Source organism: Kitasatospora sp. NPDC034023 (genome assembly GCF_055575795.1).
In genome coordinates this window covers 397,361-454,063 of record NZ_JBVIRY010000001.1, presented here as the reverse complement: position 1 = coordinate 454,063, position 56,703 = coordinate 397,361, and the positions used below count along the sequence as shown (strand labels likewise).

At 72.6% G+C, this 56,703-nt stretch carries 47 protein-coding genes, 2 tRNA genes, 2 pseudogenes and 1 riboswitch (1 of these 52 running past the window's edge); of the genes and pseudogenes, 31 read left to right on the top strand and 20 right to left on the bottom strand.

Features of this window, described 5'->3' with window-relative positions:
* Window positions 1-38 precede the first annotated feature (38 nt).
* A complete protein-coding gene (locus ACZ52R_RS02020) occupies window positions 39-968 on the bottom strand; it encodes a LysR family transcriptional regulator (protein WP_360496657.1) in 930 nt (309 codons plus the stop codon).
* Between the two features lie 71 nt (window positions 969-1,039).
* On the opposite strand from ACZ52R_RS02020, the gene ACZ52R_RS02015 reads away from it, so the two are divergent.
* From ACZ52R_RS02015 to ACZ52R_RS02005, 3 genes are all read left to right on the top strand, one after another.
* Window positions 1,040-2,152 (top strand): TDT family transporter, encoded by a 1,113-nt coding sequence (locus tag ACZ52R_RS02015; RefSeq protein ID WP_465752507.1) that lies wholly within the window; start codon window positions 1,040-1,042, stop codon window positions 2,150-2,152.
* Window positions 2,153-2,941: 789 nt separating this feature from the next.
* Window positions 2,942-3,937 carry a LuxR C-terminal-related transcriptional regulator gene (locus ACZ52R_RS02010; protein ID WP_465615331.1) on the top strand — a complete coding sequence of 332 codons (996 nt, stop codon included), beginning with the start codon at window positions 2,942-2,944 and terminating at the stop codon, window positions 3,935-3,937.
* Entirely contained in the window at window positions 3,927-4,859 is a 933-nt protein-coding gene (locus tag ACZ52R_RS02005; protein ID WP_465752505.1) for a LuxR C-terminal-related transcriptional regulator, read from the top strand. The genes ACZ52R_RS02010 and ACZ52R_RS02005 overlap by 11 nt, the downstream gene beginning before the upstream one ends.
* Window positions 4,860-5,487: 628 nt before the next feature.
* Here the strand turns inward: ACZ52R_RS02005 and ACZ52R_RS02000 are convergent.
* Window positions 5,488-6,105 carry a TIR domain-containing protein gene (locus ACZ52R_RS02000; RefSeq protein WP_051709310.1) on the bottom strand — a complete coding sequence of 206 codons (618 nt, stop codon included), beginning with the start codon at window positions 6,103-6,105 and terminating at the stop codon, window positions 5,488-5,490.
* 336 nt (window positions 6,106-6,441) lie between these two features.
* Here ACZ52R_RS02000 and ACZ52R_RS01995 point away from each other — a divergent pair, with 336 nt between their 5' ends.
* Window positions 6,442-6,594 carry a hypothetical protein gene (locus ACZ52R_RS01995; RefSeq protein WP_360496646.1) on the top strand — a complete coding sequence of 51 codons (153 nt, stop codon included), beginning with the start codon at window positions 6,442-6,444 and terminating at the stop codon, window positions 6,592-6,594.
* Window positions 6,595-6,677: 83 nt separating this feature from the next.
* On the opposite strand, the gene ACZ52R_RS01990 is transcribed toward ACZ52R_RS01995, so the two are convergent.
* From ACZ52R_RS01990 to dnaK, 5 genes are all read right to left on the bottom strand, one after another.
* A complete protein-coding gene (locus ACZ52R_RS01990; RefSeq protein ID WP_360496643.1) occupies window positions 6,678-7,673 on the bottom strand; it encodes a helix-turn-helix domain-containing protein in 996 nt (331 codons plus the stop codon).
* A 211-nt stretch (window positions 7,674-7,884) separates the two neighbouring features.
* On the bottom strand, window positions 7,885-8,415 hold the full coding sequence (locus ACZ52R_RS01985) for a heat shock protein transcriptional repressor HspR (protein ID WP_360496640.1): 531 nt from the start codon (window positions 8,413-8,415) through the stop codon (window positions 7,885-7,887).
* A gap of 7 nt (window positions 8,416-8,422) precedes the next feature.
* Window positions 8,423-9,583, bottom strand: a complete 1,161-nt coding sequence (dnaJ, locus tag ACZ52R_RS01980; protein ID WP_360496637.1) for a molecular chaperone DnaJ — start codon at window positions 9,581-9,583, stop codon at window positions 8,423-8,425.
* 223 nt (window positions 9,584-9,806) lie between these two features.
* A complete protein-coding gene (gene grpE, locus ACZ52R_RS01975) occupies window positions 9,807-10,424 on the bottom strand; it encodes a nucleotide exchange factor GrpE (RefSeq protein ID WP_360496634.1) in 618 nt (205 codons plus the stop codon).
* Window positions 10,421-12,268: a molecular chaperone DnaK gene (gene dnaK / locus ACZ52R_RS01970; RefSeq protein WP_360496631.1), complete on the bottom strand. Its 1,848-nt coding sequence runs from the start codon at window positions 12,266-12,268 to the stop codon at window positions 10,421-10,423. The genes grpE and dnaK overlap by 4 nt, the downstream gene beginning before the upstream one ends.
* 318 nt (window positions 12,269-12,586) lie before the next feature.
* On the opposite strand from dnaK, the gene ACZ52R_RS01965 reads away from it, so the two are divergent.
* The 4 genes and pseudogenes from ACZ52R_RS01965 to ACZ52R_RS01950 all read left to right on the top strand — a co-directional run bounded on the left by ACZ52R_RS01965 (window position 12,587) and on the right by ACZ52R_RS01950 (window position 18,487).
* Entirely contained in the window at window positions 12,587-14,812 is a 2,226-nt protein-coding gene (locus ACZ52R_RS01965) for a (Fe-S)-binding protein (RefSeq protein ID WP_360496628.1), read from the top strand.
* A gap of 343 nt (window positions 14,813-15,155) precedes the next feature.
* Window positions 15,156-16,220, top strand: a pseudogene (gene manB / locus ACZ52R_RS01960) (mannose-1-phosphate guanylyltransferase); the annotation flags it as partial.
* 276 nt (window positions 16,221-16,496) lie between these two features.
* On the top strand, window positions 16,497-17,510 hold the full coding sequence (locus ACZ52R_RS01955; RefSeq protein ID WP_465615325.1) for a Yip1 family protein: 1,014 nt from the start codon (window positions 16,497-16,499) through the stop codon (window positions 17,508-17,510).
* An 86-nt stretch (window positions 17,511-17,596) separates the two neighbouring features.
* Window positions 17,597-18,487 (top strand): alanyl-tRNA editing protein, encoded by an 891-nt coding sequence (locus tag ACZ52R_RS01950; protein WP_465615323.1) that lies wholly within the window; start codon window positions 17,597-17,599, stop codon window positions 18,485-18,487.
* 93 nt (window positions 18,488-18,580) lie between these two features.
* On the opposite strand, the gene dcd is transcribed toward ACZ52R_RS01950, so the two are convergent.
* Both dcd and ACZ52R_RS01940 read right to left on the bottom strand, forming a co-directional pair.
* The gene (gene dcd / locus ACZ52R_RS01945; protein WP_360496619.1) at window positions 18,581-19,156 is read right to left on the bottom strand and encodes a dCTP deaminase; all 576 of its coding nucleotides are present in this window, start codon (window positions 19,154-19,156) and stop codon (window positions 18,581-18,583) included.
* 71 nt (window positions 19,157-19,227) lie between these two features.
* Window positions 19,228-19,449, bottom strand: a complete 222-nt coding sequence (locus ACZ52R_RS01940; protein WP_465615321.1) for a hypothetical protein — start codon at window positions 19,447-19,449, stop codon at window positions 19,228-19,230.
* Window positions 19,450-19,724: 275 nt separating this feature from the next.
* On the opposite strand from ACZ52R_RS01940, the gene ACZ52R_RS01935 reads away from it, so the two are divergent.
* The 6 genes and pseudogenes from ACZ52R_RS01935 (at window position 19,725) to ACZ52R_RS01910 (ending at window position 24,220) form a co-directional block, all read left to right on the top strand.
* A tRNA-Gly gene (locus tag ACZ52R_RS01935) sits at window positions 19,725-19,798 on the top strand.
* 140 nt (window positions 19,799-19,938) lie between these two features.
* A complete protein-coding gene (locus ACZ52R_RS01930; RefSeq protein ID WP_465615312.1) occupies window positions 19,939-20,679 on the top strand; it encodes an SDR family NAD(P)-dependent oxidoreductase in 741 nt (246 codons plus the stop codon).
* Between the two features lie 270 nt (window positions 20,680-20,949).
* Window positions 20,950-21,612 (top strand): ScbR family autoregulator-binding transcription factor, encoded by a 663-nt coding sequence (locus ACZ52R_RS01925; RefSeq protein ID WP_465661514.1) that lies wholly within the window; start codon window positions 20,950-20,952, stop codon window positions 21,610-21,612.
* Window positions 21,613-21,858: 246 nt separating this feature from the next.
* A pseudogene (locus ACZ52R_RS01920) lies at window positions 21,859-22,236 on the top strand (MerR family transcriptional regulator); the annotation flags it as partial.
* Between the two features lie 380 nt (window positions 22,237-22,616).
* The gene (locus ACZ52R_RS01915; protein WP_465752503.1) at window positions 22,617-23,006 is read left to right on the top strand and encodes an ACT domain-containing protein; all 390 of its coding nucleotides are present in this window, start codon (window positions 22,617-22,619) and stop codon (window positions 23,004-23,006) included.
* Between the two features lie 92 nt (window positions 23,007-23,098).
* On the top strand, window positions 23,099-24,220 hold the full coding sequence (locus ACZ52R_RS01910) for a M20 family metallopeptidase (RefSeq protein ID WP_465752501.1): 1,122 nt from the start codon (window positions 23,099-23,101) through the stop codon (window positions 24,218-24,220).
* Between the two features lie 52 nt (window positions 24,221-24,272).
* Here ACZ52R_RS01910 and ACZ52R_RS01905 read toward each other — a convergent pair whose 3' ends face one another.
* Both ACZ52R_RS01905 and ACZ52R_RS01900 read right to left on the bottom strand, forming a co-directional pair.
* Window positions 24,273-25,388, bottom strand: a complete 1,116-nt coding sequence (locus tag ACZ52R_RS01905) for a nucleotide disphospho-sugar-binding domain-containing protein (RefSeq protein WP_465615304.1) — start codon at window positions 25,386-25,388, stop codon at window positions 24,273-24,275.
* Between the two features lie 204 nt (window positions 25,389-25,592).
* Window positions 25,593-26,375, bottom strand: coding sequence for an alpha/beta fold hydrolase (locus ACZ52R_RS01900; protein ID WP_465615302.1), 783 nt, complete (start codon window positions 26,373-26,375; stop codon window positions 25,593-25,595).
* A 321-nt stretch (window positions 26,376-26,696) separates the two neighbouring features.
* Here ACZ52R_RS01900 and ACZ52R_RS01895 point away from each other — a divergent pair, with 321 nt between their 5' ends.
* A complete protein-coding gene (locus tag ACZ52R_RS01895) occupies window positions 26,697-27,176 on the top strand; it encodes a hypothetical protein (RefSeq protein ID WP_360496598.1) in 480 nt (159 codons plus the stop codon).
* A gap of 518 nt (window positions 27,177-27,694) precedes the next feature.
* On the opposite strand, the gene ACZ52R_RS01890 is transcribed toward ACZ52R_RS01895, so the two are convergent.
* Window positions 27,695-28,342 carry a response regulator gene (locus ACZ52R_RS01890; RefSeq protein WP_465622273.1) on the bottom strand — a complete coding sequence of 216 codons (648 nt, stop codon included), beginning with the start codon at window positions 28,340-28,342 and terminating at the stop codon, window positions 27,695-27,697.
* A gap of 17 nt (window positions 28,343-28,359) precedes the next feature.
* Window positions 28,360-29,700 carry a sensor histidine kinase gene (locus tag ACZ52R_RS01885; protein ID WP_465752499.1) on the bottom strand — a complete coding sequence of 447 codons (1,341 nt, stop codon included), beginning with the start codon at window positions 29,698-29,700 and terminating at the stop codon, window positions 28,360-28,362.
* A gap of 332 nt (window positions 29,701-30,032) precedes the next feature.
* Between ACZ52R_RS01885 and ACZ52R_RS01880 the strand changes: the two genes are divergently transcribed.
* From ACZ52R_RS01880 to ACZ52R_RS01850, 7 genes are all read left to right on the top strand, one after another.
* The gene (locus tag ACZ52R_RS01880) at window positions 30,033-30,593 is read left to right on the top strand and encodes a GlcG/HbpS family heme-binding protein (RefSeq protein ID WP_465622275.1); all 561 of its coding nucleotides are present in this window, start codon (window positions 30,033-30,035) and stop codon (window positions 30,591-30,593) included.
* A gap of 205 nt (window positions 30,594-30,798) precedes the next feature.
* On the top strand, window positions 30,799-31,224 hold the full coding sequence (locus ACZ52R_RS01875) for a YunG family protein (RefSeq protein WP_360496589.1): 426 nt from the start codon (window positions 30,799-30,801) through the stop codon (window positions 31,222-31,224).
* 91 nt (window positions 31,225-31,315) lie between these two features.
* Entirely contained in the window at window positions 31,316-32,200 is an 885-nt protein-coding gene (locus ACZ52R_RS01870; RefSeq protein WP_465622276.1) for an NAD(P)-dependent oxidoreductase, read from the top strand.
* Between the two features lie 98 nt (window positions 32,201-32,298).
* Window positions 32,299-32,901, top strand: coding sequence for a flavodoxin family protein (locus ACZ52R_RS01865; protein ID WP_465752497.1), 603 nt, complete (start codon window positions 32,299-32,301; stop codon window positions 32,899-32,901).
* Window positions 32,902-33,267: 366 nt separating this feature from the next.
* On the top strand, window positions 33,268-34,392 hold the full coding sequence (locus ACZ52R_RS01860) for an LPXTG cell wall anchor domain-containing protein (protein WP_465622279.1): 1,125 nt from the start codon (window positions 33,268-33,270) through the stop codon (window positions 34,390-34,392).
* 138 nt (window positions 34,393-34,530) lie between these two features.
* Complete coding sequence (locus ACZ52R_RS01855) at window positions 34,531-35,757, top strand: hypothetical protein (protein WP_396287920.1); 1,227 nt, start codon at window positions 34,531-34,533, stop codon at window positions 35,755-35,757.
* A 118-nt stretch (window positions 35,758-35,875) separates the two neighbouring features.
* On the top strand, window positions 35,876-36,649 hold the full coding sequence (locus ACZ52R_RS01850; RefSeq protein ID WP_465622281.1) for a MerR family transcriptional regulator: 774 nt from the start codon (window positions 35,876-35,878) through the stop codon (window positions 36,647-36,649).
* Between the two features lie 62 nt (window positions 36,650-36,711).
* On the opposite strand, the gene ACZ52R_RS01845 is transcribed toward ACZ52R_RS01850, so the two are convergent.
* Entirely contained in the window at window positions 36,712-37,689 is a 978-nt protein-coding gene (locus tag ACZ52R_RS01845; protein ID WP_465752567.1) for a helix-turn-helix domain-containing protein, read from the bottom strand.
* Between the two features lie 348 nt (window positions 37,690-38,037).
* Between ACZ52R_RS01845 and ACZ52R_RS01840 the strand changes: the two genes are divergently transcribed.
* The 3 genes from ACZ52R_RS01840 (at window position 38,038) to ACZ52R_RS01830 (ending at window position 41,636) form a co-directional block, all read left to right on the top strand.
* Window positions 38,038-38,715 (top strand): RNA polymerase sigma factor, encoded by a 678-nt coding sequence (locus ACZ52R_RS01840; RefSeq protein ID WP_465622283.1) that lies wholly within the window; start codon window positions 38,038-38,040, stop codon window positions 38,713-38,715.
* Window positions 38,712-40,169 carry a hypothetical protein gene (locus ACZ52R_RS01835; RefSeq protein ID WP_465661504.1) on the top strand — a complete coding sequence of 486 codons (1,458 nt, stop codon included), beginning with the start codon at window positions 38,712-38,714 and terminating at the stop codon, window positions 40,167-40,169. Before ACZ52R_RS01840 ends, ACZ52R_RS01835 begins: the two co-directional genes overlap by 4 nt.
* Window positions 40,170-40,433: 264 nt before the next feature.
* Window positions 40,434-41,636 (top strand): hypothetical protein, encoded by a 1,203-nt coding sequence (locus tag ACZ52R_RS01830; protein ID WP_465752495.1) that lies wholly within the window; start codon window positions 40,434-40,436, stop codon window positions 41,634-41,636.
* A 149-nt stretch (window positions 41,637-41,785) separates the two neighbouring features.
* Here ACZ52R_RS01830 and ACZ52R_RS01825 read toward each other — a convergent pair whose 3' ends face one another.
* Both ACZ52R_RS01825 and ACZ52R_RS01820 read right to left on the bottom strand, forming a co-directional pair.
* Window positions 41,786-43,285: an aminopeptidase P family protein gene (locus tag ACZ52R_RS01825; RefSeq protein ID WP_465622286.1), complete on the bottom strand. Its 1,500-nt coding sequence runs from the start codon at window positions 43,283-43,285 to the stop codon at window positions 41,786-41,788.
* A 125-nt stretch (window positions 43,286-43,410) separates the two neighbouring features.
* The gene (locus ACZ52R_RS01820; RefSeq protein ID WP_465622288.1) at window positions 43,411-44,856 is read right to left on the bottom strand and encodes a PP2C family protein-serine/threonine phosphatase; all 1,446 of its coding nucleotides are present in this window, start codon (window positions 44,854-44,856) and stop codon (window positions 43,411-43,413) included.
* Between the two features lie 607 nt (window positions 44,857-45,463).
* On the opposite strand from ACZ52R_RS01820, the gene ACZ52R_RS01815 reads away from it, so the two are divergent.
* On the top strand, window positions 45,464-46,099 hold the full coding sequence (locus ACZ52R_RS01815; protein WP_360496556.1) for a bifunctional DNA primase/polymerase: 636 nt from the start codon (window positions 45,464-45,466) through the stop codon (window positions 46,097-46,099).
* Window positions 46,100-46,329: 230 nt separating this feature from the next.
* Here the strand turns inward: ACZ52R_RS01815 and ACZ52R_RS01810 are convergent, their stop codons facing one another.
* The 4 genes from ACZ52R_RS01810 to ACZ52R_RS01795 form a co-directional block, all read right to left on the bottom strand.
* Window positions 46,330-47,313: a DUF5926 family protein gene (locus ACZ52R_RS01810; RefSeq protein WP_465622289.1), complete on the bottom strand. Its 984-nt coding sequence runs from the start codon at window positions 47,311-47,313 to the stop codon at window positions 46,330-46,332.
* Window positions 47,314-47,445: 132 nt separating this feature from the next.
* On the bottom strand, window positions 47,446-47,865 hold the full coding sequence (locus ACZ52R_RS01805; RefSeq protein WP_465622291.1) for an ATP-binding protein: 420 nt from the start codon (window positions 47,863-47,865) through the stop codon (window positions 47,446-47,448).
* A gap of 430 nt (window positions 47,866-48,295) precedes the next feature.
* Window positions 48,296-49,120 (bottom strand): glycerophosphodiester phosphodiesterase family protein, encoded by an 825-nt coding sequence (locus tag ACZ52R_RS01800; RefSeq protein WP_360496547.1) that lies wholly within the window; start codon window positions 49,118-49,120, stop codon window positions 48,296-48,298.
* Between the two features lie 120 nt (window positions 49,121-49,240).
* Complete coding sequence (locus ACZ52R_RS01795) at window positions 49,241-50,677, bottom strand: purine-cytosine permease family protein (protein ID WP_465661499.1); 1,437 nt, start codon at window positions 50,675-50,677, stop codon at window positions 49,241-49,243.
* A riboswitch (TPP riboswitch) is annotated at window positions 50,670-50,816 on the bottom strand. It overlaps the preceding gene by 8 nt.
* Before the next feature lie 210 nt (window positions 50,817-51,026).
* Between ACZ52R_RS01795 and ACZ52R_RS01790 the strand changes: the two genes are divergently transcribed.
* From ACZ52R_RS01790 to ACZ52R_RS01770, 5 genes are all read left to right on the top strand, one after another.
* The gene (locus ACZ52R_RS01790) at window positions 51,027-52,937 is read left to right on the top strand and encodes a S1C family serine protease (protein ID WP_465752493.1); all 1,911 of its coding nucleotides are present in this window, start codon (window positions 51,027-51,029) and stop codon (window positions 52,935-52,937) included.
* Between the two features lie 77 nt (window positions 52,938-53,014).
* Window positions 53,015-53,102 (top strand) — tRNA-Ser (locus ACZ52R_RS01785).
* Between the two features lie 131 nt (window positions 53,103-53,233).
* Window positions 53,234-54,061 carry a MerR family transcriptional regulator gene (locus ACZ52R_RS01780; protein ID WP_465622295.1) on the top strand — a complete coding sequence of 276 codons (828 nt, stop codon included), beginning with the start codon at window positions 53,234-53,236 and terminating at the stop codon, window positions 54,059-54,061.
* 46 nt (window positions 54,062-54,107) lie between these two features.
* Complete coding sequence (locus ACZ52R_RS01775; protein WP_465752491.1) at window positions 54,108-55,352, top strand: MFS transporter; 1,245 nt, start codon at window positions 54,108-54,110, stop codon at window positions 55,350-55,352.
* A gap of 256 nt (window positions 55,353-55,608) precedes the next feature.
* Window positions 55,609-56,703 carry the 5' portion of an FAD-binding oxidoreductase gene (locus tag ACZ52R_RS01770; RefSeq protein WP_465622298.1) on the top strand. The gene runs 270 nt beyond the window's last position, so 1,095 of the gene's 1,365 nt are visible here — the first part of the coding sequence; the start codon lies at window positions 55,609-55,611; the stop codon falls past the right edge of the window.

Genomic DNA, 56,703 nt, shown 5'->3' with positions numbered 1-56,703 from the left:
GTCTATTCCGCTCAACCTTTGGTTCAATCCCCTCGCGCTCAACTTCTGGCTGAACGCTTGGGGGCGTTCCTCCGGGTCAGCACCAGCAGCTCCCGGGCCGGGCCGCTCGGCCGCTGACCGGCCGGCCACACCGCGCGCAGCGGCCGCCGCAGATCCAGGCCCTCCGCCAGCGGCACCTCGACCAGCCGCCGGGTCGCCAACTCCTCCACCACCGCCAGCTCGCTCAGGCAGACCGGCCCCGCCCCGGTCATCGCCGCCGCCTTCAGCGCGGTGGACGAGGCCAGTTCGAGGCGGGGCTGCGCGGCGCCCCCGAACGGCCGCAGCGCCATCTCCAGCACCTCCCGGGTGCCCGAGCCGGGCTCGCGCAGCACCAGCGGGGTGGCCGCCAGCTCGGGCCCGGTCAGCGGGGCGCGGCGGCGCGCCCACGGGTGGCCGGGCGCCACCACGACCACCAGCCGGTCCGCCGCCACCACCGCGCCGGCCAGCCCGGGCGGGGTGGCCGGGCCCTCGACGAAGCCCAGGTCGGCGTGCCCGGCCAGGACGTGCCCGGCGACCTCCGCCGAGTTCGCCGTCCGCAGCGTCACCGCGGTGCCGGGACTGGTCTCGTAGAGCCCCAGCAGCCAGCCCGGCATCAGGTACTCGGCGACGGTCAGACTGGCCACCACCCGCAGCTTGGCGTCCCGGCGCTCGCGCAGCGCGTCGATCCCGGCGTCCAGCGCCTGCGCCGCCTCCACCACCTGCCGGGCCCACTCGACCACCAGCCGGCCCGCCTCGGTCGGCTTGCTGCCCCGGGGCGAGCGGTCCAGCAGCGGAACGCCGATCTGCCGCTCCATGCCCTTGATCCGGGCGCTGGCGGTCGGCTGGCTGACACCCAGCTCGGCCGCCGCCCGTCCGACGCTGCCCAGCCGGGCGACCGCGAGCAGCAGTTCCAGGGCGCCGAGTTCGGGGACGTGCGGGGAGAGGGCCATAGATCCAGGCTATGCCCCCATAGGATCCTCGGCGCTACCGGTGGCCCGCCTTCGGACCGATGGTGGGGAGCATGTCCACCTTGGCCGAGCTCCGCCCCCTCACCCGCCCCGCCGTCCGCCGCTCCCGGTACGACCTCTCCCAGCTCGGCCCCAACTGGTACGCCGCCGTGATGGGCACCGCGATCCTCGGCAACGGCGCCGCCGCCCTGCCCGTACGACTGCCCGGGCTGGTCGGCTTCGGCGAGGTGATGTGGGCGCTCGGCCTGGCCGCCCTGCTGGTGCTGGGCTCGGCCCGGCTGGTCCACCTCACCCGGCACCGCGAGGCCGCCCGCGCCCACCTGCTGGAGCAACCGGCCGTCGCCGTCTTCTACGGCTGCCCGCCGATGGCCCTGCTCTCGGTCGGCCTCGGGACGATGACGGTCGGCTCGCGGGTCATCGGCACCGGCCCGGCCGTCGTCGTGGACGCCGTGCTGTGGGGCGTCGGCACCCTGTACGCGCTGGCCGTGGCCGGCGGCATCCCGTACCTGATGATCACCCGGCACCCGGTCTCCGTGCTGGAGTCCAACCCCACCTGGCTGCTGCCGGTGGTCGCGCCGCTCGTCGCCTCCGCCTGCGGCCCGGTGCTGATCCCGCACCTGCCGGCCGGGACGCCGCAGCAGGCCATGCTGTACGCCTGCTGCGGACTGTTCGGGGTCGGGCTGCTGGCCACCCTCGTGCTGCTGCCGGTGGTGTTCGCCGGGCTGCTCCACAGCAAGCTGCCCACCCTGGCGCTCACCCCCTCGCTGTTCCTGGTGCTCGGCCCGCTCGGCCAGTCCGTCACCGCCGTCCACCAGCTCTCCGACGCCGCCCGCCCGGTGCTGCCCGCCCTGGCGCCCGCCATGCTCGACCTCGCCGAGCTGTACGGCGTCGCGGTGATCGGGGTCGCCATGCTCTGGCTGGCCGTCGCGCTCGCCGCCAACCTGCGTGCCCGCCGGGCCGGGATGCCCTTCGCGATGACCTGGTGGGCGTACACCTTCCCGATCGGCACCTGCGTCACCGGCGCCTCCGCGCTCGCCCGGCACACCGGCTTCGGGGGCTTCACCGCGCTGGCCGCCGGGCTGTACCTGCTGCTGGCGGTCGCCTGGGTGCTCGCGGCGGGTGGCACGGCGGCCGGGCTCGCGCGCGGGCGGCTGCTGGCGCGCTGAGGCGGGCGGGCGGACCGTGGGTGCGCCGAGGTGTACGGGCGGACCGCGCCGGGGATCTCGCCGGTGACAGCGGGGCGGCCGACGCCGCCCCGCTGTCACCGCGCGTAGACACGCAGCTCAGGACCATGCCGCCGTTGCAGGAACGCGCACCCGCAGCCTGACCGGAGACAGCCAACCGGCGGTACCGCCGGGCGCCGCCCGCGCCCCCTGCTGGCCTCGGCCTTTACCGGAATCCGCCCCGCCGCCTCCCTCCTCGCCCCCGCCCCGCAGTGCAGGTAACTGCAATTGCGCGAACATGCACTCGGGCGGCACTTGTTCACCGGCCGTCACACTGTGAGGGTGGAGACACGCCAAGTCGCCCGGGCAACCGCAGCCCGACGGTGGCGACTTGCTCTTCGGAACTGACCGCAGGCGCACCATTCCCGCGCCGGTGGAACGGGGGGGAAGAGCGCCGGCCGGGGACCATGTGTGGTGATGGCCCCCGGACCCGGAGCCGTCGAGGCGTTGCTGCTCCGCCTCGACGGAATCGCCGTGGCATTGGCGTGCAGACGGCGGGCCCCGATGTCCCGGTGTGCGACGGCACCCGGGCCCGGGTGCCCGCCGTTCCGACCGCGGTACCGCGACCGCCCGAGCGCGGACCGCCGGACCGCATGATCGCGTCGGACCGCGTGATCACGCCGGACCGGCACCCGGTACCGTGAGCCCGCCCGGCACCCGGTACCCGCGGTTCGCGCGGCGGTGGAGCGCGGGCAGCACCAGGGGAGACACGTCCGGCAGGGAGAGTGCGACGTGACGGCGGAACCGGCGGTCGCGCCGCACCAGGCAGGACCCGTGGGCGAGGAACCCGACGAGGCCGCCCGACAGCTGTACCTGGCGATCATCGCCGAGGGCGGCCGCATCCCCTGCGGAGCGGTCGCGGACGCCGACCGGGGCGCCCTCCAACAGCTCATCGACATCGGCCTGCTGATGGTCAACCCGATGGACCGCTGCTACACCGCCGTCAGCCCCCGCTCGGTCAGCGACCGCCTCGGCTCCGAACTCCGCAGCGAGGCCACCCGGTTGCTGGTCCGCGCCGAAAACCTCCCGGGCGCCCTGGACGGCCTCACCCGCGCCTACGACGCGATGCCCCGCCCCTCCGGCCGGGCCGGCGGAGCCGTCCACGTCGAAGGGCACGTCCACATCCGCCAGCGGATCTCCCAACTGGTCTCCGACTGCCGCTCCGAAGTCCTCACCGCCCAGCCCGGCCACCGGCCCGCCGACACCCTGCAGGTCGCCCTCCGCCAGGACGTCCAGCTCCTCCAACGCGGCTGCTCACTGCGCACCATCTACCAGCCGATCGCCCTCGCCGAACCGCCCGCCCTCGCCTACGCCGAGGAAGTCACCCGGCACGGCTCCCTCATCCGCGTCCTCGACGAACCCTTCCAGCGGCTCATCGTCTTCGACCGGACCGTCGCCGTGATCTCCGCCAGCGACGACAACAGCACCGCCGCCTTCATCAGCGACCCCGCCACCATCACCTTCCTCGTCGGCACCTTCGAACGCGACTGGGCCCGCGCCGACAGCGCCGAAGCCACCGCCGCCCTCGGCCAAGGACCCGCCCGCACCATCCCCGACCGGGTCGGCCGCCTCCTGGCCCGCGGCCTCACCCAGCGCGCCGTCGCCACCCGCCTCGGCCTCAGCGAACGCACCGTCGCCGGCCACATCTCCCGCCTCCGCGACCGCCACGGCGCCCAAACCCTCTTCCAGCTCGGCTGGCTGATGAGAGGCGCCCGCGATGACCGATGAACCCGGCCCGGCCGAGCAGGCCCTCTACCTCAACGCCGTCCGCTGCGGCGGCCGACTGCGCCCCGAACGCCTCGCCCCCGCCGACCGCCCCGCCTTCGCCGCCCTCGTCGCCCGCGGCCTCCTCACCACCACCGCCACCGGCTGGACCGCCGCCAACCCGCGCGCCCTCGGCGACCGCCTCGGCGCCGAACTGCGCACCCGCGCCACCCGCCTGCTCCAGCACGCCGAACGGCTCCCGGACGCCCTCGCCCCGCTCACCCTCGCCTACGACGCCGTCCGCCGCCCGGACGGACCCGGCGGCGACCCCGTCCACATCGACGGCAACGCCGACATCCGCCAGCGCATCTCCGAACTCATCTCGGAATGCCAGGAAGAAGTCCTCGCCGCCCAACCCGGCCCCCGCCCCGTCGAGGGCCTCCGAACGGCCCTCGCCCAGGACCTCTCCCTGCTCCGCCGCGGCTGCTCACTGCGCACCATCTACCAGCCGGCCACCCTCACCGACCACACCGTCCAACGCCAGATCGCCCTCCGCACCCGCCAGGGCGCCCGGGTCCGGCTGCTCGCCGAACCGTACGAACGGCTGCTCGTCTTCGACCGCAAAGCAGCCGTCATCCGCGCCGCCGAGGACCGCAGCCGCGCCACCTTCCTCACCGACCCCGCCGTCGTGGCCCACCTGGTCGCCCATTTCGAACGCGACTGGGCCCGTGCCACCCCCGCCGACCGCCACCTCGAACCCCCGCACCCCACCACCGTCCGCATCGGCCGCCTCCTCGCCCGCGGGCTCACGCAGCGGGCGATCGCCAGCCGGATGGGGCTGAGCGAGCGGACGGTGGCCGGTCACATCGCGCGCCTACGGGAGTCGTACGACACGGAGACGCTGTTCCAGCTGGGCTGGCAGATGAGGGGAGCCCGTGATGCCTGAGCCCGATCCGCCCGACGCCGCCGCCCGTGAGCTCTACCAGGAGATCCTCAGGGAAGGTGGGCGGATCCGCGTCAGCGACATCCGGCCCGAGGACGAACCGGCGGTCAAGCAGCTTGTCGACCTCGGCCTCCTGGTCCTTCGGATCGCCGACAGCGCCTACAGCGCGGTGAATCCCGACCCGCGAACCGTCGAATACGCGATGCGGTCGACGCGGGTCGGTGCCCCGATCCGGCTGCTGGAGGGCCCCTTCACCAAGACGCTCGTCTTCGATCGGGCCGTCGCGCTGATCCCGGCCACCGCCGATCACACGGTGGCCGCTGTGGTGGAGGATCCCGCGATGGTCGCCTACCTGGTCGACGTCTTCGAGCGGCAGTGGGAGCAGGCCCAGGTGGTGGACCGGCAGACGCTCGCGGACGGATCCGCCGGGCCCACGGCGTTCGAGCAGGTGGGCCGGCTGCTTGCCCGCGGGCTCACGCAGCGGGCGATCGCCAGCCGGATGGGGCTGAGCGAGCGGACGGTGGCCGGTCACATCGCCCGGCTGCGTGAGCTGTACGACGCGGAGACACTGTTCCGACTGGGCCGGCAGATGCGGGGAGCCCGGACGGGGAGTCCGGTGGGTGAGCGCTGCTCAGCCGGTGGCGGCGCCGGTCGGCCAGTAGCCGGGGACCGGGGGCTGCTGCCGGGGGACGTTGAACTGCTCGCCGGGGGCGGTCCAGAAGCCCTCCCGGAGGGAGAGCGCCATGCCGGCCCAGTCGAGGGCGGTCTCCACCGTGTGGTTGAGGGCCTCCTGCGACCAGGTGTCGTCGAACACCAGCGGCAGGACGGGGGCGACCTGCTCGATCGTGGCGATCAGCGGGTTGTGGGTGATGGCCTCGTCGACGAGGAGGACGATCGGCTTCCGCAGCGCCGACGCCCACCCCAGCTCCAGGCTCACGCCGGCCGAGAGCGGCGCTCCCACGTAGGCGAACACGAGGTCCGCGGACTGCAGGGCGCGGAAGTCGGACGGAACGCGGGGCTCCGGTGCGCGGCCGGAGATGGTCCAGGCGTCACTGTGGTGCGCGCTGTACACGGCGGCACCGCTGCGGAGCAGGGTGGTGCGAAGCGTCGTCAGCCGCGTCCGGCTGGCGAGCGTCACCACACTGTCGGCCGGTCCGGTCAGCCGCATCAGCGGCGCGGCCAGGAACACACGCGCACGCCGACCCTCGGGGGCCTGGCTGTCGTGGTGACGCAGGTAGGGCTCGGTCATGTCGACTCCGGGGAAAGGCCGACCGGGTGAGAAACGTGGTGCCGGCGGGCGCTGAGGACAGTGGTTTTCGCGTCGGAGACCCGGTGGAGATTTGGGCGGATATTTGACGGTACAGCGGCAAGTTCGCTATCTCCGTGGGACCGTCGGTGGCGAACTGATCGTCTATCAGTGGTCGCGGTTCCGTCCAGCGATCCGCCCTGTCATCTCGATGCCTGGCAGAGAGATGACGCTCGACGGAGCGGCCGGGAGATGACACCCTTGCGGAACGTACGGCATCATGTGGATGCTAGTTCTATTGGTCCGGTTCACAGAGTTCGAGAGAAGGAGGGTGGGTCCGTGTCCGTACGTCGACTCGTCCGTAAGGCCGCGCTTCCGATCCTCATCGGAGTAGCGGTGCTCACCACTGGTCTTCTCTCCTCCGGCGGCGGGCAGGCGGCCACTGCCGACACCGCAATCGTTGCCGTTGCCGACGACCTGCACTGGAACTGAACCTGACAGCGACTCCTGATCGAGGCGGCGCGCGGAACGGCCGGATCCGGTGCCGCGGACGGGGCGCCTCCGTCTTCCGGCTTTCAGTCGGTTTCTGCTCGCGGTGACCGGCCGAGCACATATCCGAGCTGGAAGAGTGAGTCGACGTTGTGCTCCTCTCTCATCTCCGCGATGTGCCGCGCGAGCGTGCGCTCGCTGATGCCGAGCCTCCGTGCGATGGCCCGGTGGTTGGTGCCGGCCAGCATGAGGTCGATGATGGTCTGCCGGAGCCTGGACACCACCTGGTGCGGGACGGCCCGATTGCCGTCGAATTCCAGGGCTCTGCCCCAGCTCCGTTCGAAGACCTCCTCGATCAGGAAGCTGATGACGGCCGGATCGTGGACGAAGGCGGCCGCGCTGTAGTCGGCGGCGACCGGGATGACGGCCACGCGGCGATCCACGATGATCAGCCGGGCGTACGGTTCGTCCAGCGTCCGGAACTGCCACCCTTCTGCCGTCAATTGCGCCACGTAGTCACGTGTTGGCTGGTGGTAGCGGGTGCTCGCGTGGTAAATCGTCCGCATCGAGGCGCCGTGGCGGAGGATTTCCAGGTCTCGTTCCAGAAACGAGGTGAGCATTTCGGCGGGCCTTGGTCCACCGGGCTGCATGGAAAGTCCTTCCAGGACCCCCGGGGCTGCCGACTGTTGGAGCCTCTGATTAATCAGAGCCTTTCCGTGGACATATTCGACGGAGCCGCCGGTGGTGTCCGGGGCGTGGAATGCCTCGGAGAGGTCGCTGAGATCGGCCGGCAGGGAAACTGCTTTTGACAGCAAATCGAGTGCTTGTCGTTGCCATGCCGAACTCAGGCTGCTCGCGAGTTGTGCCGGATCGGCAGCCAGCAGTGCTCCGGGTTCTTCGCTGTCGGGTATGAGTAGCCCGAGATCAAGCAGCTCTTCGAGAGCGGGGCTTCCGGCAGCCGGGCCGGCGTCCGGAGTGATACGACCGTTTTCATTCACGGCCTGCAGGTAGAGCTTCCGGGCGTCCTCGGACAGGATCCGTGATGCGGCAGGTCCCGTCCCTGCGTGCTCTTGCCCACTCATCTTCGGCTCCTAGTGCTGACCGTCACGTAGTCAACGCGATTGTCGTCTGCTGTGGCAAGGATCTTAGGTGGCGGTGATGAGTCGACTGACGAGACGCCTTGCCACAGGTAGATCGACGACTTCTGCCTAGAACAGAACTCTCTCACTGCAAAAGTGCCGCCGGCACCCCCCGAACAGGAGGGGGCCGGCGGCGGTGTCTGTGCGGCCGTGGTCAGCGCTTGGGGCGCCAGACGACGAGGGCGCTGGACTGCGGCGTGGGGGGCTGGTACGGGACGAGGTCGCGGCGGTAGGAGGCGTGGACGGCGGCCTCGCGTTGCTGGAGGGCGGCGGCGGCGCCTTCCAGGGAGTCGGCGAGTTCCGCGACGCGGGACCGGAGGGCGGTGACCTGGTTCTCCAGCTCGATGATCCGCTTGATGCCCGCCAGGTTGATGCCCTCGTCCTGGGAGAGCCGCTGGACCTCGCGCAGTTGCTGGATGTCGCGGGAGGAGTAGCGGCGGCCGCGGCCCGCGGTGCGGTCGGGGCAGACCAGGCCGAGACGGTCGTACTGGCGCAGGGTCTGCGGGTGCAGGCCGGACAGTTCGGCGGCCACGGAGATGACGTACACCGGAGTGTCCTCGGTGAGGACGTACGGCGGAGGGGCCGAGGGGGCCCGGCGGGGGCGGCGGTTGCCGTTGCCGGGCAGGCCTTCGCCGATGCCGGGGCCGATCGGGGTGTCGGGGTTGATCGGATTCATCGGGGACATCTGGTCGTCACGCTCCCTTCGCCGCCCGGAAGAGGGCTGCTCGCGGATCGTCGGAGGCGGTGGCCTCGCGGTACTGCTCCAGGGCGTTCAGCGCGTCGCCGGTGACGTGCTGCGGCACCACGACCTCGACGGTGACGAGGAGGTCGCCGCGGGTGCCGTCCTTGCGGGTGGCGCCCTTGCCGCGGGCACGCATGGTGAGGCCGTTGGCGCTGCCCGGGGGCAGCTTGAGCTTCACGGCGGGGCCGCCGAGGGTGGGTACCTCGATGGTGGCGCCGAGGGCCGCCTCGGGGAAGGTGACCGGGACGGTGACGGTGAGGTTGTCGCCCTTGCGGCCGAAGACCGGGTGCGGGTCGACGTGCACGGTGACGTAGAGGTCGCCGGGCTGGCCGCCGCGTTCGCCCTGGGCGCCCTTGCCCTTGAGCCGGATGCGCTGGTCGGCCTGGACGCCGGCCGGGATGCGCACCTGCATGGTGCGGGCGGAGGTGGCCCGGCCGCTGCCGTGGCAGTCGGTGCACGGGTCGTCGACGATCATGCCCCGACCGCGGCAGTCCTTGCACGGCTCGGAGAGCGCGAAGGCGCCCTGGCCGCGGCTGACGGTGCCCGCGCCGACGCAGGTGGGGCAGACCCGCGGGGTGGTGCCGGACTTGGCGCCGGTGCCGTTGCAGGTGCGACAGGGGGCCTGGCTGGTCATCCGCAGCGGGACGGTCGCGCCGTCGACCGCTTCCTCGAAGGAGAGCGTCACCTCGGTCTCGACGTCGGCGCCGCGCCGGGGCTGGGCCTGCCGGGTGCCGCCGCGGTTGAAGAGGCCGCCGAAGACGTCGCCGAGCCCGCCGCTGCCGCCGGCGTTCTGGTTGCCGCTGAAGAGGTCGCCGAAGTCGAAGCTGTAGCTGCCGGCACCGCCGGGTCCGCCGCCGGACCGGAAGCCGCCGTTGGCGAAGAGGCTGCGGGCCTCGTCGTACTCCTTGCGGCGCTTCTCGTCGGAGAGGACGTCGTACGCCTCGGAGATGTCCTTGAACCGCTCCTCGGCCTTGGCGTCACCCGTGTTGGCGTCGGGGTGGAACTCGCGCGCGAGTTTGCGGTAGGTCTTCTTGATCTCGGTGGCGGTGGCGTCCTTGGGCACGCCGAGGACCTTGTAGTAGTCCTTCTCGACATAGTCCTTGCCACTCATGCGTCCACCTCGCTTCGCTCGGCAGCCGCTGAGCGGTACACGCGCCCCTTAACGGTTCGCTCGCTGCGCTCGCTCACGGCTCCCGTCACCTCCCGATGTCCATCGTCACTGTGCTGTCAACAGCAAGGGAACGCAACGCCGTTGACAGCGCGCTGCGGAGCCGGCCGCCGTTCTGGCCGGCGTACGACTCCGCAGCGCACTGGTTGTCAGCTGTCACAGGTTGTCAGCTGTCCGAGCCACCGTCGGACTCGTCCGCGTCGCCGGACTTCGCGTCGGCGTCGCCGACGGTCTGGGTGCCCGGCTGGGGCTCCGCGACGGCGACCATCGCCGGGCGGATGATCCGCTCACCGATGCGGTAGCCGGGCTGGAGGATCTGCACGCAGGTGTCCTCGGTGACGTCCGAGGAGTAGCTGTGCATCAGCGCCTCGTGCATGGTCGGGTCGAAGGGCTCGCCCTCCTTGCCGAACTGCTGCAGGCCCAGCTTGGCGACGACCGTCTCCAGGGACTCGGCGACGGACTTGAAGCCGCCCGTGACCTCGCCGTGCTCGCGGGCGCGGCCGATGTCGTCCAGGACCGGGATCAGGGACTCCAGGATGTTGGAGACCGCGATCTCGCGGACGGTCAGCCGGTCGCGCTCGACCCGCTTGCGGTAGTTCTGGTACTCGGCCTGCAGGCGCTGCAGGTCGGCGGTGCGCTCGGTCAGCTCGCGCTTGACGGTGGCGAGCTCCTCCGGGGAGCCCTCGGCGGCACCGGCCGCCGCGGCTTCCTCGGCGGCCTTGATCACGGCCTCTTCGGCGGCGGAGTCGTCGCCGGGCTTTCCGCCCTGCGGCTTGTCCGTCATGCCGACGCACCACCCTTGGGCTTCTCGTCGTCGACGATCTCGGCGTCGACGACGTCGTCGTCGGCCTTGGCCTGGGCGGAGTCGTCGGCCGCGGCGGCACCGGCGGGGGCGTCGGCGTTGGCGTAGAGCGCCTGGCCGAGCTTCTGCGCGGTGGTGGAGACCTTCTCCGAGGCCTCGCGGATCGTCGCGATGTCCTCGCCCTTCAGGGCCTCCTTGAGCTCGCCGATGGCGGTCTCGACCTCGGTCTTGACGTCGGCGGGGAGCTTGTCGGTGTTGTCGGCGATGAACTTCTCGGTCGAGTAGACGAGCTGCTCGGCGGAGTTGCGGGTCTCGACGGCCTCGCGGCGCTTGTGGTCGTCCTCGGCGTACTGCTCGGCCTCGCGGCGCATGCGGTCGACCTCGTCCTTCGGCAGCGAGGAGCCGCCGGTGACGGTCATCTTCTGCTCCTTGCCGGTGCCGAGGTCCTTCGCGGCCACGTGCATGATGCCGTTGGCGTCGATGTCGAAGGTGACCTCGATCTGGGGCAGGCCGCGCGGCGCCGGCGGCAGGCCGGTCAGCTCGAACATGCCGAGCTTCTTGTTGTACGCCGCGATCTCGCGCTCGCCCTGGTAGACCTGGATCTGCACGGACGGCTGGTTGTCCTCGGCCGTGGTGAAGATTTCGGAGCGCTTGGTCGGGATCGTGGTGTTGCGCTCGATCAGCTTGGTCATGATGCCGCCCTTGGTCTCGATGCCGAGGGACAGCGGGGTGACGTCGAGCAGCAGGACGTCCTTGACCTCGCCCTTGAGGACACCGGCCTGGAGCGAGGCGCCGATGGCGACGACCTCGTCCGGGTTGACGCCCTTGTTGGCGTCCTTGCCGCCGGTCAGCTCCTTGACGAGCTCGGCGACGGCCGGCATGCGGGTCGAGCCGCCGACCAGGACGACGTGGTCGATCTCGGAGAGCGAGATGCCGGCGTCCTTGATCACGTTGTGGAACGGGATCTTGCAGCGCTCGAGCAGGTCGGCGGTCAGCTGCTGGAACTGGGCGCGGGTGAGCTTCTCGTCCAGGTGCAGCGGGCCCTCGGCGGAGGCCGTGATGTACGGCAGGTTGATCGAGGTCTCGGAGGACGAGGACAGCTCGATCTTGGCCTTCTCGGCGGCCTCGCGCAGACGCTGCAGGGCCATCTTGTCCTTGGACAGGTCGACGCCGTGGCCGCTCTGGAACACCTTGACCAGGTGGTCGACGACCTTCTGGTCCCAGTCGTCGCCGCCGAGGTGGTTGTCACCGTTGGTGGCCTTCACCTCGACGACCCCGTCGCCGATCTCCAGCAGGGAGACGTCGAAGGTGCCGCCGCCGAGGTCGAAGACCAGGATGGTCTGGTCGTCCTTGTCGAGGCCGTACGCCAGGGCGGCCGCGGTCGGCTCGTTGACGATGCGCAGGACGTTGAGGCCCGCGATCTCACCGGCCTCCTTGGTGGCCTGGCGCTCGGAGTCCGAGAAGTACGCCGGGACGGTGATGACGGCGTCGGTGACGGTCTCGCCCAGGTACGCCTCGGCGTCGCGCTTCAGCTTCTGCAGGATGAAGGCGCTGATCTGCTGGGGGTTGAAGTCCTTGCCGTCCAGGTTGATCTTCCACCCGGTGCCCATGTGGCGCTTGACCGAGCGGATGGTGCGGTCGACGTTGGTGACCGCCTGCCGCTTCGCCACCTCGCCGACCAGGACCTCGCCGTTCTTGGCGAAGGCGACGACGGACGGCGTGGTCCGGGCGCCCTCGGCGTTCGTGATGACGGTGGGCTCGCCACCTTCGAGAACGCTGACGACCGAGTTCGTCGTGCCGAGGTCGATGCCGACCGCGCGTGCCATCGTAAATACCTCCACGGAAGAGTTGAGCTTTACGGGCTCAAGGATGCATGACTCGACGGGCAGCGTCAACAGCCATGAGTGGAAGTCGCTCAACTTTGCTGAGCGGGATCGTGGAGCGGGGCCGGTGCGGTGCGGGTTCGGCGCGGTGCCGGTGCGGTCACGTGACTGCCGCCATAGCTTGGGAACCTTCTGGAGAACTGGTGGCGACCGGTATTGTCCGGGCCGTCGGCCCGGCAAGTTACCGACCAGTACACTCAGTCGAAGTCCGCAGAACCGCAGAGCCTGCTCAACCGCAAAGCCGCAGGAGACGGAGAGCCGATGCAGCTAGCAGCGATCGTCATCTCGCTGGTCACATTCGTGATCGGCACCGCGCTCGCCCTTCGTGCGGCGTGGCACATCTTCAAGGTGGTGCTGACCGGCGCGCCGGACACCACCCGCTTCGGGAAGCCCGCCCAGCGCGTGAAGACCGTCGCGGTCGAGTTCATCGGCCACACCAGGATGAACCGCTGGGGGATCGTGGGCATCGCCCACTGGTTCGTCGCCGTCGGCTTCTTCAGCCTGGTGCTGACCATCGTCAACGCCATGGGCCAGCTCTTCGACGCCGAGTTCGAGCTGCCGATCATCGGTCACTGGATGATCTGGCAGCTGTTCGTCGAACTCGTCGGCACCCTGACCACGCTGGGCATCGCGACCCTGATCGTGATCCGGCTGATGAGCCTGCCGTCCAGGTCGGGCCGCAAGTCCCGGTTCGCCGGCTCGATCGCCTGGCAGGCCTTCTACGTCGAGTACACGATCCTCGGCATCGGCCTCTGCATCCTGATGCTGCGCGCCCTGGAGGGCGCCCTCAACGGCGTCGACTCGTACGGCCCGGCGCACCTGGTCTCGTACCCGATCGTCTCCGCGCTCAGCGGGCTCTCGCACGGCACGCTGGAGAACCTGGTCTGGCTGTTCGCGATGCTGAAGATCTGCATCTCGTTCGCGTGGGCCATCACCATCGGCATCAACCCCTCGATGGGCGTGGCCTGGCACCGGTTCCTGGGCTTCTTCAACATCTACTTCAAGCGCGCGGAGGACGGCGGCACCGCGCTCGGCGAGCTCCGTCCGATGACCAGCAAGGGTCAGCCGATCGACTTCGAGGACCCGGCCGAGGACGCCGTCTTCGGCGTCTCCCAGGTCGAGCACTTCTCCTGGAAGGGCATCCTCGACTTCTCCACCTGCACCGAGTGCGGCCGCTGCCAGTCGCAGTGCCCGGCCTGGAACACCGGCAAGCCGCTCTCCCCCAAGCTGCTGATCATGAGCCTGCGCGAGCACGCCTACGGCAAGGCGCCGTACCTGCTGGCCGGCGGCGGCAAGGACATGGAGGGCAACGAGCAGGCCACCTCCGAGCAGCTCAAGGACGTCCCGGCGGCCGCGCTGGCCGAGGCCGAGCGCCCGCTGATCGGCACCGCCGAGGAGAACGGCGTCATCGACCCGGACGTGCTGTGGTCCTGCACCACCTGCGGCGCCTGCGTCGAGCAGTGCCCGGTGGACATCGAGCACATCGACCACATCGTCGACATGCGCCGCTACCAGGTGATGATCGAGAGCAACTTCCCGACCGAGGCCGGGACGATGCTCAAGAACCTGGAGAACAAGGGCAACCCGTGGGGCATGGCCACCAAGGCGCGCCTGGACTGGGTCAAGGAGCTCAAGAAGGAGACCGGCATCGAGGTGCCGGTGATCGGCGAGGACATCGACCCCGCCGAGGTCGAGTACCTCTACTGGGTCGGCTGCGCCGGTGCCCTGGAGGACCGCGCCAAGAAGACCACCAAGGCCTTCGCCGAACTGCTGCACACGGCGGGCGTGAAGTTCGCCATCCTCGGCAAGGAGGAGACCTGCAGCGGTGACTCCCCGCGCCGCCTGGGCAACGAGTTCCTGTTCCAGATGCTCGGCGCGCAGAACGTCGAGACGCTGAACGCCGCGCTGGAGGACGCCCCGACCAAGCGGATCGTGGCCACCTGCCCGCACTGCTTCAACACCATCGCCAACGAGTACCCGCAGCTCGGCGGGCACTTCGAGGTGATCCACCACACCCAGCTGCTGCAGCACCTGATCGACGAGGGCAAGCTCGTCCCGGTCAACCCGGTCGAGGGCCTGATCACCTACCACGACCCCTGCTACCTGGGCCGCCACAACAAGGTCTACAGCCCGCCGCGCGAGATCATGGACAAGGTCCCCGGTCTGCGCCAGCAGGAGATGCACCGCCACAAGGAGCGGGGCTTCTGCTGCGGCGCCGGCGGCGCCCGGATGTGGATGGAGGAGCGCATCGGCAAGCGGATCAACACCGAGCGCGTGGACGAGGCGCTGTCGCTCAACCCGGACATCGTCTCCACCGCCTGCCCGTTCTGCCTGGTGATGCTCTCCGACTCGGTCAACGGCAAGAAGAACGAGGGCGCGGCCAAGGAGCACCTGAAGGTGGTCGACGTGGCCCAGCTGCTGCTCGACTCGGTGAAGGCCACCCCGCCGGCCGAGGCCGAGGAGCAGGCCGCGACGGTGGACGCGTAGCCGTCCGCTGACCGACAGCCCCGCTGTTCGACAGTTCTGCTACAACTGCCCGGCCCGGTGGACGCCGCCAACGCGCCCACCGGGCCGGTCTTTTGGGCCGACACGACGGCTCCCGGCGACAGCCCGGGCGGGCGGGGAGTGATGTCCGTCGCACAGGCGCCGGACGGGCATTCGGTTGGAAGGAAATACAGTAGGCGCCGGACCGGCTTCGTGCCGGTCGACCCGTTCCGGACACAAGGCCGCACGGGTGCCGACCCGAGCCGGCCGCCCGGGTCGAGAACACCGACGGAGGCATCGGCCCGCCGGGCCGGGCCGCAGAGACACAAGGGGAACAGCGCAGACCATGACCGAGGCGATCATGCTGGTCGGTGGTAAGGGCACGCGACTGCGTCCGCTGACCACCCACACCCCCAAGCCCATGCTGCCGGTGGCAGGCGTCCCGTTCATCGCGCACCAGCTGGCCCGTGCGGCCGCCGCCGGCGTCACCCGCGTCGTGCTGGCCACCTCGTACCTGGCCGAGGTGTTCGAGGACCACTTCCAGGACGGCACCCCGTACGGCATCGAGCTGGTCTACCTGACCGAGCGCGAGCCACTGGGCACCGGCGGGGCCATCCGCAACGCCGCCTCCGGCCTGACCTGCGGCCCCGACGAGCCGGTCCTGGTCTTCAACGGCGACATCCTCTCCGGCGTCGACATCGCCGCCCTGCGTGACGGCCACGTCGCCGCCGGGGCCGACGTCACCCTGCACCTGACCCGGGTCGAGGACCCGCGCGCCTTCGGCCTCGTCCCGACCGACGAGACCGGGCGGGTGCTGGAGTTCCTGGAGAAGCCGGAGACCCCGGAGCAGATCGTCACCGACCAGATCAACGCCGGCTGCTACGTCTTCACCCGCTCCGTGATCGACCGCATCCCGGCCGGCCGCGAGGTGTCCGTCGAGCGCGAGACCTTCCCGGAGCTGCTGGCCACCGGCGCCCTGCTGCGCGGCGTGGTCGACACCTCGTACTGGCTGGACCTCGGCACCCCGGCCGCCTTCGTCCGCGGCTCGGCCGACCTGGTGCTCGGCAAGGTCGACTCCCCGGCCGTCCCCGGCCCGACCGGCGACGCCCTGCTGCTGCCCGGCGCCACCGTCCACCCCGGCGCGGTGCTCAGCGGCGGCACCGTGGTCTCCGCGGACGCGGTGGTCGAGGCCGGCGCGATCGTCGAGGGCAGCGTGATCCTGCCCGGCGCGGTGATCGGCCCGGACACCCTGGTCAAGGACTCGATCGTGGGCGCCTACGCGACCGTCGGCGACCGCTCGGCACTCGACGGCGCGGTGATCGGCGACGGCGCCATCGTGGAGTCGGACAACGAGCTGCCGAACGGCATCCGGATCGCCTGCGGCACCCTGCTGCCGGTCGGCGCCGTCCGCACCACGGCCGGCCCGGGCGGCTGCCCGGCCGGCACCGCCGCCGCGGCGGCGGTGCACGGGCCGTCGGTCACCGCGCAGCGGTAGCTCCGGGTTCCCGGTAGCCCTGTTTCCCGGCAGCCCCGTTTCCCGGTGGCTCCGGTTTCCCGGCAGCCCCGCGCTCCGGTTTTCCGGAGCGCCGGGGCGGCTTTCGGCCCCGTTCGTCTCAGCCTCGCTGCAAACCGGCCCCGGCTTCGTTCGGGGCCGACGCGCGTTGGGCCGGACGGGTACCTTCAGAGCGTGGCTGGTAATCGATACGACAGCGGTCAGGGTGCCGACCGTCCGCACGGCGGGTGGTCGGCACCTCCGCCGCCGCCGGCAGGGGCGTCCGGGGGGCACGGGCAGACGGACGGGCCGGAGTACTTCACGGCCCCGCACCCGGGAGCCGCGGGCGGACCCGGGGGGACGGCAGGCGACGGGTACGACCCGTACGCGGCCGACCGGCCGGGGAACACCCGCGCCTTCCCGACGGGCGACCCGTACCCGGGCGGCGGCCCGTACGGGCAGGAGCCGCCGCACCAGGGCTACTACGACCAGGGGCAGTACCCGGACCAGGGACAGCAGCCGCCGTACGGGCAGCCGCCGTACCAGCAGGAGGCGCCGTACGGCCACGGCCCCTACGGCCAGGACCAGGACGGCCAGGACCCCTACGGCCAGGACAACGTCGCCGTCTACCGGGCCGGCGGCCAGTCCGCCCCGCACGTCGCCGGCCCCCGGCCGCACTGGCGCGAGCTGTTCATCGGCCTCTTCCGCAGCCCGACCGCGATGTTCGACCGCACCCGCGACCACCAGGTCTGGCTGCCCGCCCTCACCGTCTCGCTGCTGTACGGCTCGCTCGCGGTGCTCGGCATCGGGCTGACCCACGACGACATCGTCAACTCCACCTTCACCGTGGCGCTGACCGGCATCGTCGCCGCCGCCCTCGGCTTCACCGTGGCCGGCGCGGTCTTCGGCACGGTCACGTACGCGCTGGCCCGGCAGCTGGGCGGCGACGGCCCGTGGAAGTCGACCGTCGGCCTGGCCGCGCTGATCGGCTGGCTGACCGACGCGCCCCGGCTGCTCCTCGACCTGGTCCTGCCCTCCGGCAGCGCCGTCGTCCAGGTCGTCGGCTGGGCGACCTGGGCGCTCTGCGCGTTCCTGCTGGCCGGCATGGTCCGACGGCTGCACGACCTGCCCTGGGGCAAGGCCGCCGCCGCGTCGGCGCTGCAACTGCTCGCCCTGCTGGTGCTGATCAAGCTGCCGACGCTGGGCTGACGGGCGAAGGGCAGAATGGTGGACGGGCCGCGGTCGAGCGCCGGGGCCCGTCCACCCTCATCGTCCCACGTCCACCGGAGCCAGGCATGACCCTCCCCACCACCCACGTCAGCTTCCCGGCCGGGGCGGTGACCGGCGAGTCCCCGGTGCTCGCGGTGCACCCGCTGGCCGACGGCCGGTACGCCGTCGTGACCGGGGCGACCCCGTTCCACCCGCTCGACCACACCTGGCCCGACCAGCCGGCCGACCTCGGCACCCTCACCGTGGACGGCACCGAGCTGGCCGTGGTCGACTGCCTGACCGGCGCCGTCGGCCCGGCCGACGACGCGCTGCTGGTCGGCGCCGACATCCCGGTCCGGCGCGGCGACGAGGAGTGGTCCTGGCTGGTCCTGCACGTCCTCGCCACCGACCCCGGCGACATCGTCGGCCGCACCGCCGCGCTCGCCGTCGACGCCGAGCGCCGGGGCGCTCTCAGCGCCTCGCACAGCGGCTGCCACCTGCTCGCGCTCGCCCTCAATGCCGCGCTCGCCCCGCGCTGGCGCAAGGACCCGGGCCGCTCGGACGCCTTCGGCAACCCGGACTTCGACAGCCTCGCCATGGCGAGCTCGGTGATGGACACCCAGGCCAGCACCGACACCTACCGGCTCGGCAAGTCGCTCAAGAAGAAGGGCTTCACGGCGGACGCCACCGAGGAGTTCCCCGCCCTCGCCGACGCCCTGCCCGCCCTCACCGAGGCCGTCAACGCCCGGCTCGCCGCGTGGGTCGCCGCCGACGCCCCGGTCCGCATCGAGGTGCCCGGCCCCGAGCTCACCGCACGCCGCCAGTGGCACTGCGAACTGCCCGAGGGCGGCGCGCAGATCTTCTGCGGCGGCACCCACCTGCACCACCTCGGCGAGCTGGCCGAGCTGCGCACCGAGCTGCGGCTGTCCGAGGACGGCACCGAGCTGATCGCCGTCACCAGCCCCAAGCGGGCCTGAGAAACGCCGCGGGCGGCCACCCCTCGCTGAGGGGTGGCCGCCCGGTTGCGTGCGGCTCCGCCGGGTCCTCGCTGCTGGGTCGTCGCTGTGCGCTCAGACCTTGCTGCGGTGGAAGTTCAGGTACGAGCGGGACGGCGTCGGGCCGCGCTGGCCCTGGTAGCGCGAGCCGTAGCGCGCCGAGCCGTACGGGTGCTCCGACGGCGAGGAGAGACGGAACAGGCAGAGCTGCCCGATCTTCATGCCCGGGTACAGCTTGATCGGCAGCGTCGCGACGTTCGACAGCTCCAGCGTCACGTGGCCGCTGAAGCCGGGGTCGATGAAGCCGGCCGTGGAGTGGGTGAGCAGGCCCAGCCGACCCAGGCTCGACTTGCCCTCCAGCCGGGAGGCCACGTCGTCGGGCAGCGAGATGACCTCGTACGTCGAGGCCAGCACGAACTCGCCCGGGTGCAGGATGAACGCCTCGTCCCCGTCCGGCTCGACCAGCCGGGTCAGGTCCGGCTGCTCCTCGGAGGGGTCGATGTGCGGGTACTTGTGGTTCTCGAACACGCGGAAGAAGCGGTCGAGGCGCACGTCGATACTCGACGGCTGGATCATCGCCGGGTCGAACGGGTCGATCGAGACCCGGCCCAGGTCGATTTCGGTCCGGATGTCCTTGTCAGAGAGCAGCACGCTTCGAGGTTACGTGCAAGAAAGGGCCCCGGACGAATCCGCCCGGGGCCCACCTGCCCGTCCGCCTGCCGTCAGGCCAGGAACTCCGCGGCCTCCAGCCGCATCGCCTGCGCCAGTTGCGGCTCCGACAGCTCCCGCACGTCGGCCAGCACCGAACTCCGCAGCCGTCCGCACTGCGGACAGCGGATCAACCGCCCGGGCCCGATCCGGCCGGGACCGAGGTTCTGCATCGGGAACGTGGTGGTGCTGAACAGGTGCCCCTCGGCACAACGAACGACGGCGCGCTGCTCCATCGATCCCCTTCCCATCCCTAACCCAGTACTCACCCGTACTCACACGCCCCGGCGGCCGAGCCCCGGGACAGCGTCACATTAGGGGATGTTCCGGACATTCCTCACCGTGGCTCGCCGCCCGACCCCACCCGCCGGAGCACTCGTGCGCGGCCCACACAGTACGCCTCCACCCCTGCCCCCACCCGGCTCCGCCGCACCCCCGGAGCCCCCGTGCAACGGCAGTCGCGAATGGGGTACAGTGACACTGGATCGAGCGGTCTCTGACGGCTCATCAGGCGGGCGTAGTTTAATGGTAGAACATGAGCTTCCCAAGCTTAGAGCGCGAGTTCGATTCTCGTCGCCCGCTCCATACAGAAAGCCGCAGGTCATCTGACCTGCGGCTTTCTTGTTGTGCGGTGCGGCCGGCTCCGGGCTTGACCCTCACATCGGTGGGAATGTTCGAGGATCCCGTCAGGACAATCAACGATCCGTCTATCGAAGGAATCATCGATGAGTGACCTGACCGGAAAGGTAGCGCTGGTGACCGGCGGCAGCCGGGGGATCGGCGCGGCGATCGCGAAGCGGCTGGCCGACGCGGGGGCGGCGGTGGCGCTGACCTACGTCCAGGCGGAGGACAAGGCGCGCGAGGTTGCCAAGCAGATTGAGGCGGACGGCGGCCGGGCCCTGGTCATCCAGGCTGATCTGACCCAGCCGACCGCTGCGGCGGACGCCGTGGAGCAGACGGTGCGGGAGCTGGGCCGTATCGACATTCTGGTGAACAACGGCGGCTTCCTCGCCTACGGCCCGCTGGCCGAGGTGACCGCTGACGAGCTGGACCGCGTGCTCGCCGTGGACGTCAAGTCGGTCTTCCTGGGCGCCCAGGCCGCCGCCAAGCACATGGACCACGGCGGCCGGATCATCAGCGTCGGGTCGTGCTTCAACGGGCGCGTCCCCGGTGCGAACTTCGTCCTGCAGGCGACGGCCAAGACCGCGCTCATCGGTCTGACCAAGGCACTTGCCCGGGAGCTGGGGCCGCGCGGGATCACCGTCACCACCGTGGACCCGGGTCCGATCGACACCGACATGAACCCGGCCGAGGGCGAGAGCGCCGACTTCCAGAACGGCCTCACCGCCCTGGGGCGCTTCGGCGTGGCCGAGGACATCGCTGCCGCGGTGACCTTCCTGGCGGGCCCCGGTGGCCGCTACATCACCGGCACCGGTCTCGCCGTGGACGGCGGGTACACCGCCTGACGGCGAGCCGTCCCCGCCCCCTCGGAGGGCGGTTGCAACAAGGCTCCCCGGCCGAAGAGTTGAGACGTGAGACATCTCGACTCGACGGCCGGGGAGCCTTGTCGTATGTCGGCGTAGCGCGGACGAACAGAGCCGTGCGGGGTGCCGGTGATGGTCACGAGCACCCCGCGGCGAGAGGTTCGAAGCCCTGGAACGCCTCCTCAACTCGTCTCGGCGGCCCGCAGATAAGATAAAGAAAACTTTTTTTCGTAAAGATTGGCAGGTGATCTCATGACCGGGCGGGTCGTGAAGCAGGAGCGTGCCGAGCGGACCCGGGCCGCTGTGGTGCAGGCGGCGGCGGAGGTGTTCGGGCAGCTTGGCTTTGCCGGCTCGAGCGTGGTGAAGATCGCCGACCGGGCGGGGGTCACGCTCGGCGCCGTGTACTTCCACTTCCGGAACAAGGAGGAGCTGGCCCGGTTCATCGTCTCCGGTCAGCCGGACCTGGTGGTCCCGCCGCAGCTCTCGCAGGGCCTCCAGCGCGCCGTGGACATCACCCTCACCTGGGCCTGTCAGCTGCTCGACAACCCCATTCTGCAGGCCGGCGCCCGGCTGGTGTGGGAGCAGGAGCGGTTCCTCCCTCCGGAGGAGAACTCCCACCGGCAGTGGGCCAAGCTCGTGCTGGAGGACCTTCGCATGGCCCAGGCCAAGCGGGAGTTGAAGACCGGGACGGACATCGAGGCGTTCGCCCGACTGCTGGTCAACGCCTGTACCGGCGCCCAGATGCACTCCTACGTCGAAGCCGGGCACGCGGATCTGCCGCAGCGGGTGGCGGAGATCTGGCGGTGCATGCTGCCGGCGATCGCGGTGCCGAGCACCGTCCGGCGGATCGAGCTGGGCGAGGAGCGGGGGAGGCCGGCCCGTGATGCCGCCCCGGTGGCGGCGGCCGGTTCCTGAGTCATTGTTCGGACGGCGCTTCCCGACCGCACCCGGCGGCTGCCGGCAATACGTCACCTGCCCCACCGCGACCTGGGTCTCGGCGTAGCCCTGGATGCGGACCGCCGCCGCGTGGTCCTCCTCGACCGCACAGCCAGGCTTCAAAAAAAGAGAACTATTAATTATCTTATGGCGTGAGGCTGTATCAGTGATGCACCCTGGCGGAACTGGCGGCACTGGCAGACGGTGAGACAGGAGGTGGGCCAGATGCGGATCGGAGAGCTGTCCGAGCGCACCGGAACCCCGCGCCGATTACTGCGCTACTACGAGGAGCAGGGGCTGATCGCCCCGGAGCGCTCCGCGAACGGCTACCGGGAGTACGACGAGCGCTGCGTCGACCGCGTCCTGCAGATCCGGGGGCTGCTCGACTCCGGACTGCCGACCCGGATCATCAAGCAGCTTCTTCCGTGCCTGAGCTCCCGAGTGATCCACGTTGCCGGCGCGACCGCGGAGACGATCACGACCCTGGAGCGGGAGCGGGAGCGGATGGGCGAGCGCATCGAGTGCCTGATCCGCAGACATGAAGCCATTTCGGGCTACCTCGATGCCGTACGTCGCGCGCAGCAGCCTACGGCCGCGGCGCCGGTCGCGCGGGAGACGACCGGCGCCGCGGAGTTTCGGCCCTACGGCCTGGTCGCAACGGTCTGGCCGACCTGGACCGGATTGGCCAGCAGGTTTCCGCCCGGACGATTCCGGTGCGTGCCGGATCCGTGCCAGAGCGGGTGGTGAGCGGCGGTCAGCAGCGGTCTGCGCCCGGTGTCCGAAGGGCCGATTGCGGTGGCATCGTTGCAGGTCAGGAGCGCTTTGGGTCCGGAAGCCCAAAGATTCCCGAGCTTGGAGCGCGAGTTCGATTCTCGTCGCCCGCTCCCTACCGAAAGCCGCAGGTCACATGACCTGCGGCTTTTGCGTTGTCCGGGGCCGGGGGTGCGGGTCCATGGATGCGCAGGATTTCCTACCATCGGCGGGTGACTACCGCGGCCGCGCAGCATCTGCGCATTCTTCCGGAATCCCTCTGCGTCGAACGTCCGGCCGATGAGGCGTCGGCCCTGGCGTCGCGCTGGGTCTCGCTGGTTCGGGCCCCCGAGGGGCTGACCGTGGTGCGCGAGGTGGACGAGCGTGTGGACGGCGCGTCCGTCGAGCGCTGGATGGCGCTGTACAGCGGTGACAGTGCCCACGCGCTCGACCTGCCGGGCATGTTGTCCTTGCTCATCGCGCCGCTGGCAGCCGCCGGAGTGCCGGTGTTCGTGGCCTCGACGTACGACGCGGACCTGGTGCTGGTGCCTTCGGAGCGGCTCACCGACGCCTTGGCGGCCCTGCGGTCGGCCGGTCACCGCGTGGAGGAGCAAGACGAGTAAGCGGAGTAGGGCGAGTAGGACGAATAAGCAGGCGCGCAGGCAGGCAACCCGGTGCGGGTGTGCGGCGGGCCGAACCACACAGACGTTGAAGGATGACGATGCACAGGAGTGCCGCCGTACGCGTGGACGCGATGCTCGAGGACCTGCGGAGGCTCGTCGAGGTCGAGTCCCCGTCCCGCGACCCGGACGCCCTGCGGGTCTCCGCCGAGGCCGTCGCGGCGGTGATCGAGAGCCGGCTGGGCGGGCGAGCCGTCCTGGTGGAGAGCGTGGCGGGTCCGCACGTCCACTGGTCGGGCGGCGACGATCCGCAGGTGCTGGTCCTCGGCCACCACGACACGGTGTTCCCGCTCGGCACGCTCGCCCGGCGTCCCTTCCGGGTGGAACACGGCCACGCGACCGGACCCGGTGTCTTCGACATGCTCGGCGGTCTCGTGCAGGCCGTCCACGGGCTGGCGGCGCTGGACGATCCGACCGGCGTGGAGATCCTGGTGACCGCCGACGAGGAGGTCGGCTCCGGCGCCTCGCGGGCGCTGATCGAGGAGCGGGCCCGCGCCTGCGGGGCGGTCCTGGTGTTCGAGGGGGCGGCCGAAGGTGGCGCTCTGAAGACCGGTCGCAAGGGGTGCGGCACGTTCGAACTGTCCGTCAGGGGCCGGGCGGCGCACGCCGGGCTGGAGCCCGCCGCCGGAGTCAACGCGCTGGTCGAGGCGGCCCACCAGGTCCTGGACCTGGCGGCGCTGAGCCGACCGGAGGCCGGGACGACGGTGACGCCGACCATCGCGTCGGCAGGGACCACCGACAACGTGGTGCCGGCGGAGGCGACGGTGACCGTCGACGTCCGCGTCGAGACGGCCGGGGAGAAGGAGCGGATCGAGTCCGCGTTCGCGAACCTGCGCCCGCACCTGGACGGGGCCGAGATCGTGGTCCGGGGCGCGGTGGGCCGGCCCCCGATGCCGGAGTCGGCGTCGGAGCAGCTGTTCCGGCTGGCACGCCGACTCGTTCCGGGCCTCTCGGGTACGGCGGTCGGCGGAGGCAGCGACGGCAACTTCACCGCCGCCCTGGGCATACCGACGCTGGACGGCCTGGGCGCGGTCGGCGGGGGCGCCCACGCCGACCACGAGTACGTCGTGGTCGACGCGATGGTGCCGCGGGCGCGCCTGGTGACCGGACTGGTGAACGCGATCCGGGAGGAGTTCGCCCCGGCCGCCCGCGGGTGAGAGACCGTCCGGTCGGGTTCGGCCGTCCGGCCGAACCCGACCGGGCCATGGCTCAGCGGGTGGTGAGGGCTTCGAGGGTGGGGACGAGGGCGGTCGGGGTGGGGAGGGCGGCGTTCTCGGCCTGGAGCCGGTGGGCGGCGTCGCGGAGGTCGGGGTCGGTGAGGAGGCGGTCGAGGAGGGCGGTGTCCACGGCGTCGGAGGAGGAGCTCAGGGCGGCGCCGCTCGCGGTGAGCGCCTCGGCGTTGATGAAGTGGTCCGCGCCCTGGGGGAGGAGCAGCTGGGGCAGGCCGGCCTGGAGGGCGGTCAGCATGGTGCCGGAGCCGCCGTGGTGGATCAACGCGTCGGCGCGGCTGAGCAGTTCGTTGAGCGGGACCCAGGGCAGTCCGCGGACGTTGTCGGGCAGGGTGCCGAGCGGGGCGAGGTCGGCGCCGCCGACGGCGAGCAGGAAGTCGGCGTCGACCTCGGCGGCGGCCTCGACCAGGCGGGCGACGGCCCGGACGCCGTCGAGTTCGGCGAGGACGGTGCCCAGGGTGACGGCGATCCGCGGGCGGTCGGCGGTGCGGAGGAACTCGGCCGGGACCATGCCGCCGCCGTTGTAGGGGATGTAGCGCATCGGCAGGCCGTCCGGGTCGCCGCCGAGCGGGCCGATGTTGAGTGCGGTGGCGGGGGCCGGGCCGGCCAGGCCGTGCCGCTCGTAGACGTCGGTGAAGTGGGAGGCGAGCAGGCGGCTCATGGGGAGGCCGGGGTTGACCCCGAAGTTGTGGACCACCGACGGGATCTTGAGCAGGGTCGCCACCAGCGGTGCGGCGGCCTGGAAGGAGTCGTGGACGAGCAGGTCGGCGCCCCACTCGGTGGCGGCCTCCAGCAGGCCGTCGACGGTGGGGCGGGAGGCGTGCGCGAAGATCGCGGCCGCCGTGTCGAAGATCTCGTCCTGCGACCTGTCCGGGGTGACGTACTGGATCTTGTTCCCGAGGCGCTCCTCGAACAGCTCCATCAGGCCCCGGCCGTCGCCGATCTCGACGATCGGGAAGCCCGCGCGGCGGAGCTGGTCGAGCGGCTGCCCGCAGGCGAACAGGACCTCGTGCCCGGCGGCGCGCAGCGCCTGGGCGGTCGGCACGAGCGGGAAGAGGTGGCCGGCCGAGGCGGGGCCGGTGAAGAGTATGCGCATGGTCTGCTCCTTGCCGGTGTGACTGACGAAGCAGTCTCACCTTGCAAGTTGACGTTCAGTCAATTTCATTCCGATCACCAGGCGCGGTAATCGGCCTTTTTGAACAGGGACTTGTTACCCGGGCGGCGGTGTGCTCCGACTCCCCCTTCCGCCGCCCGTCGCCGGGTCACCGTTCCCCGGTGCCGATGGCCCGCCGCCCGCCGCTCATGCGGCGTCGAGGAACTCCCGGACGGTCCTGGTGAACGCCTCGGTCTCCTCGGCGAGCACGATGTGGCCGGTGTCGAACTCGGCGTAGACGCTGCCCGGGAGGGCGGCGTGCAGGCGCCGCGCGTTGCGCACCGGGACGGTGGCGTCCTGGGTGCAGCCGATCACCAGGGCCGGGGCCTGGACGTGGGGCAGCAGTGGGGTGAGGTCCAGGCTGAGGTCGAGGGCAATGTGCCGCAGGGTGCCGGGAGTTGGCTGCATGTAGGCGGTGTTGGCCTCGACGGCGGCTCGGCCGATCCGGTCGAGGAAGCCGCCGCTGAAGGCGGTGAGGGTGGCGTAGCCGCCGAAGGCGCCGGGGTGGTCGGCGAGTGACAGCCAGGTGGCCATGGACAGGCGCAGGTACTCGTCCTGTTCGGCGCTGATCCAGCCGGCGGCGGCGACCAGGCGGCGGACCTGGTCGGGGCGCCGGGCGGCGGCCGCGGTGGCGACGACGGCGCCGAGCGAGAAGCCGAAGACGTCGGCGGGGCCGCGGTCGGCGTCGTCGATCACGGCGTTGACCTGGGTGGCGAGGGTCTCCAGGGTGAGCGGGGAGCCGTCATCCTCGGCGGCCTCGCTGCCGGAGAGGTCGGGCAGCAGCACGGTGTAGCGGTCGGTGAAGGAGTCCAGCAGGCCGTCCCACATGCCGGATCCGGGGCCGGTGCCGTGGACCAGGACGAGGGTGTCGGGGCCGTCGCCGACGACGCGGTAGGGGATGCGGGCGGTGCCGACGGTGATGGTGGGCATGGCGGGAGTCCTTTCGTGGACGGTGGTGCCGCCGGGCTGTTCCCGTTGGCGGCACGAGAAGTAAACTACACAGTGCAGAGCAGTGATTCAACTGCACCGTGCAGTGCAATTCGAAAGGTGTGGGGATGGTGGGGATGGAACTGCCCGTACCCGTCCACCGTCCAAGCAGTGACGGAATCCCAGCCCGGGTTGATCGCCGGGAGGAGTACGGAGGGCCCTGTGCAGTCAGGTGGTGCCGAACTCAACGTCGGATGCCCGGGCGGCTGCCCCGATGGTGCGCCGGCCGTGCCCGCCTGGCGGTGGTCGAGGCCGGAACCAGGTGTGACGGCCGATCAACTCGATGCCGCAGAGCGCTGCGAGACGCTGCTTCAGGACACCCTGGACGCCATCGACCCGATGCCCGCCTGGCAGGAGGCGGCGCCCCGGTCGGGCGCGCGGTTGCCCCGGCCGGGGCGCGAGTCGGCGGTGCGCTGGTACGTCACCCGGGGGCGCGACATCCTCACCGTCGTCTCGCTGCCCCGGCGGGCGGCGCTGGTGGACGCAGTGGAACGGCACTGGCGGCGGCGCGGCTGGACGATCACCTCGCTGAACACCGACTGGGACCGCCCCGGGGTGGCCGCGACCACCCGGGACGGCTACCGACTGGCGCTCCGCTTCGGGGAGTCGGGCGAGGCCGGGCTGACTGCGAGCTCGCCCGGGGTGGCCCGCTCGGAGCGGCTCCCGGTGCTGTCCGGGGGTGGTGGCCCAAGCTCGGCGCCACTGCCGTACGTGTGTTGCCCGTACTGGAGCGCGCTGGCGTAGTCGAAGGCCGAGAGGGACCGGGGGAGGCGTGGAGCGAGTCCCCCCGGACTCGCTCCACGCCGCCTCGTCGCGCGGCCTCGGCGCGGCCGCTCCCCCCGACACCCCGGCAGCCTCGCCGCCCCCCTGGCCACACCCTCCGGCGAGAGCGGTCCGCACAGGCCCCGGCGAGTCCCCACCCCCGGGGACGTCGTTGATCTCACGCTAACAAACCGCGTGGTTGGTTTGTCAATAGTGGAATACACGAAACATCCACATTGTGATGACCGGCTCAGACCGGCCCGAAAGGCTTCGGACCAGGCAGTTGTAGGCCGGTCGGCGTGCCCGGCCGCAGGGCGGCGCACACCGGAACGAGCCGCGCACCGTGGACGCGATGGCTGGAATCCGACATTCCGAGCATCATGGCAGCACGCAGTGACACCGCGCGAGCGCCCAGCGCAGCCGCCGGGCGGTCGGGGTCTCGGGGTGCTCGGGATGGTTCGGAGTCGGAGACCGGAGACCGGACGAAGGGCCCGGCCGGCTCAGCGCAGCAGCCGGCGCTCCTTGGCCACCGCGACCGCGCCCGCCCGGGTGTCCACGCCCAACTTGTCGTAGATCCGCCCGAGATGCGTTTTCACCGTGGCCTCACTGATGAACAGCGCCCGCGCGATCTCCCGGTTGCCCAGCCCCTGCGCCAGCTGTTCGAGAATGTCCAGCTCGCGCTCGGTGAGCTGCGGCGCGGGCGCCCGCATCTGCGCCATCACCCGGGAGGCGACCGGCGGCGACAGCACCGTCCGGCCCTGCGCGGCCGCGTGCACGGCGGCGAACAGCTCCTCCGGCCGCTCGGCCTTCAACAGGTAGCCGGTGGCGCCGGCGCCGATCGCCCGGGTGATGTCGGCGTCGGTGTCGTACGTGGTGAGCACCAGGACGTGCGGCCCGCCCGGGGCGGCGGTGATCCGCCGGGTGGCCTCCACGCCGTCGATGCCGTCGCCGAGCTGGAGGTCCATCAGCACCACCTGAGGCACCAGCCGGGCGGCCAGCGCGACGGCCTCCTCCCCGGTGCTGGCCTCGCCGACCACCTCGATGTCGCCCGCGCTGGCGAGCAGTGCGAGCAGACCGGCCCGTACCACCGCGTGGTCGTCGCAGACCAACAGTCGGACGGGGGCGGTCCGGGCCGTAGCCGTACTCATGCGCCCACTTCGCTCGCTCATCGGTGCTCCAGGGGGATCGCGGCGGAAACGACGGTGCCCTCGCCGGGGGTGCTCTCCACGGTCAGCGTGCCACCCAACTGCCGGAGCCGGGCGCGCATCGCGGGCAGTCCGTACCCGCGGCCGCCCCCGGTGCCGACGGCCTGGGGGTCGAAGCCCAGCCCGTCGTCCGCGATGTCCAGGACGGCCTGGTCGCCGAGGAAGGACAGCGTGATCGCCGCGGCCGACGCCCCGGCGTGCTCGCGGACGTTGGCCAGCGCGCCCTGGGCGATCCGCAGCAGCGCGGACTGCGCGGCGGCGGGCAGCGGCACGGGCGTGCCGTCCAGGTGGAAGCGGACCGGCAGACCGCTCTCGGCGGACTCCCGTGCGGCCAGCGCCCGCAGCGCCCCGTCGAGCGTACGGCCGTCGGCGAGTTCGGCCGGCGCGAGGTCGTGGACGAAGCGGCGGGCCTCGGCCAGGTTCCGGGCGGCCACCTCGGCGGCGGTCCGGACGTGGGTGCGGGCGGTCGCCGGATCGGCCTCCCAGGTGCGGTCGGCGGCCTGCAGCAGCATCTGTTGGCTGGACAGGCCCTGCGCCAGGGTGTCGTGGATCTCCATCGCCAGCCGCTCGCGCTCGGCCAGGGTGCCCTCCCGCCGTTCGGTGGCGGCGAGTTCGCGCCGGGTGCGGACCAGGTCGGCGATCAGCGCGCGCTGCCGGGCGGCCTGCCGGGCCATGAAGAGGAAGACGCCGGTGGCCAGCGCGGCCACCGCGGGCGGCAGCAGGACGAGCGTGGCGTCCGCCCCGCCGGGCAGCCGGATCTCGGCGATCACCACCAGCAGGGTCAGGGTGCCCACCAGCGGGATCGCCGCCTTCGCGGGCAGCGCCCGCAGCGCGGTGTAGATCAGCGGGACGGCGCACCAGGCGAAGCTCGGCGCGAGCAGCACCAGCACCACCCAGAGCGTCACCACCAGCCCCAGCGACCACCGGCGGCGCCGGCCCGACGCGGTCGGACGGTGGTGGTCGAGCCAGGAGCCGGCCGGCTGGGCGACGGCCAGGGCGGCGCTCAGCCCGATCACCCAGGGGGCCTGGGCGTTGCCGGAGTGGTGGGTGAGGTAGCGGTTGAGCGAGGCGGCGAGCAGCACCACGAAGGCGGAGTCCAACAGCAGCGCCAGCCGGCCCGCGTCCGGGTCCCCGGCGTCGCGGCCGACCGCGCCGTGCGGGCCGTGCGATCCGACGGCGTCCGGACGGTCGGCGGCTCCGGTGTGATCGGTGCGACCGGTGCGACTGGCGTGACCGGTGCGCCCGGTGCGTCCGGTGCGCCCGGTGCCGTGCCGATCGGCGGAGGGGCGGGGCTGTGGCACGGGTGGCTCCTGGTCGAACGGGCGGCCAACGAGTGGCGCACGGGCGGCGGGTCCGCACTGACCTGCACCGATTCCTCGATGGTGACCCGTCCGGCCCGGTCCCGCATCAGCCGATCGGTTGACGCCGCCGTCCCCCATCATGCCCGGGCGCTCGCGCCGGTCCGTCGATGTGGCGGACCCGTCCCCGGACGCAGGATCGAAGCATGCCGCCGGGCAACCCCCTCGACCCGGCGGCTCCCCGATCCCCGCGCACCGTCCCCGATCCCCCGCACCACCCCTGATCCCCCCGCGTCACCTCGCACCACCCCGCAGACCCGTTGAGGAGCTGGACCATGAAGAAGACCTCCGCACGCACCCGGATGCTGACCGGCGCCGTCGCCGCCGCCGCGATCGCGGCCGCCACCGTGGGCGCCGTCTCGGCCAGCGCCGAGACCACCGAGACCCCGGCCGCCCCGGCCGCGGTGAAGGTCGACACGCAGAACAGGAACCTCGCCCAGAGCACCGGCCTGACCATCGACGCCGCCACCCGCGCCGCCCAGGCCGCCCTGGACGCGGCGACCAAGGCCGGCCAGCACGTGTCGGTCGCGGTCGTCGACCGGGACGGTGTCACCCGGGTGCTGCTGAAGGGTGACGGCGCCGGGCCGCAGGCCCCGGAGTCGGCCGAGCGCAAGGCCTACACGGCGGTCTCCTGGAACGCGCCGACCTCGGAGCTGGCCAAGCGGCTGGCCCAGGCCCCGAACCTCAAGGACATCCCCGGCACGCTGTTCCTGGCCGGCGGCGCCCCGGTGCAGTCGAAGGGCGCTCCGGTCGCGGCGATCGGTGTCGCGGGCGCGCCCAGCGGCGACCTGGACGAGCAGTTCGCGCAGGCCGGCGTCGCCGCGCTGGCGAAGTGACGCCTCCCCGCCACGCCACCACGCAGCCCCCTCACCCGGCGGCGAAGTGACGCCCTGGCCGGTCGGCCGTCCCGTGACGCGGGATGGACGGCCGGCCGGATTCCATGACTCGTTCGGGTGAACGCCGGGAGGGTCACCGCAGAACACGGGGTGACCCTTCGAAAAGCCGCTGCCGCTGTCAGTGCCGCGTGGCAGGCTTCCCGGTATGACGGCGTGGACCCTCAACGACATCGAACGTGCGATCCGCTCCTCCTGGGGTGTCGACACCTGTGCGCCCGAGGATCTGGCCCATTGGCGTCCCGACAATCCCGCCCGCGGCCAGTGCGGGGTGACGGCGATGGTGGTGCACGACCTGCTCGGCGGCGAGCTGATGATGGGCGAGGTGTACATCGACGGGGTCCGGACGGACCTCCACTGGTGGAACCGCTTCGCCACCGGCTTCGAGATCGACCTCACCCGCGAGCAGTTCGGGCCGGACGAACTGGTCGGCCCCGGCCGCCCGGTCGCCCGCCCGGCCCGTCCCGGCCGGCTGCAGGCCCAGTACGAGCTGCTGCGCGGCCGGGTGATCGCCGAGTTGGAGCGCGGGGCCGCCGCGCACCGCACCCGGATGCCCGCGCGCGCCTGCGCATGAGCACCCTGGCCACCGTGAACAGTCCGGCCCGATCGGTCCCCTGACGTACAGTCGGCGGCAGGTGAGCGGCAACGGCGACGGGAGTGCGCGGATGACCAGGGCGACAGTCGGCTTCGTGGGGCTGGGTGCGATGGGCCGGGGCATGGCCGGCAGCCTGCTGCGGGCCGGTCACGCCGTACGGGTCTGGAACCGCTCGCCCGAGCCGGTGGCCGCCCTGGTGGCCGAGGGCGCGCAGGCGGCCGGTTCGCTCGCGGAGGTGTTCGCCGCCGACACGGTGGTCTCCATGCTCGCCAACGACGACGCGGTCGAGCGCCTGCTGCTCGACCCCGCCCTGCTGGCCGGCGCCGCGGCGACCCTGCACGTCAACATGGCCACCGTCTCGCTGGCGCTCGCCGAGCGGGCCGAGGCACTGCACGCCGAGCACGGCATCGGCTACGTCGCCGCGCCCGTGCTCGGCCGGCCGCCGGTCGCGGCGGAGGGCCGGCTGAACATCCTGGCCGCCGGCGCCGCCGATCTGCTGGCCAGGGCCGAACCGCTGTTCACTGCGATGGGGCAGCGCACCTGGTACTTCGGCGAGAGCCCCCGGCAGGCCAACACCGCCAAGATCAGTACCAACTTCCTGCTGGCCTGCGCGATCGAGTCGATGGCCGAGGCGTGCAGCCTGGCCGATGCCAACGGGGTCCGGCCGACCGACCTGGTCGAGATGCTCACCGGCACGCTGTTCCCCGGACCGGTCTACTCCGGTTACGGCGCGATGGTGGCCGAGCGCCGCTACGAACCGGCCGGCTTCCGGCTGCCGCTCGGGCTCAAGGACGTCGGCCTCGCGCTGGACGCGGGGGCCGCGCGCCATGTGCCGCTGCCGTTCGGCAGCGTCCTGCGGGACGCCTTCCTGGACGCCCTGGCCCATGGCGACGGGGACAAGGACTGGGCCGCGGTGGCCGCCGTCGCCCGCCGCCGGGCCGGGCTGCCGGACTGACCGGCGACCGGGGCGCGGGCGCGGGCGCGGGCGCGGAATAACCGGCGCGCGGCGGCTGCTCGCACCTCCGTCCGCAGCACCTGACCGGGGGAGTTCCGATGTCCGACCAGCCGGCCACCCAGCCGTCCGAGCAGCCGTCCGGCGCCGAGGCGTCGCGCCGTTTCCTGTTCCTCGACGCCGGCGCCCGCGTCGACGGCAACTCCGCTCGACTCGCCCGGCTGGCCGTCGAGTCGAGCCTGCCGGTCGGGGCGGAGCAGCGCTGGCTGCGGTTGAGCGAGCATCCGCTGCCGCCCTTCCAGGACCTGCGGCACACCGGCGACGGCCGCTACCCCGAGCCGGTCGGCCACGAGCGGACCCTGCTGGACGCCACCCTGGCGGCCACCGACCTGGTCTTCGTCGCGCCGCTGTACTGGTACACGCTGCCGACCAGCGCCAAGCTCTACCTCGACCACTGGGCGGGCTGGCTCCGGGTGCCCGGGCTGGACTTCCGCGCCCGGATGGGCGGCGCCACCCTGTGGGGCGTCACCGCCCTCAGCGGCTCCGACGACACGGCCGAGCCGCTGATCGGCACGCTCCGGCTGACCGCCGAGTACATGCGGATGCGCTGGGGCGGCGTGCTGCTCGGCAACGGCACCCGCCCGGGCGACGTGCTGCGCGACGAGCGGGCGCTGATCGCGGCCAAGTCCTTCTTCTCCGACTGACGCCCGCCGACTGACGCCCGCCGACTGACGCCCGCCGCCTGACGCCTGACGCCTGACGCCTGCCGCCTGACGCCCGCCGACTGACGGCGGTCCGTGCCGTTTCGCCCGGGGTGCGGTACGGTCCGCCGGGCGTGTACCCGTCACTTCCGGTCATCACTTGGCAAAGCACAAAAGCCTTGTACATGGACGGGGTTGGGCGAACCGGGCGCCTCGTTTCCAAGTCTCGGTCACAGTGCGGCACCCGCCTTCCGGACCGGCCCGGTCGTTCGGTACTCTCCGTCGCACTTTCAGCTTCGCGGGGGGACGCGGCGTCTGCGGCCGCCCCTCGCGCCCGGGCCTCGCCCGGAAACGTCCGTGAGGTCTCCCTTGTCCATACGTCGCAGTCTTGCCCTCGCCGGTGCCGCCGCGCTCGCGTCCTCGCTCGTGCTGGCCGGCGCCCAGGGCGCCATGGCCGTCGGCACCACCGGCTCCCCGTCCGCCGCCGCGTCGGCCGAGAAGGCGGGGCACCAGAGCCTCGACCTCTCGGTGCGCGGTGTGCCCGGCACCTTCATTGCCGGTGACGAGGCCCGCGAGTTCACCTACCGGATCGACAACTCGACGAAGACCGACTTCGTCGCCTACCCGCTGCTGAAGTTCAAGAACAAGGCGGGCTCGCTCAAGGCGAAGGACCTCAAGCTCGAGTACCAGCTGCCGGCCTCGCTCCCCGGCGGCGGCACCTGGAAGACCGCCGTCGTCGCCCCCGGTGGCGGCGACGGCGACGACAGCGCCGTGCTGATGTTCCTCGGCGGCGTCACGGACAGCGGCGACGCCGCCGACGGTGCGCTGCTCTACCTCGCCCAGGGCAAGAGCATCGACATCAAGGTCCGCGCCTCCTTCACCAAGGACGCCCCGCTGGGCAAGGCCGGTGTCGTGCCGGTGGTCTACTCCGCCGACGCCAACGACGAGAACGACCACGGAAGCTTCAGCTGCGACGGGATCAAGGGCGCCGGCTTCACCATCAAGGCCGGCGGCGGCAAGCCCAGCCCGACCCCCACCCCGACCAAGACCGGCAAGCCGAGCCCCACCGCGAGCGGCTCGCCGACGGCCACCCACACCTCCACCGCGTCGCCGACCGCCACGGCCACGTCGACGCCCACCACGGAGCCGACGACGCCGGCGACGCCGACGACGACGCCCACCAGCGCCTCGCCGTCCGCCTCGCCGTCCGACTCCGGCGCGACCACCCCTCCGGCCCCGTCCGGCGGCAGCAGCAGTGACGCCCCGCAGCCGATCGACTTCCCGGTGCAGCCCCCGAACGTCACCCCGCCGAAGATCACCCCGGGCGGCGTCAGCAAGGCCAAGACCTCCGCCGCCAACGCGGACAAGTCCCTGGCCCAGACCGGTGGCGGCGACGACACCACCGCGATCGCGGCCGTCGGCGGTGCCGTCCTGGTGGCCGGTGTCGGCACCCTCGTGGTGCTGCGCCGCCGCAAGTCGGGCCAGCACAGCTGACCAGGGGGAACCGTTTCCCGGGTACTCCCGTGCCGCCCGCGCCGTCCATCGGACGGCCCCGCGGGCGGCACGGGCGGTACACCTCCGTCACATAGGATGTCCGGCCGGAGGGGGGCGGAACCGGCGGGGAGAGGACAGGTGCGGGAAGCACGCACGGCACGGACCAGCACGGATTACGAGGCGGCGACCGGGCGCATAGCCGGATCGCCGCTCCGCAGGCACCACGTCCTGCTGGTCGCTTGGACGGCGCTCTGGTTCTTCCTGGTCGAGCCGAGCGGCGGCTTCTCCTGGCACTATCTGCGCCAGGGTGAGCAGCTGCTCTTCAGCGGCCAGGCAGACGGCGGTCTGTCGCTCTACGCCCGCCATCCGGAGCTGCAGATCGGCCCGGTCAGCCTGGCCGCGGCCCGGCTCACCGCCCCGTTCTCCCCGCACACCGGCCAACTGGTCGCCGAGGCGGCGAGCGCCGCGCTCGGCCTGGTGATGCTGGTCGTGGTCGGCCGCACGGCCGCCTTCTACTACCTGGGCACCGGCACCAACCACCGCCGGCTCCAGCAGCGCCTGCTGATCGCCGGACTGGCCTTCATCCCGATGTGGGTCGAGGTGTCGGTCCGCTTCGCGCACCTGGACGACGTCCTCGCGCTGTTCTTCACCACCCTCGCCGCGCACGCCCTGGCCCGCGGCAAACCCACCCAGGTCGCGATCTTCCTCGCGTTGGCGGTGGACTCCAAGCCCTGGGCGATCGCCTTCGCCCCGCTGATCCTGGCGCTGCCCCGGCCCACCTGGCTGCGCACCGCGCTCTGGTTCGCCGCCCTGGTGGCGATCGCCTGGTTGCCGTTCTACCTGGGCAACCTGGACACCATGGCGGCGGCCAAGTTCACCATCCCCAACCAGCCCGCCTCGGCGCTGCGCTGGTTCGGGGTGACCGATCCGGCCACCCCCTGGTGGGACCGCCCGACCCAGTTCGCGCTCGGCCTCGGCCTCGGCAGCATCGCGGTGTGGCGCGGCCGCTGGCCGGCCGTGGTGCTGCTCGGCGCGGACGCCCGGATCCTGCTCGACCCGAGCGTCTACACCTACTACACGGCCTCGATCCTGCTCGGCACCCTGCTCTGGGACGCGGTAGGACAGAAGCGGCTCGTTCCGTGGTGGAGCTGGATCGCGCTGGGCGCGCTGTACGGCGGCACGCTGCTCCTCCCGTCCGACTCGGCCCGCGGCTTCGTCCGGCTCGCCTTCGTGGTGGTCTCCGCCGCGTACGTGCTGCTCTGGCCCACCCAGCAGCCCCGCCGGCCGCGGGCCACCGGCCAGGGCGACGGCGGACGCCGGGCGGCCCGGCGGCGCGAGCGGGAGCTGGTCGGCGCCGACGCCTGAGAAGGCGGCTTGAGAAGGCGGCTCGGGAAAGCCGCTCGGAAAGCCGCTCGGGAAAGCGGCTTGACCCTCACGTGACGTGAGAGCCGAGGGTAGTGGTCAGCACCAGGGAGGAACCCCGATGACCAGTGAGGGCTACTCGGTCGGCGCCGTGGCGAAGATCGCCAAGGTGACCGTCCGCACGCTGCACCACTACGACGAGATCGGCCTGCTGTCCCCCGCCGGCCGTACCCGCTCCGGGTACCGCCGGTACGTGGACGCCGACCTCGACCGGCTGCAGCAGATCCTCTTCTACCGCGAACTCGGCTTCCCCCTGGAGGAAATCGCGGCGATCCTGGACGACCACTCGGTCAGTCCGAGCGAACACCTCCGGCGGCAGCACCGACTGCTGAGCGACCGGATCAGGCACCTCCAGGACCTCGCCAGCGCCGTCGAACACGCCATGGAGGCACGGAGAATGGGCATTCAGCTGACCCCGGAGGAGAAGTTCGAGATCTTCGGCGAGGGCTACCAGGAGGAGTGGGAGCAGGAGGCCGAGCAGCGCTGGGGCGACACCGAGGCCTGGGCCGAGTCCCAGCGCCGCACCGGCGCCTACTCCAAGGCCGACTGGGAGCGGATCCAGGCCGAGATGGCCGAGCTCAACACCCGCCTGGTCGAGGCGCTCACCGCCGGCGAGCCCGCCGACGGCGCACCGGCCATGGACCTCGCCGAGGCGCACCGGCAGCACATCTGCCAGAACTTCTACGACTGCACGTTCACCATCCACCGCGGACTGGCCGGCCTGTACGTCTCCGACCCGCGCTGGACGGACACCTACGAGAACCTCGCCCCGGGCCTGGCGCAGTGGCTGCACGACGCCATCCTCGCCAACGCCGACCGGCGCGAGAACGCCTGAGCGGATCCGAGCCCGAGCAGGCCCGAACGGGCCTGAGCGGAACGGGCCGGGGCGCGGGCGGGCTACGCCACCCCGCGCCCGAAGGAGCGCCGGTAGGCGGTCGGCGAGGTGCGCATCACCCGGCCGAAGTGGTGGCGGAAGGTCGCGGAGCTCTCGAAGCCGACCGCCGCGGCGATCTCCTCCACCGTCCCGTCCGGTGACTCCAGCAGTGCCAGACTGGCCGCGATGCGCTGGGTGACGACCCAGCGCATCGGGCTGGTCCCGTTGCGGGCGGTGAAGTGCCGCAGGTACGAGCGGTCCGACATCCGGGCGGCACGGGCCAGCACCGGGACGGTCAGCGGGGACGACAGGTGGTCCAGCGCCCACTGCATGCTGCGGACGATCCCGTCGTCCTCCTCCTCGACCGGGCGGACCGCCGCCTCGATGAACTGGGCCTGCCCGCCGTCCCGGTGCGGTGCCACCACGAAGCGGCGGGCCACGGTGTTGGCCACCTTGGCGCCGTGGTCCCGGCGGACCAGGTGCAGGCAGAGGTCGATGCCGGCCGCGCTGCCCGCGCTGGTGAGCACGTCCCCGTTGTCCACGTACAGCACGTCCGGGTTGACCCGCACCGCCGGGTGGCGCTGCTGCAGCAGCTCGGCGTACCGCCAGTGGGTGGTCGCCTCCCGGCCGTCCAGCAGCCCGGCGGCGGCCAGCGCGAAGGCGCCCGAGCAGATCGACACGATCCGGGCGCCGCGCTCGTGCGCCGTGCGCAGCGCCTCGACCAGTCCGGGGGAGACTTCGCCGCTGAAGGCGTTCGGCACCCCGGGGACCACCACGGTGTCGGCCGCCGCCAGCTCGTCCAGCCCGTGCGGGGCGGTCAGGGTGAAGCCGCCCACCGCGTCCAGCGCCGTCCCGGGCCGGTCGGCGCACACCTTCAGCCCGTACCAGGGCGTCGCCAGCAGCCCGCTCAGCTCGGGCCGGGCCAGCCCGAACACCTCGACCACGACGCCCAGTTCGAACGGCGCCATGCCCTCGAAGGCGTACACCGCGACATCGTGCACGGGCTCCGGCCGCCGGCCGATGGCGACGGCCACCGGTCGCGGCCGAGGCGCGGTCGTCGTACCCGCGGCTGTCGTACCCGCGCCGACCGGGCCCTCGTCGTTCTGCTCGGTCATGCGAACCCCCTGCTCACGGGTGGCGGAATGCCGGTGAGTGTAGCCGTCCCGGCCACCTCGGAAATTTCTTCGAACCCACCTGCAACCTCCACCTCCCTCGCACGTCCATAGGTACGGGGCGGAGGGAACCGGGCCGAGGGCGGCTGAGAGGATCCCCCCGATCACGATCTTGATCAGGTGGACCTGACGGTCCGGCAACCGCCGTCACCGTCCCGGGGGAAAGCGGAAACGCACATGTCCATGGCCATCGGGCCGACCGTCGCGCCGGCAGGGGCGCGCGGCTTCACCATCCGTGGGGTGATCGCCGCGCTGTTCGGCGCGCAGGAGGCGGGCGAGCCGCTCGCCGGCACCGTCACCGAGCAGGAGGCGAAGCAGCGCCGCTCCGGTTTCCGGCTGCTGCGCGGCGGACGCAAGCCGGCCGAGGACCGGCCCACCCTGACCGACCTGTACCACGCCCACCGGCTCGGCCTGGTCCGGATGGCCGTGCTGCTGGTCGACCACCAGGACCTGGCCGAGGACGTCGTCCAGGAGGCCTTCACCCAGCTCTACCAGCGGCACGGCGAGCAGCTGGACGACCTCGACAACGCCCTCGGCTACCTGCGGACGGCCGTGGTCAACGGCGCCCGCTCGATGCTGCGCCGCCGCAAGACCGCCCGCGAGTACGTCCCGCCGCACGAGCCCGACGCCGCGTCGGCGGAGGACCACGCGGTGCTCAACGACGAGCACCGGCGGGTTCTGGTGGCGATGCAGGAGTTGACTCCCCGCCAGCGCGAGGTGCTGGTGCTGCGCTACTGGTCCGACATGTCGGAGGCGCAGATAGCCGAGACCCTGGGGCTGTCCCGGGGCGCCGTGAAGTCCACGGCCAGTCGCGCCCTGGACGCCTTGGAAAAGCACCTGGAGAAGGTTCGATGACCGACAAGTTCCCCCGCCGTAGCGGTGGCGACGGCGACGAGCCGGCCGAAACCCCGACGGAACGGCTGCTCCGCGAGGCGATGGGCGCGCGCGCCTCCCTGGTCACGGCGCACAGCCTGCGCCCGGCCGCGCCCCCGAAGCACCGGATCCGCCGGCTGCGCCCGGTGTACGCCGTCACCGTCCCGCTCGGCCTGGCCGCCGCGATGGCGCTCGGCGTGCTCACCTTCCACGGCGAGCCGGTCGCCCACGACCAGGTCCCGCCGCCCCCGGCCGCCACCGTGACCTCCTCGAGCCCGACCCCCGAGCCGACCACCCCCAGCCCGTCGGCCACCCCCACCGACACCGGAACCCCGACCGGCGACCCCGAGACCGGGGTCCCCCTCGCCGACGGCACCCCGTCCTCCTCCGCGTCGGCCACCAACACCACACCCCCGGTGGGCCCGTCGACGCCGTACACGTTCCGGGGCGTGAAGTTCAAGGTCCCGGCGGGCTGGAAGACGGTGCAGGTCGCACCGAACCGGGTCTGCGTCCTGAGCCCGGGCACGCCGACCGAGTTGCCGCAGGGTTGGTCGCAGGACCTCTGCGACCCGTACGGCGTCACAGTCACGGCCTTCAACACCCAGGACGAGATCGACGTGGGCGGCTGGCCCACGATGGCCGACCTGGACAGCAAAACGGGTTGGACCACCCAGCCGTACTGCCCGCTCTGGGACAACCCGCACGTGCCCACGGGCGAATCGATCAACAGCATCGGTCCGACGAAGAGCGCTCCCACCGTCTCCGGCCGCGCGGCCGTCAAGTCGCAGTGGCAGGCGACCTGCGGCAAGTCCTCCTTCACGGCGCAGGCCTGGGCCCTGCCCAAGGATCAGGTCTTCGTCTCGGCGGTCGGCCTCAAGAGCGACTACCAGGCCGGTCTGCAGTCGATCGTCAACAGCCTGGACGTCAGCGGCCACAAGGCGCCGGGGGCAGCGTCGTCGGCGCCGTCGGCGGACCCGGTGAACAGCAGCACCGTCGCCGTCACGCAGTCCGGCTTCCTCCCGGGGGGGATGGTGTCCGCCAAGGACAGGCCGGTGACCTTCTCGGTGACGTACCGGAACACCAGCACCTCCAACTTGCCGGCGGTCCAGCCGCTGGTCTTCACCGACTCCTACCCGGGGACTCCGGACGGCATGATCCCGATGAACGCCGGCAAGCTGGAGCGTCAGGACGGCGGCACCTGGACCCAGTTGAGCATGTCGCCCGGAGGCGGTATGGACTACGCGATGGGCGGCAAGCCAGCCACCTTCCCCCTGGCGCCGGGCGCGAGCCACACGGTGACGTACCGGCTGACCATCGACCCCGCCGACGGGCCGGGAATCATACCGGTACGGATGCAGGCGACGCTGCCGTACGACGGCAGCGGCCCGCTGACCGTGATCGGTGAGGCGATCATCCGGGAGAATGTCGTGAAGTAGCCGATCGCAGGCCGCCTCCGAGGCGCCGTGACCAGGAAATCCCCTGGTCGCGGCGCCTTTCGGCGTTCCGGGGCGAGTTCTCGGAAAAACTTTTGAACCCACCTGCAACCTCCCGGGGGGATGCACGTCTATCAGGGTGAGAGGCGGGGAGAGCGAGCCGGCGGGGCCGGGGCTCGGGCCGGCTCCTCCGGGACGCGAACGAGGCGTCCGCACGCGAGCACCACCACCATTCACCTTTTCTGTGTCCTCTGGGGGGACTGTCACATGAACGCGTCCGTTATCGCCCGTATTGCGAAGATTGTTCCGCTTGCCGTCATCGCTGCCGTCGGGGTCGCCGCCTGCGCCCCGGCGGGGGCCGCGCTTCAGGCCGCCCCCACCGCCGTTCGCTCCGCCGGGACGGTGTCGGCCGCCGGGACGGCCGCCCCGACCTCGGTCCCCGACGAGACCGCCGCCGCGACCCCCGCCGTGCCCGCCCAGACCGCACCGACCGCGGCTCCGTCCGACTCCTCCGGTCCCGCGCCGGCCGCCGCGGTGACCACCCGGCCCGCCACCAAGGCAGCCACCAAGCCCGCGACCAAGCCCTCCCCCACGGCGGACACCAAGCCCGTCGCCAAGGACGGCGGCATCGGGATCACCTTCGCCGGCCTGAAGGAGGGTCAGCAGGTCCAGGTGGGCGACCAGGTGTCCTTCGCGGTGACCTGGAAGAACAACGACTCCTCGGGCAGCCGCGCGGTGGCGCCGGTGGTGGCGACGCAGGACTTCGAGGGTGCGAAGTGCCAGCAGCAGCTCGCGATGGCGCAGGGCACGCTGGAGCGCAAGGACGCGTCGGGCTGGAAGGCCATGCCGGCGCTGAGCCAGGGCGGTGGGATGGACTACGCCGGCACGGGCGACGACGCGGCCTTCACCCTGGCCGCGGGCGAGAGCCGGACCGTCGAGTACCGGATGGTCCTGGACGCGGGCAACCAGCCGGGCCGGCTGGCCGTCGAGGCGGACGCCGTGCTGCCGTCCTCCCTCAAGCCCATGGCGAAGTCCGTGGTGACCACGTCTGTCGTCGACCGCCACCGCCCGGTGGTGAACTCGGTGTCGGCCCCCACCGCGCTCGTCGTCGGCAAGACCCCGACCGAGTTCTCCTTCAAGGTCTCGTCGCCGGACGGGTCGGCCCTGATGCGCCCCGTGGTACGGCTGTCCCTCCCCACCGGCGAGGGGCTGACCGGGTCGGACGTCACGATGGAGGCGAAGGTCGGCAACGAGTGGAAGTCCTTCGAGGTGACCGCGGACTGCAACGGCCGGCTCGGGGTGGCACCGGCCGAGCTGGTCGGCGTGATGACGGGCAACCCGGTCGAGTACACGTTCCGGGTCGGTCTGAAGCGGACCGGCAGCGCCGGGTCGGTGGAGATCCGGGTCGGCGGCGACTCGGACGGTCACTCCGGCGAGACCGTCGCGGTCCGGCCCGCCGTCCAGCGCTGACCCCGACGCACCAGGGCCGCAACGCACGAGGGCCCCGGACGCATGAGGGCCGCAGCGCACCAGGGCCGCAGCGCATGAGGCCCCGGACGCACGAGGGCCCGGCCTCCCGAGCAGTAGCGGAGGCCGGGCCCTTCGGGGTGCGGGGTGGCTCAGGCGAGCGAGGCCATCCAGGCCTCGACGTCCTCGGCGCGGCGGGGGAGGCCGGCCGAGAGGTTCTCGTTGCCGTCGGCGGTGACCAGGATGTCGTCCTCGATCCGGACGCCGATGCCGCGGTACTCCTCGGGCACGGTCAGGTCGTCCTGCTGGAAGTACAGGCCGGGCTCGACGGTGAGCACCATGCCGGGCACCAGCAGGGCGTCGACGTGCTCCTCGCGGCGGGAGTGGGCGCAGTCGTGGACGTCCAGGCCGAGCATGTGGCCGGTGCCGTGGAGGGTCCAGCGGCGCTGCAGGCCCAGCTCCAGGACCTTCTCGACGTCGTACACGGAGGCGTCCAGCAGGCCCCAGGCGAGCAGGCGCTCGGCGAGCACCCGCTGCGAGGCGTCGTGGAAGTCGCGGAAGCGGCCGCCGGGCTTCACCGCGGCGATGCCGGCTTCCTGGGCGTCGTACACGGCGTCGTAGATCTTGCGCTGCAGCTCGGTGAAGCGGCCGTTGATCGGCAGGCTGCGGGTGACGTCGGCGGTGTAGAGGGTGTGGGTCTCCACGCCCGCGTCCAGCAGCAGCAGGTCGCCGGGGCGCACGTCGCCGTCGTTGCGGACCCAGTGCAGGGTGGTGGCGTGCGGGCCGGCGGCGGCGATGGTGCCGTAGCCGACGTCGTTGCCCTCGACCCGGGCGCGGCGCCAGAAGGTGCCCTCGATCCAGCGCTCGGAGGTGGCGACGGCCTGGCCGAGCTCGCGGACCACGTCGGTGAAGCCCTTGACGGTGGCGTCGCAGGCGGCGCGCAGCTCGCCGATCTCCCACTCGTCCTTGACCAGCCGCAGGCCGCTCAGGAACTCCTTGAACTCGGCGTCCCGGTCGGCGTCCAGGACGTCGGCGAGCGCGGTCTCCAGGCCGGCGTCGTAGCCGCGGACGATCCGGGTGGGGACGGCGGAGCCCTCGGCCCGCTCGGCCAGCTCCTCGGCGGCCTTGCGGACGTCGCGCGCGGGCAGGCCGAGCAGCTGCTCCTGCTCGCTCAGGCTGTTCCGGCGGCCGACCCACAGCTCGCCGTGGCCGTCGAGCCAGAACTCGCCGTTCTCGCGGTCCGAGCGGGGCAGCAGGTAGAGGGTGAACTCGTGGCCGGTCTCGCCGGTGGGCTCGGCGACCAGTACGGCGTCCTCGGTCTGGTCGCCGGTGAGGTGCACGTACTCGCTGGAGGCGCGGAAGGCGTAGTCGGTGTCGTTGGAGCGCACCCGCAGGTTGCCGGCCGGGACGACCAGGCGCACGCCGGGGTAGGCGGCGGACAGCTCGGCGCGGCGCGCGGCCGCGTACGGGGCCTGGGCGACGGGCGTGAGGCCGTGCAGCTCGGTGTCGGCCCACCCGGACTTCATCGAGGCGGCCAGTTCGTCGGAGATCTCGCCGTAGAGGCCGTTCTTGCGGCCCTTGAACTCCTGCGGCTCCTCGCCGCCCTCGGCCTCGGGGTTCTCGGCCACCGCGGGGGTACGGTCCTCGGTCACGTGCAACGCCTCCTTGGGGGGTGGTACCGCCGCCCCTCGGGGGAGTGTCGGATCGCGACACGCGCGGGCGGCCGTGCGTCCATGGTACGGACGCCCGGCCACTCGCCTGTTCCAGGTCCGGACGGCTACTCGAAGCGGGCCGCGAGCAGCATCAGGTCGTCGGTGGCCGCGGCCTCCGGGGCGGGGCAGACGGCCAGCAGGTGGGCGCAGAGCCGGTCGGGATCGAGCCGGACGTCGCGGGGGGCGTCGGCGGCGGCCCGGCGCAGGTTGTTCTGCCCGGCGTGCAGGGTCGGCCCGCAGCGGCGGGCCAGCCCCTCGGTGTAGAGCAGCAGGGTGTCGCCGCGTTCGGCGGTGAACTCCACCCCGGGCGCCTCCCAGCAGGCCAGCATGCCGAGCGGGGCGGAGAGCGAGGTCTCCACGAACTCGGCGCCGTGCCGGCCGACCAGGACCGGCGGGCAGTGCCCGGCGCCGGCCAGGGTGACCCGGCGCTCCTCGGGCTCGAGCCAGGCGTAGACGGCGGTGGCGGTGCGGGTCGGCTCGGTGGTCTTGAGCAGCAGCTCCAGGTCGCCGAGGACGGAGACCGGGTCCTCGCCCTCCAGCACCGCGTAGGCCCGCAGCGCGGCCCGGACCCGGCCCATCGCGGCGGCCGCGCCGGGGGCGGAGCCGGGGCCCGCGCCGGGGCCGTCGCCGGAGACGGAGCCGACGGTGAGGCCGACGGTGCCGTCGGGGAGCGGGATCGCGTCGTACCAGTCGCTGCCGCAGGAGCGGTCCAGTCCGGCCGGGACGAGCCGGGCGGCCAGTCGCAGTCCGGCGGTGCGGGGGAGGCGGTCGGGCAGCAGGCCGCGGCGCAGCGCTTCGGTGGTGCGCAGGATCCGCTCCGCCTCGAGCTGCTTGGCGAGCAGCGGGGCGGCGATCTCGCAGTAGTGGCGGGCCAGCTGGCGCTGGCACTCGGTCGGTTCGGCGGGCTCGTCGTAGAACCAGAGGGCGGCGGCGAGCGGGCCGTCCTCGACGGTGGCGAGCGGCAGGCCGTAGGCGCCGCCCAGGCCGAGGTGGACGGCGAGCTCGCGCAGCCGCCCGCCGATGGACGGGTCCTCGGCGAGGTCGGGGGAGTGCAGCTGCTCGGGCCGGTCCTGTTCGCACAGCAGCCGGGAGAGCAGGCTCTGCTCGGTCGGGACGGTCTCCAGGGCGCCGAGGCTGGCGCGGTCGAGGCCGAGGCCGACCGGCTGGCCGGGGCCGCCACCGGCCGTCCGGGTGACCAGGACGCCGCGGCGGGCGCCGAGCAGGGCGGCACCGGAGGCGAGGAGGGTGTCCAGGGTGGCGGTGAGGCCGCGGGCCCGGGCGAGCCGCTCGGTGTGTACGTGCAGGCTGGTGATATCGGACAGACGTCCGGCCAAACGGTCCTGCATCGCGGTGGACGGTGCCGTGCGGTCGTCCGCCGGGCCGTCCGGTGCGTCGGTGGGGCCGGGGAGCCCCGGCGGGTCGAGGACGGTGAGCCCGCCTGCGCAGCCGGGTTCGCGCGGCTCGGCGGTCGTCGTCGAGGGGAGGGCCATCGACGGGTGGGACTCGGTCATGCCGCCACTCCTGACGCGGTGGTACGGGCCATGCGGAACCCCCAGATACGGCCGATGTGGAGCGAGCACGGCCAAAGGGCGTGTTTCGCCTCGATTCGCTACTACTCGTCATTGATCGACAGCAATGCCACCACTTCTACACAGGCCATTCGGGGCATGTCCAGATCCAGGACGACGCGGTCGCCGGTTCCACAGCCATCGCGACCCGGTCGGAGGGCGTGCATGGCTCGTGCGCGCGCCGGTCGGGCCGGGAGGCATGGAGCGAGCCGCGAGCGGGCAGAACCGAGGGACGGACCGGGCGGCCGTCCGGATCGTATGCCCGTGCCGCCCGGGAGCCGGGCCGGCCGGAAGTCTCTCACTCGTACGGTGGAACCAAGCGCGCCCGGGCGGCGTCCATCCGGTCGCATACGGGATTCTCGTTCCAAGGGCTGTTTCAGTGCGCGGCCCTTCTCATGTCGTGCTCCACGTCGTAGCCGCGCCGTCCGCCTTGCCGCCCGCCCCGCTCCGCACCTTTTCGGGGCCGTGCCGCGGCGGGCCCGTGCGGTGGCTGCCGACGGATGCCGACGGAGCGGAGCGAACCGAGCGGTCAGGGAAAGGAACGAGCGCCATGCGTGAGAACCCGAAGGACCGGTCGGAGGAGCGTGCCGCCCGACTGGCCGCGGCCCTGGCGGCCGCCGTCGACCACCGCTGGCCCGTGGTGCCGGGCGCCGTGCTGCGCGACGGACGCTGCTCCTGCGGCGACCAGGACTGCGCCGTCCCCGGCGCGCACCCGCACGACCCCTCGCTGCTGGCCGCCACCACGGACGCCCGGATGGTGCGCTGGTGGTGGGAGCGGCAGAGCCCGGACGCGGCGGTGCTGGCCGCCACCGGTTCCACGGTCTCGGCCGTCAGCCTGCCCGCGGCGGCCGGCGCGCGGGCGCTGGCCTACCTGGGCGCGCTGCGGATGCCGCTCGGCCCGGTGCTGGCGATGCCGGGCCGCTACGCGCTGCTGGTGGCCCCCTACTCGCTGGACGTGCTCGGCGAGATGCTCGCCCAACTCCCTTGGGTGCCGGGCTCGGTGCGCTACCACGGGTCGGGCGGCTTCCTGTCGCTGCCGCCCGGCGGGTCGGCCGGCCCGGTGCGCTGGGTGCTGGCGCCGCGACCGGGTGCGGGCGGCGGGGTCTGGCTGCCGCAGGTCGGGCCGCTGCTGGGCGAGTTGGTGGAGGCGACGGTCCGGCTGGACAGCGGCCGCTCGGCGTACTGATCCGCGGTGATCCACGCGGTCGTCGGAAGGATCGTCGGAAGGGCCGTCGGAAGGGGCCGTCCGGAAAAACAAAAGATCCGGCCGCTGGCGACGGGGGATGCACCAGCGACCGGACTCTTTAGACAGTAACAAGGATCCGCGCCCGCGCCAATTTCCAAGACGCCCTCCACGCCTGGAAATTGCGCGTTCACGGCGACAATGTGACGCGTATCACGCGGATCCTGCGTGCTTTAGTTCAAGGTGACCTGACGGTTCACCAGGTTCGCGCGGGCGCGCCGCTCCTCGGCGGTCAGCGGGGTTCCGTCGGCGAGGACGGCGGTGAGCCGCTCGCCGAACTCGGCGGCCGGCTTCTCGCAGTCGGCGGCCGTCATCGCGAGCGGCAGATCCCACACCGGGACGGTCAGGCCGTGCGCGCGGAACGAGCCGACCAGGCGGGTGTCCGGGCCGAGCGAGGCCTCACCGGCGGCGTTCAGCCGGGCCAGCGCGTCCAGCAGCTGCTCCTCGGGCACGGTCATCACCCAGCGCAGGTGGTTCTTGTCCGGGGTGCCGCACCAGTAGGCGGCGTCGACGCTGCCCAGCTTCTCGGTCGGGATGGCCGAGGCGTTGGCGCGCTCCAGGGAGGCGGCGACCTCTCCGGTGGCGGTCTCGGCGTCCTCCAGCCAGAACTCGAAGCCGGTGTGCACGACGGGCGCGAACGCGGCGGTGGTGTCCAGCAGGTCCTGCAGGCGGCGCCCGCCCGGGACGGTCCGGCGGGCCGGCACCGGGGTGCCCGGCTCGGTGGCCAGGGCCAGCTCCAGGGCGTCCGCGAGGTCGCGGCTGAGGTCGCCGGAGGCGGACTGGGTCTGCAGGCCGAGCAGGATCGAGCCGTCCTGGCGGCGCAGGGCCGGCCAGGCCAGCGGCAGCACGGTGGCCAGGGTCACCGACGGGACGTCGCCCTCGGCGCCGTCGGCCACGCCGGGGGCCAGCGTCAGCGGCACCGTGGCGGCGGGCACCAGCTCGCGCAGCGCCACCCAGTCGGCCTCGCCCGACAGGCCCTCGAACGGGCGGTGCACCAGCTCCTGCACCGCGTGCGAGGCCTCCCGGCCGTGGCAGGCCTTGTAGCGGCGGCCCGAGCCGCAGGGGCAGTCCTCGCGGGCCCCGACCACGGGGATCTCGCCCGTGACGGCGGTGGTGGACTGGCGCTGCGGCGCCTTCTTGGCGGCCTTCTTGCCCATGGTGCGGCTCTCCCGGGAACGGTGGTCCTGTGTCCCGGGAAGCCTACTGACGTTCCTGCGGCACCCGCGCTTCCCCCGGCGCGCGCGAACGCGCCGGGGCGGGGCGGGCAGACGGGGCGGGCGTACGGGGCTCTACGCGCTACGGGCGTCGCCTCCGGTGCGCCGGGCGTGCCGGGCGCGGGCGGGCAGCGCCGCCCAGACCGTCACCTCGCCGGGCGCGTCGCGCACGCCCCAGTCGCCGGCCAGCTGGTCGACGATGCTCAGGCCGCGGCCACCGCGCGAGGTCAGCGAGGGACGGGCGGGCAGCGGCCGGGTGGCCGCGCCGCCGTCGGTGACCTCCAGCGTCAGCATGCCGTCCGCGTGCAGCTGCCAGCGGACCAGCACACCGCCGTCCGGCTCGTCCGTGCCTTCGCGGTGCTCCGGGCCGCCGGGCGCGGGATGCGTCCCGGACGGGACGCCGACCAGCACCTGCCCGAGCACCTCGGCTCGCGCGCCGCGACCGAGCGCCGGCAGCGGGCCGAGCGGACGGGCGTACCGGCACGCATTGCTCAACAGTTCGGAAAGGATCAGAACAGCATCATCGATGACCGGTTCCGGTATCTTCCGGTCACCCAGATCTCGACGCAGTCGGCGCCGTGCGACCCCGACACTCGCTGGGCCGTGCGGCACTGCCATGGTCGATGAAGTCGGCACTTCACGCGCCACCATCAACGCCACCCCCGGACCTCCTTCAGCGTATGCCGAGGGAGAGATGCCCCTTGGTAATGCGTCGGAAACGAGCACCAGGCGATCCCGCGAGCCCATTTCGAGCGTGGCGACCGAGGGTCGACATGAGGTCATTCCATGCTCACCCTCTGTCGTCCGAGGGCAAGAATTTCCGGCAATATCGTGCGAGGAAGGTTTGACTGCCGACCAGAGTGATCAGTGCGCACCGGTACGGCCGTCGGTGCGGCCGTCGGTACGTCGGCGGATCACCGTCCGGTCACCGGCCGAGCTGCGCCAGCACCTCGGCGGGCCGGTTGGTGATGATCGCGGAAACGCCGAGTTCCAGGCAGAGTTCGACGTCGGCCGGTTCGTCCACCGTCCACACGTGCACCTCGTGCCCCAGCTCCCGCAGCCGGGTCACCAGCTGCGGACGGGCCCGCACCAGCTCGATGCCCGGCCCGGCGATCCGCGCCCCGCCCGGCAGCGGCGCACCCTCGCGCAGCTTGCCGAGCAGCGGCAGCGTCCGCTCGAACAGGAACACCCGCCGGTACTCCGGCGCGGCGGCGGCCACCCGGTTCAGCGCGATCGACGAGAAGCTCATGATCCGGGCGGACGGGCGGTCGCCCTCCCGGGCCGCGCCGATCTTGAACCGCTCCAGCATCCGCAGCAGCTCGGCCTCCACCAGGCCGCGGAAGCGCACCGGGTGCTTGGTCTCGATCGCCAGGTCCACCGGGCGGCCGCAGTCCACTACCAGCTCCAGCAGACGCTCCAGCGGCAGCACGCCGCGCAGCTCCGGGTCGGTGCTGGGGCGGCCGGTCTTCCAGGCCCCGAAGTCGTACGACTGCAGCTCGGCGAGCGTCATCGCCGAGACGGTGCCGCGGCCGTTGGACACCCGGCCGATCCGCCGGTCGTGCACGCAGACCAGGTGGCCGTCGGCCGTCACCCGGACGTCGCACTCCACCGCGTCCGCGCCCTCGTCGAGCGCGCGCCGGTAGGCCGCGAGGGTGTGTTCGGGCAGGGCGTGGGAGGAACCGCGGTGGGCGATCACCTGGACGGACGGCGCGGTGCGCGCCTCCGGCGAGGACAGGTCTGGGCTGGTCACAGGGCCAACGATAGGCGGCGGAGGTAACGCGGAGGCGAAGACGGCCCCAACCTGTGGGGCCGTCTCCGGGTGCCGGGTGCCGGGTGCTGGGTTCGGGTACCCGGCGCCCGGCGCCCGGCGTCAGCGCGCGGCGCGGCGGGAGAGCGGGGTGAGCGCCCAGGTGGCCAGGGCCGGCACCAGGAAGGCGAACAGCGAGGCCGACGTCCACTCCTGCGGGGTGAAGTGCAGGGCCTCCTGGGCGGCGGTCCAGAAGTTCGTCCACCAGTCGGCGACCTTGGTCGGCGCGATGAACTGGTAGACGGCGAAGCCCAGCACCCACGGCAGCAGCATCGTCCAGCGGGCGGGCGCGTCCTCGGAGAGGTTCCAGCCGCGGCGCCCGGCGCCGAGGAAGAAGTCCACCGCCAGCACCGCCAGCAGCGGCACGAACACCGAGCCGATCAGGCCGAGGAAGCTGTAGTAGGTGTCGGTGAACTGGTCGATCTGCAGCGCCAGCACGGTGGTCAGCACGCCGATCACGCCGCTCAGCACCCGGCGGTCCACCCGCGGCAGCAGGTTCTGCACCGACATCGCGGTCGAGTACACGTTGGCGAACGACTGGTCCGTCTCGCGCAGCACCAGCACCAGCAGGAACAGCCAGCCGGCCCAGACGCCGAGGAAGGAGTCGAAGAGCTTGTTCGGGTCGCCACCGGACTGCAGCAGCGCCATCAGGCCGAGCACGTAGCACCAGACCTGGGCGATCGTGTAGCCGGAGAAGCTGCCCCAGAACGCCGAGCGCGGGGTGCGCGAGTGCCGGGTGTAGTCGGCGGCCAGCGGGACGAAGGAGATCGACACCGCGATCATCGCGTCGGTCGCGCCCAGGAAGCCGTGCCAGTTGCCGGCGCCCGGGTCCGGCACGCCCTGGCGGCCCAGCTGGACCGTGAAGTACACCATCGCGACGGCGACCGCCCCGGCCACGAAGCGGCGCAGCACCGCGATCGAGCCCAGCGGCCAGATGGTCAGCGCGGTCGTCAGGGCGCCCGCGAGCAGCACGAACAGCCAGCGGTAGCCGGTGGTGTGGGCGACGGTCTGGGCGCCCGCCGAGATCGTCAGCAGCTCGAACACGCCCCAGCCGACGCACTGCACGATGTTCAGCACCGTCGGCAGGTACGACAGCCGGGTGCCGAACAGCCCGCGCAGGTTCGCCATCGCGGGGGCGCCGGTCCGGGCGCCGATCAGCGCGGCCACGCCGAGCATCGCGGTGCCGACCGCCGTACCGACCACGATCGCGGTCACCGCGGCGGCCAGCGACAGCTCGCTGCCGGGGGCGCCGAGCACGGTGGCGGCGGTCGAGAAGCCGATCAGGCTGACGCCCAGGTTCATCCAGAGCGCGAAGTGGTCCCGGAAGCGCAGCGTGCGCGGCGGCTCGGTGTCCAGGACCAGCGGCGCCTCGACGCGCTCGGAACGGTCCCGCACGGCGGTCGCCGTGGTGGCCGCAGCGGTGGTCGCCGCAGCGGTGGACTCGGGGAAATCCTTGGACGCGGCAGCGTCCGAAGAAGAGGATGACGAAGCAGACGGCATGGCCGATACTCCCTACGCCGGCATTACCCGGACAGGTTCCGGCGGTCAGCGCCCCCTCGACCGTCCACCTCGCTCGCGTGGCGTACGGTCGACATGCGCACTCTCAGCCTGGTCGGTCCAAGCTCCCGCGTGTCAGTTTGGAGCGACAGGCTAACCGGCACAGGGGTGAACACCCAAGGCCAGGGCGTGCGCGGTCCGCATCGCGGGACGCCCGGCGGGGAGGGGGGAGCCCTCGGCCGTCGGCACCGGCTAAGGATTCTTATGAGTTCTTCAGAGGGGTCCTTACGGCAATCGAATCGACAGTGCGAAAAACTATGGTCCTTGGTTCTGCCAGCTATGGAGGTCGTCCGTGAGCACCGAGCGCGAGGTTGGGCCCACCGGGCCGCAGGGGGAGCAGCCCGCCGGCCAGGGGGCGGCTGAGTCCGCTTCCGAAGGCCCCGCTCAGGGCGGGCACCAGTCGACCATGGCCTTCCGCCGGGTCCCCGAGCCGGAGGCGGCCACCGGCGAGGCCGTCCCCGCCGAGGCCGCCCCGGCGGACGCGGCGCCGGCGGACGGCGGGCACAAGCCGACCATGGCGTTCCGTCGGGTGCCCGAACCCGAGGCGGCCACCGGCGAGGCCGGCACGGCCGAGACCGTCCCGGCCGAGGGCGGGCACAAGCCCACCGTCGCCTTCACCAAGGTCCCCGCGCCGGAGGCACCGGCGGCCGCGCCCGAGGCAGCCGCCCCGCCGGTGGCGCCCGCCGCGCCGGTCGCCGAGGAGCACGCCGTCGACCCGGCCACCGGGTACATCGACGCGCCGCCGCCGGTCCTGCCGCCCGCCGCGCCCGTGGCCCCGGCGGCAGCGCCCGTGGCCCCGGCGCTGCCGCCGGCCGCCAACCCGTACGCCACCCCGACCCACGGCGTCCCCGCCGCCGGTGCGCACGACGCGTACGGCGCCGCCGCAGCCGCCCCCGGTACCCCGGCCGCCCACGGCACGCCCGCCGCGCACGGCCACCACCCGTTCGGTGCGGGCCAGCCGCTCGGCGGCTGGGGCCCGACCCACGACGCCACCTCCGGCGGCGCGGGCTACCCCGGCGGCCCGGCGGGCCCGCTCGGCTACCCGGCCGACTACCCCGGCGGCCCGGACGGCGGCGGCCCGCGCAAGAAGCGCGGTGGACTGGTCGCCCTGATCGCTGCCGTCGCACTGGTCGCCGGTGTGGCCGGCGGCGCGCTCGGCGTGACCGTGGCCGACCGCAACGACAGCAGCAGCTCCGCGGACGACCACCGCAGCACCACCGTCCAGGCCAGCGACACCCAGAAGAACGAGCCCTCCCCCGGCTCGATCGCCGCCATCGCGCAGAAGGCGCTGCCCAGCGTCGTCACCATCAAGGCGCAGGGCAACGGCGAGTCCGGCACCGGCACCGGCTTCGTCTTCGACACCGAGGGCCACATCCTCACCAACAACCACGTGGTCGCGCCGACCCTCAACGGCGGCAAGCTGACCGTCAAGTTCGCCGACGGCACCTCGTACAACGCCTCGGTGCTGGGCCACGCCGAGGGCTACGACGTCGCCGTGGTCAAGATCGACAACCCGCCGAAGAGCAAGCTGGCCCCGCTGCCGCTGGCCGACTCCGACAAGGTCAACGTCGGCGACGCCACCGTCGCGATCGGCGCGCCGTACGGCCTGGAGTCCACCGTCACCAGCGGCATCATCAGCGCCAAGGACCGCCCGGTCGCCTCCGGCGACGACACCGGCTCGCAGGCCTCGTACATGAACGCCCTGCAGACCGACGCCTCGATCAACCCCGGCAACTCCGGCGGCCCGCTGCTCGACTCCGGCGGCGCCGTGGTCGGCATCAACTCGGCGATCCAGTCCAACGCCTCCGCCAACGGCCGGGCCGGCAGCATCGGCCTGGGCTTCGCCATCCCGATCAACCAGGCCAAGTGGGTCGCGGACACCCTGATCAAGACCGGCAAGCCGGTCTACGCCAAGCTCGACGTGCTGCGCAACGACGACTACAAGGGCGACGGCGCGCAGATCCAGACCAAGGACATCCAGGGCCAGCCCGCCGTCACCCCCGGCGGCGCCGCCGACAAGGCCGGCCTCAAGCCGGGCGACGTCATCACCAAGCTCGGCGGCGTGCCGATCGAGAACGGCCCCGCCCTGGTCAGCCGGATCTGGACGCACAAGCCCGGCGAGACCGTCGACGTCGAGTACACCCGCAACGGCCAGACCCTCACCACCAAGGTCACCCTCGGCCAGCGCGACGGCGACCAGTGACCGCCGCCCGCTGACCCGCGACGCCGCGAAACCGTGTGCGCCGAACCCCGCGGGACCCGTTAGGCTGACCTCCGCCTGGAGAGCTGCCCGAGCGGCCTAAGGGAACAGTCTTGAAAACTGTCGTGGCGTGACCCGTCACCGTGGGTTCGAATCCCACGCTCTCCGCTGGTTAGGAGAACCACCTGCTCAGGGCGGGTGCCGACATCAAGTCGGCACCCGCTCTCGGTGTTTCCGGGGAGCGGTCCGGCGGTCGGGGTTGACCCTGACACCGTGGGAGGCGATGGGGTGGACGCATCATGTTGAACATCGGAGACTTCGCCAGCCACGGCCGGGTGTCGGTGCGGATGCTGCGCCACTACGACGCGATCGGCCTGCTGCGGCCCGCCCGGGTGGACCCGGTCAGCGGCTACCGCTCGTACGAGGCGGCCCAACTCGCCCGGCTCAACCGGGTGATCGCGCTCAAGGAGCTCGGCTTCACGCTGCAGCAGGTGCGGGCCGTCCTGGACGACGAGGTGGACGCCGCCGAACTGCGCGGGATGCTGCGGCTGCGGCGGGCCCAACTCGCCGAGGCGATCGCGGCGGACGAGCTGCGGCTGGCCCGGGTGGAGGCGAGGCTCCGGACGATCGAGAGTGAGGGGACCATGTCCACGCACGATGTCGTGGTGAAGCCGGTGCCGTCCGTCCGGGTGGCCCAACTGGCCGGTGTGGCCGCGAGTTACGAGCCCGAGGACATCACGCCGGTGATCGGCCCGCTGTTCGACGAGCTGTGCCGACGGCTGGCCGCGGCCGGGATCGAGGCGACCGGCCCGTCCGTCGCCCGGTACGAGGACGCGCCGGAGGGTGACGGCTCGGTGCTGATCCTGGTCGCCGTCCCGGTCGGGCCGTCGGTGCGGCCGGGCGCGCACGACTTCGAGGTGCTCGACCTGCCGCCGATCGGGGAGGCGGCGACCATCGTGCACCGCGGCTCGATGGACGCAGTGCTCGGCACCGTCCAGGAACTGGCCCGCTTCATCGAGGAGAACGGCTACCGCTCGGCCGGGTACGCCCGGGAGCTGTACCTGGAGTGCCCGGACGACCAGGCCGGGTGGGTCACCGAGCTCCAGGAGCCGGTGGTCCGCCGGTAGACCGCGCTTGCCCTCGACCGGGTCGAGGGTCCTAGCGTCGCCCGGCATGACCACCGCCACCGCCCCCGCTGCCGGTACCGCCGCTGCCACCGCCACCGCCACTGCCGCGCGGGCGCCGCTGCCCGTGCCGTACCTGCTCTGGCTGGCCGGGACCCAGGCCGGACTGCTGGGCGACGCCGCGCTCTACTTCGCCCTCGGCTGGGCCGCCACCGCGCACGGCGGCGGGGCGGCCGGCCTCGTCCTGACCGCGATCACCGTGCCGCGGACGGCACTGGTCCTGCTGGGCGGTGCGGTCGCGGACCGGTTCGGCGCCCGCCGCGTGATGCTCGCCGGGGACACGGTGATGCTGGTCGCGACCGCCGCCATCGCGCTCGTCGCGGGCAGCCGGGGCACGCCGCTGTGGCTGCTGGTCGCGGGGGCGGCCGTGATCGGAACCGTCGACGCCTTCTACCTCCCGGCGAGCGGGTCGATGCCCGGCCGGCTGGTGCCGGACGAGCGGCTGCCCCGGGCACTCGCGCTGCGCCAGGCCGGTGGGCAGAGCGCCGTCCTGCTCGGGGCGCCGCTGGGCGGCCTGCTGGTCGCTGTCGGCGGGTTGCCCGGTGCGGCGGTGGCGGACGCGGTGAGCTTCGGGGTCGTCCTGCTGGTCCTGCTGTGGGTCCGGCCCCGGGAGGAGACGCCGGCCGCCGCGCCGGCCGGCCTGCTGCGCGAGGCGGCGTCCGGCGTCCGGCTCGCCCTGCGCGACCCGCTGCTGCGGGCCGCGCTGCTGCTCACCGGCGCGGCCGCCGGGGCACTGCTGCCGGTGGTGTCGCTCCTCGGCCCGCTGCTCGCCAGGGCGCACGGCTGGACGGCGGGAACGGCTGGCCTGGTGACCGGCGGACAGGCGGCCGGGGTGCTCACCGTGGCCGGCCTGGTCGCCTGGCGGGGCGCGCTCGCCCGGGCGGGTGTCGGGGCGGCGGCCGGGCTCTGCACGGCGTCGGCGGGGATCGCGCTGCTGGCGCTCGCCGCGGGGCCGGTGGCGGCGTTGGCGGGCAGCGCGGTGGCGGGCGTCGGCTCGGGGCTCTTCGCCTGCCATCTCGGACCGCTGGTGCTGACCGGCGCCCCGCCCTCCCATCTCTCCCGTGTACAGGCCCTGTTGACGCTCGTGCAGAGCGTGTCCCTGGTGCTGTCGAACGCCCTGCTGGGCCTGCTCGCGGATGCGGCGGGCGCCGCCCTGCCCACCCTCCTCTGCGCCCTCGCCACCGCCACCGCCGGCCTCACCGCCCTGGCCACTCCCACTCTCCGCCGGGCCTGACCCGCAGCGGGAGCCCTGCCCACCCGCCCCGCGACGCCCACACGCCCGGGCCCTCGCCGATTCCTCGCCCCCGTCGGGCGCCCTCCGCACCCTGTCCGGGGCCCACTCGCCCCACACGGCCCCTGAACTCCGCCCCTTCCGCTCGCCGCCGCCGGGCGGCCTCCCCGCCCGTCCCAGGGCCCACTTGCCCCGCCACCGGCACGCGGGCAGAGTGCGGAGGTGGAGGCTGGTCGGGCGGCGAGCGGAGGCGGCGGCGATGGGTGATCTGACGGACCGACTGGCGCAGGGCCTCCCGGCCGGGGCCGTGGTGGTGGACCCCGATGTGACCGCCGCGTACAGCCGCGACATGGCGGGGTTCTGTGCGGCCGGCGTCCCTGCCGTGGTGGTGTTCCCGGAGACGGTCGAGCAGGTGCGGCACGTGATGCGCACCGCGACCGAGCTGCGGGTGCCCGTGGTGCCGCAGGGCGCCCGGACCGGGCTGTCGGGTGCGGCGAACGCGGTGGACGGCTGTGTCGTGCTGTCGCTGGTGAAGCTGAACCGGATCCTGGAGATCGACCCGGTGAACCGGATCGCGGTGGTCGAGCCCGGCGTGGTGAACGCCGAACTCTCGCGGGCCGCAGAGGAGTTGGGTCTGTCGTACCCGCCGGACCCGTCCAGCTGGGAGTCCTGCACGATCGGCGGCAACATCGGGACCGGTGCGGGCGGTCTCTGCTGCGTGAAGTACGGCGTCACCAGTGAGTACGTGCTCGGCCTGGACGTGGTGCTGGCGGACGGGCGGCTGTTGTCCACCGGTCGCCGGACGGCCAAGGGCGTGGCCGGGTACGACCTGACCCGGCTGTTCGTCGGTTCGGAGGGGACGCTCGGCGTGGTGGTCCGGGCCGTACTGGCGCTGCGGCCCGCGCCGGCCCCACAGCTGGCGCTGGCGGCGGAGTTCCCGAGCGCGGACGCGGCCGGTGCGGCGGTCTGCGAGGTGATGGCGCGGGGCCTGACTCCGTCGCTGATGGAGCTGATGGACGCGGTCTCCGTGCGGGCCGTGAACGAGTTGGGGCGGATGGGGCTGCCCGAGTCGACCCAGGCGCTGCTGCTGGTGGCGTTCGACGGACCGGACCGGGTGGGCGAGCTGGCACGGGTCGCGCGGTTGTGCCGGGAGGCCGGGGCGACCGAGGTGGTGCCGGCCGAGGACGAGGCGGAGTCCGATCTGTTGCTGGCGGCCCGGCGGCTGGCGCTGCCCGCGATGGACCGCTTGGGCACGACGATGATCGACGATGTGGCGGTGCCGCGTTCCCGGCTGGCCGAGATGCTGAACGGGGTCGCGGCGATCGCCGAGCGGCACGGGCTGACCATCGGGGTG

Excerpts from the sequence above, each read along its gene's own strand:
- grpE (WP_360496634.1), bottom strand. The coding sequence starts at position 10,424 with ATGACGGACAAGCCGCAGGGCGGAAAGCCCGGCGACGACTCCGCCGCC.
- ACZ52R_RS01840 (WP_465622283.1), top strand. The coding sequence starts at position 38,038 with ATGTCCATGGCCATCGGGCCGACCGTCGCGCCGGCAGGGGCGCGCGGC.
- ACZ52R_RS02015 (WP_465752507.1), top strand. The coding sequence starts at position 1,040 with ATGTCCACCTTGGCCGAGCTCCGCCCCCTCACCCGCCCCGCCGTCCGC.
- ACZ52R_RS01940 (WP_465615321.1), bottom strand. The coding sequence starts at position 19,449 with ATGGAGCAGCGCGCCGTCGTTCGTTGTGCCGAGGGGCACCTGTTCAGC.
- ACZ52R_RS01965 (WP_360496628.1), top strand. The coding sequence starts at position 12,587 with ATGCAGCTAGCAGCGATCGTCATCTCGCTGGTCACATTCGTGATCGGC.
- ACZ52R_RS01870 (WP_465622276.1), top strand. The coding sequence starts at position 31,316 with ATGACCAGGGCGACAGTCGGCTTCGTGGGGCTGGGTGCGATGGGCCGG.
- ACZ52R_RS01810 (WP_465622289.1), bottom strand. The coding sequence starts at position 47,313 with ATGGGCAAGAAGGCCGCCAAGAAGGCGCCGCAGCGCCAGTCCACCACC.
- ACZ52R_RS01850 (WP_465622281.1), top strand. The coding sequence starts at position 35,876 with ATGACCAGTGAGGGCTACTCGGTCGGCGCCGTGGCGAAGATCGCCAAG.
- ACZ52R_RS01910 (WP_465752501.1), top strand. The coding sequence starts at position 23,099 with ATGACGATGCACAGGAGTGCCGCCGTACGCGTGGACGCGATGCTCGAG.
- ACZ52R_RS01815 (WP_360496556.1), top strand. The coding sequence starts at position 45,464 with ATGCGTGAGAACCCGAAGGACCGGTCGGAGGAGCGTGCCGCCCGACTG.
- ACZ52R_RS02000 (WP_051709310.1), bottom strand. The coding sequence starts at position 6,105 with ATGACCGAGCCCTACCTGCGTCACCACGACAGCCAGGCCCCCGAGGGT.
- ACZ52R_RS01875 (WP_360496589.1), top strand. The coding sequence starts at position 30,799 with ATGACGGCGTGGACCCTCAACGACATCGAACGTGCGATCCGCTCCTCC.
- ACZ52R_RS01900 (WP_465615302.1), bottom strand. The coding sequence starts at position 26,375 with ATGCCCACCATCACCGTCGGCACCGCCCGCATCCCCTACCGCGTCGTC.
- ACZ52R_RS01950 (WP_465615323.1), top strand. The coding sequence starts at position 17,597 with ATGACCCTCCCCACCACCCACGTCAGCTTCCCGGCCGGGGCGGTGACC.
- ACZ52R_RS02020 (WP_360496657.1), bottom strand. The coding sequence starts at position 968 with ATGGCCCTCTCCCCGCACGTCCCCGAACTCGGCGCCCTGGAACTGCTG.
- ACZ52R_RS01985 (WP_360496640.1), bottom strand. The coding sequence starts at position 8,415 with ATGTCCCCGATGAATCCGATCAACCCCGACACCCCGATCGGCCCCGGC.
- ACZ52R_RS01925 (WP_465661514.1), top strand. The coding sequence starts at position 20,950 with ATGACCGGGCGGGTCGTGAAGCAGGAGCGTGCCGAGCGGACCCGGGCC.
- ACZ52R_RS01830 (WP_465752495.1), top strand. The coding sequence starts at position 40,434 with ATGAACGCGTCCGTTATCGCCCGTATTGCGAAGATTGTTCCGCTTGCC.
- ACZ52R_RS01835 (WP_465661504.1), top strand. The coding sequence starts at position 38,712 with ATGACCGACAAGTTCCCCCGCCGTAGCGGTGGCGACGGCGACGAGCCG.
- ACZ52R_RS01865 (WP_465752497.1), top strand. The coding sequence starts at position 32,299 with ATGTCCGACCAGCCGGCCACCCAGCCGTCCGAGCAGCCGTCCGGCGCC.
- ACZ52R_RS02005 (WP_465752505.1), top strand. The coding sequence starts at position 3,927 with ATGACCGATGAACCCGGCCCGGCCGAGCAGGCCCTCTACCTCAACGCC.
- dnaK (WP_360496631.1), bottom strand. The coding sequence starts at position 12,268 with ATGGCACGCGCGGTCGGCATCGACCTCGGCACGACGAACTCGGTCGTC.
- ACZ52R_RS01930 (WP_465615312.1), top strand. The coding sequence starts at position 19,939 with ATGAGTGACCTGACCGGAAAGGTAGCGCTGGTGACCGGCGGCAGCCGG.
- ACZ52R_RS01775 (WP_465752491.1), top strand. The coding sequence starts at position 54,108 with ATGACCACCGCCACCGCCCCCGCTGCCGGTACCGCCGCTGCCACCGCC.
- ACZ52R_RS01890 (WP_465622273.1), bottom strand. The coding sequence starts at position 28,342 with ATGAGTACGGCTACGGCCCGGACCGCCCCCGTCCGACTGTTGGTCTGC.
- dnaJ (WP_360496637.1), bottom strand. The coding sequence starts at position 9,583 with ATGAGTGGCAAGGACTATGTCGAGAAGGACTACTACAAGGTCCTCGGC.
- ACZ52R_RS01820 (WP_465622288.1), bottom strand. The coding sequence starts at position 44,856 with ATGACCGAGTCCCACCCGTCGATGGCCCTCCCCTCGACGACGACCGCC.
- ACZ52R_RS01880 (WP_465622275.1), top strand. The coding sequence starts at position 30,033 with ATGAAGAAGACCTCCGCACGCACCCGGATGCTGACCGGCGCCGTCGCC.
- ACZ52R_RS01795 (WP_465661499.1), bottom strand. The coding sequence starts at position 50,677 with ATGCCGTCTGCTTCGTCATCCTCTTCTTCGGACGCTGCCGCGTCCAAG.
- ACZ52R_RS01990 (WP_360496643.1), bottom strand. The coding sequence starts at position 7,673 with ATGAGTGGGCAAGAGCACGCAGGGACGGGACCTGCCGCATCACGGATC.
- ACZ52R_RS01905 (WP_465615304.1), bottom strand. The coding sequence starts at position 25,388 with ATGCGCATACTCTTCACCGGCCCCGCCTCGGCCGGCCACCTCTTCCCG.
- ACZ52R_RS01780 (WP_465622295.1), top strand. The coding sequence starts at position 53,234 with ATGTTGAACATCGGAGACTTCGCCAGCCACGGCCGGGTGTCGGTGCGG.